Origin of the sequence: Vibrio hibernica, from assembly GCF_015223435.1 — a bacterium.
In the GTDB taxonomy this organism is placed as follows: Bacteria; Pseudomonadota; Gammaproteobacteria; order Enterobacterales; family Vibrionaceae; genus Vibrio; species Vibrio hibernica.
This window is the reverse complement of sequence record NZ_VHKO01000020.1, coordinates 1-46,670: the sequence shown is the minus strand read 5'-3', so window position 1 is coordinate 46,670 and position 46,670 is coordinate 1. Positions and strand designations below refer to the sequence as shown.

The 46,670-nt window shown below is 41.3% G+C and carries 37 protein-coding genes, 2 tRNA genes and 5 pseudogenes; 11 read left to right on the top strand and 33 right to left on the bottom strand.

The genetic code is table 11. The annotated features are described in order from the left end of the window. Positions 1-598: 598 nt before the first annotated feature. Together FH976_RS09350 and FH976_RS09345 are read right to left on the bottom strand one after the other, a co-directional pair. Entirely contained in the window at positions 599-2,272 is a 1,674-nt protein-coding gene (locus tag FH976_RS09350) for a GIY-YIG nuclease family protein (protein WP_194090592.1), read from the bottom strand. A 55-nt stretch (positions 2,273-2,327) separates the two neighbouring features. Beyond that, positions 2,328-2,447, bottom strand: a pseudogene (locus FH976_RS09345) (IS3 family transposase); the annotation flags it as partial. 76 nt (positions 2,448-2,523) lie between these two features. Between FH976_RS09345 and FH976_RS09340 the strand changes: the two are divergent. From FH976_RS09340 to FH976_RS09320, 5 genes and pseudogenes are all read left to right on the top strand, one after another. Then, positions 2,524-3,645 (top strand): annotated as a pseudogene (locus FH976_RS09340) (IS3 family transposase). A 153-nt stretch (positions 3,646-3,798) separates the two neighbouring features. Further along, positions 3,799-5,272 (top strand): annotated as a pseudogene (ltrA, locus tag FH976_RS09335) (group II intron reverse transcriptase/maturase). Positions 5,273-5,373: 101 nt separating this feature from the next. Next, positions 5,374-5,916 (top strand): annotated as a pseudogene (locus tag FH976_RS09330) (cytosine permease); the annotation flags it as partial. Positions 5,917-5,950: 34 nt separating this feature from the next. After that, positions 5,951-7,223, top strand: a pseudogene (locus FH976_RS09325) (cytosine deaminase). 129 nt (positions 7,224-7,352) lie between these two features. Beyond that, positions 7,353-7,565: a VF530 family protein gene (locus FH976_RS09320; protein ID WP_194090591.1), complete on the top strand. Its 213-nt coding sequence runs from the start codon at positions 7,353-7,355 to the stop codon at positions 7,563-7,565. 114 nt (positions 7,566-7,679) lie between these two features. Here the strand turns inward: FH976_RS09320 and fusA are convergent, their stop codons facing one another. Next, positions 7,680-9,770 carry an elongation factor G gene (gene fusA, locus FH976_RS09315; protein ID WP_194090590.1) on the bottom strand — a complete coding sequence of 697 codons (2,091 nt, stop codon included), beginning with the start codon at positions 9,768-9,770 and terminating at the stop codon, positions 7,680-7,682. A 285-nt stretch (positions 9,771-10,055) separates the two neighbouring features. On the opposite strand from fusA, the gene mtgA reads away from it, so the two are divergent. Further along, on the top strand, positions 10,056-10,745 hold the full coding sequence (gene mtgA, locus FH976_RS09310; RefSeq protein WP_194090589.1) for a monofunctional biosynthetic peptidoglycan transglycosylase: 690 nt from the start codon (positions 10,056-10,058) through the stop codon (positions 10,743-10,745). A gap of 8 nt (positions 10,746-10,753) precedes the next feature. Here mtgA and radA read toward each other — a convergent pair whose 3' ends face one another. Both radA and serB read right to left on the bottom strand, forming a co-directional pair. Next, on the bottom strand, positions 10,754-12,136 hold the full coding sequence (gene radA / locus FH976_RS09305) for a DNA repair protein RadA (RefSeq protein ID WP_194090588.1): 1,383 nt from the start codon (positions 12,134-12,136) through the stop codon (positions 10,754-10,756). Positions 12,137-12,266: 130 nt separating this feature from the next. Further along, positions 12,267-13,247 carry a phosphoserine phosphatase gene (serB, locus tag FH976_RS09300; protein WP_194090587.1) on the bottom strand — a complete coding sequence of 327 codons (981 nt, stop codon included), beginning with the start codon at positions 13,245-13,247 and terminating at the stop codon, positions 12,267-12,269. A gap of 247 nt (positions 13,248-13,494) precedes the next feature. On the opposite strand from serB, the gene FH976_RS09295 reads away from it, so the two are divergent. Further along, positions 13,495-14,097, top strand: a complete 603-nt coding sequence (locus FH976_RS09295) for a YtjB family periplasmic protein (RefSeq protein WP_194090586.1) — start codon at positions 13,495-13,497, stop codon at positions 14,095-14,097. Between the two features lie 85 nt (positions 14,098-14,182). Here FH976_RS09295 and deoD read toward each other — a convergent pair whose 3' ends face one another. The 12 genes from deoD to ubiT form a co-directional block, all read right to left on the bottom strand. Next, entirely contained in the window at positions 14,183-14,902 is a 720-nt protein-coding gene (gene deoD, locus FH976_RS09290; RefSeq protein ID WP_194090585.1) for a purine-nucleoside phosphorylase, read from the bottom strand. A gap of 69 nt (positions 14,903-14,971) precedes the next feature. After that, positions 14,972-16,192, bottom strand: coding sequence for a phosphopentomutase (deoB, locus tag FH976_RS09285; RefSeq protein WP_194090594.1), 1,221 nt, complete (start codon positions 16,190-16,192; stop codon positions 14,972-14,974). Between the two features lie 33 nt (positions 16,193-16,225). Then, positions 16,226-17,581, bottom strand: a complete 1,356-nt coding sequence (deoA, locus tag FH976_RS09280) for a thymidine phosphorylase (protein WP_194090584.1) — start codon at positions 17,579-17,581, stop codon at positions 16,226-16,228. Between the two features lie 144 nt (positions 17,582-17,725). Beyond that, a complete protein-coding gene (gene deoC / locus FH976_RS09275) occupies positions 17,726-18,499 on the bottom strand; it encodes a deoxyribose-phosphate aldolase (protein ID WP_194090583.1) in 774 nt (257 codons plus the stop codon). Positions 18,500-18,950: 451 nt separating this feature from the next. Then, positions 18,951-20,204 carry a NupC/NupG family nucleoside CNT transporter gene (locus tag FH976_RS09270; protein WP_194090582.1) on the bottom strand — a complete coding sequence of 418 codons (1,254 nt, stop codon included), beginning with the start codon at positions 20,202-20,204 and terminating at the stop codon, positions 18,951-18,953. A gap of 219 nt (positions 20,205-20,423) precedes the next feature. Beyond that, entirely contained in the window at positions 20,424-21,233 is an 810-nt protein-coding gene (locus FH976_RS09265) for a TatD family hydrolase (RefSeq protein WP_194090581.1), read from the bottom strand. A gap of 4 nt (positions 21,234-21,237) precedes the next feature. After that, entirely contained in the window at positions 21,238-21,474 is a 237-nt protein-coding gene (locus FH976_RS09260; protein ID WP_194090595.1) for a hypothetical protein, read from the bottom strand. A 92-nt stretch (positions 21,475-21,566) separates the two neighbouring features. Continuing rightward, entirely contained in the window at positions 21,567-23,147 is a 1,581-nt protein-coding gene (gene prfC / locus FH976_RS09255; protein WP_194090580.1) for a peptide chain release factor 3, read from the bottom strand. A 227-nt stretch (positions 23,148-23,374) separates the two neighbouring features. After that, positions 23,375-23,860 (bottom strand): ribosomal protein S18-alanine N-acetyltransferase, encoded by a 486-nt coding sequence (gene rimI / locus FH976_RS09250; protein ID WP_194090579.1) that lies wholly within the window; start codon positions 23,858-23,860, stop codon positions 23,375-23,377. Positions 23,861-23,864: 4 nt separating this feature from the next. Then, complete coding sequence (locus FH976_RS09245) at positions 23,865-24,341, bottom strand: DNA polymerase III subunit psi (protein ID WP_324187421.1); 477 nt, start codon at positions 24,339-24,341, stop codon at positions 23,865-23,867. Between the two features lie 41 nt (positions 24,342-24,382). Continuing rightward, entirely contained in the window at positions 24,383-24,895 is a 513-nt protein-coding gene (locus FH976_RS09240) for a GNAT family N-acetyltransferase (RefSeq protein ID WP_194090578.1), read from the bottom strand. A gap of 97 nt (positions 24,896-24,992) precedes the next feature. After that, the gene (gene ubiT / locus FH976_RS09235; protein ID WP_194090577.1) at positions 24,993-25,511 is read right to left on the bottom strand and encodes a ubiquinone anaerobic biosynthesis accessory factor UbiT; all 519 of its coding nucleotides are present in this window, start codon (positions 25,509-25,511) and stop codon (positions 24,993-24,995) included. A 245-nt stretch (positions 25,512-25,756) separates the two neighbouring features. On the opposite strand from ubiT, the gene ubiU reads away from it, so the two are divergent. Both ubiU and FH976_RS09225 read left to right on the top strand, forming a co-directional pair. Further along, positions 25,757-26,770, top strand: coding sequence for a ubiquinone anaerobic biosynthesis protein UbiU (ubiU, locus tag FH976_RS09230; RefSeq protein WP_194090576.1), 1,014 nt, complete (start codon positions 25,757-25,759; stop codon positions 26,768-26,770). A gap of 9 nt (positions 26,771-26,779) precedes the next feature. Further along, the gene (locus FH976_RS09225; protein ID WP_194090575.1) at positions 26,780-27,670 is read left to right on the top strand and encodes a U32 family peptidase; all 891 of its coding nucleotides are present in this window, start codon (positions 26,780-26,782) and stop codon (positions 27,668-27,670) included. 117 nt (positions 27,671-27,787) lie between these two features. Here FH976_RS09225 and nlpI read toward each other — a convergent pair whose 3' ends face one another. The 15 genes from nlpI to rlmE form a co-directional block, all read right to left on the bottom strand. Next, positions 27,788-28,780: a lipoprotein NlpI gene (gene nlpI, locus FH976_RS09220; RefSeq protein WP_194090574.1), complete on the bottom strand. Its 993-nt coding sequence runs from the start codon at positions 28,778-28,780 to the stop codon at positions 27,788-27,790. A 236-nt stretch (positions 28,781-29,016) separates the two neighbouring features. Next, positions 29,017-31,158: a polyribonucleotide nucleotidyltransferase gene (gene pnp / locus FH976_RS09215; RefSeq protein ID WP_194090573.1), complete on the bottom strand. Its 2,142-nt coding sequence runs from the start codon at positions 31,156-31,158 to the stop codon at positions 29,017-29,019. A gap of 427 nt (positions 31,159-31,585) precedes the next feature. Continuing rightward, positions 31,586-31,855, bottom strand: a complete 270-nt coding sequence (rpsO, locus tag FH976_RS09210; protein WP_194090572.1) for a 30S ribosomal protein S15 — start codon at positions 31,853-31,855, stop codon at positions 31,586-31,588. 94 nt (positions 31,856-31,949) lie between these two features. Then, a complete protein-coding gene (truB, locus tag FH976_RS09205) occupies positions 31,950-32,903 on the bottom strand; it encodes a tRNA pseudouridine(55) synthase TruB (protein ID WP_194090571.1) in 954 nt (317 codons plus the stop codon). Continuing rightward, positions 32,904-33,305, bottom strand: coding sequence for a 30S ribosome-binding factor RbfA (rbfA, locus tag FH976_RS09200; protein ID WP_194090570.1), 402 nt, complete (start codon positions 33,303-33,305; stop codon positions 32,904-32,906). It lies immediately after the preceding gene. A gap of 171 nt (positions 33,306-33,476) precedes the next feature. Further along, on the bottom strand, positions 33,477-36,158 hold the full coding sequence (infB, locus tag FH976_RS09195; protein WP_194090569.1) for a translation initiation factor IF-2: 2,682 nt from the start codon (positions 36,156-36,158) through the stop codon (positions 33,477-33,479). A 21-nt stretch (positions 36,159-36,179) separates the two neighbouring features. Further along, positions 36,180-37,667 carry a transcription termination factor NusA gene (gene nusA, locus FH976_RS09190; protein WP_194090568.1) on the bottom strand — a complete coding sequence of 496 codons (1,488 nt, stop codon included), beginning with the start codon at positions 37,665-37,667 and terminating at the stop codon, positions 36,180-36,182. A gap of 18 nt (positions 37,668-37,685) precedes the next feature. Then, positions 37,686-38,141, bottom strand: a complete 456-nt coding sequence (gene rimP, locus FH976_RS09185; protein ID WP_190331757.1) for a ribosome maturation factor RimP — start codon at positions 38,139-38,141, stop codon at positions 37,686-37,688. A gap of 284 nt (positions 38,142-38,425) precedes the next feature. After that, positions 38,426-38,502 (bottom strand) — tRNA-Met (locus tag FH976_RS09180). Positions 38,503-38,652: 150 nt separating this feature from the next. Next, a tRNA-Leu gene (locus FH976_RS09175) sits at positions 38,653-38,737 on the bottom strand. An 18-nt stretch (positions 38,738-38,755) separates the two neighbouring features. Beyond that, on the bottom strand, positions 38,756-39,109 hold the full coding sequence (gene secG, locus FH976_RS09170; protein ID WP_194090567.1) for a preprotein translocase subunit SecG: 354 nt from the start codon (positions 39,107-39,109) through the stop codon (positions 38,756-38,758). A 247-nt stretch (positions 39,110-39,356) separates the two neighbouring features. Continuing rightward, a complete protein-coding gene (gene glmM, locus FH976_RS09165; protein WP_194090566.1) occupies positions 39,357-40,694 on the bottom strand; it encodes a phosphoglucosamine mutase in 1,338 nt (445 codons plus the stop codon). A 44-nt stretch (positions 40,695-40,738) separates the two neighbouring features. Beyond that, complete coding sequence (gene folP / locus FH976_RS09160) at positions 40,739-41,581, bottom strand: dihydropteroate synthase (RefSeq protein ID WP_194090565.1); 843 nt, start codon at positions 41,579-41,581, stop codon at positions 40,739-40,741. A gap of 130 nt (positions 41,582-41,711) precedes the next feature. Continuing rightward, positions 41,712-43,688: an ATP-dependent zinc metalloprotease FtsH gene (ftsH, locus tag FH976_RS09155; RefSeq protein ID WP_228767388.1), complete on the bottom strand. Its 1,977-nt coding sequence runs from the start codon at positions 43,686-43,688 to the stop codon at positions 41,712-41,714. A gap of 49 nt (positions 43,689-43,737) precedes the next feature. Next, complete coding sequence (gene rlmE, locus FH976_RS09150) at positions 43,738-44,367, bottom strand: 23S rRNA (uridine(2552)-2'-O)-methyltransferase RlmE (RefSeq protein WP_194090563.1); 630 nt, start codon at positions 44,365-44,367, stop codon at positions 43,738-43,740. Positions 44,368-44,515: 148 nt separating this feature from the next. Here rlmE and yhbY point away from each other — a divergent pair, with 148 nt between their 5' ends. Next, the gene (gene yhbY, locus FH976_RS09145; RefSeq protein ID WP_153447563.1) at positions 44,516-44,812 is read left to right on the top strand and encodes a ribosome assembly RNA-binding protein YhbY; all 297 of its coding nucleotides are present in this window, start codon (positions 44,516-44,518) and stop codon (positions 44,810-44,812) included. A 104-nt stretch (positions 44,813-44,916) separates the two neighbouring features. On the opposite strand, the gene greA is transcribed toward yhbY, so the two are convergent. Beyond that, positions 44,917-45,390: a transcription elongation factor GreA gene (gene greA / locus FH976_RS09140; protein ID WP_194090562.1), complete on the bottom strand. Its 474-nt coding sequence runs from the start codon at positions 45,388-45,390 to the stop codon at positions 44,917-44,919. A 520-nt stretch (positions 45,391-45,910) separates the two neighbouring features. On the opposite strand from greA, the gene FH976_RS09135 reads away from it, so the two are divergent. Beyond that, positions 45,911-46,670 (top strand): porin (locus FH976_RS09135; RefSeq protein WP_194090561.1); only part of this gene is annotated, 760 nt, incomplete at its 3' end.

The following is a 46,670-nucleotide window of genomic DNA, read 5'->3' as shown; positions in this document are numbered from 1 at the left end:
CCTTCCGCTGCTTGTGAAATTACGCATCTGACGTGGATTCACTTCTGTTCATCATACTGACTCCCTAGCACTTACCCGATTTATGTGGTTATCAGGAGGAGCTTCCTCTCGCGATTCAGTTCCCGTCCATCAGATAGACTTTGTTACATTGTCAGGCTCGCTTCTTTATTCAGAGCCGTAGGGTCATTTGGTGATACAAATGGTTCGCTCTTTTCGTGGCGAACAACGATTCATACGACTTCATGTCGCACTGAATGGATTCACATACGTTCATCATACTGACTACCTAGCACTTACCCGAATTGTGGTTTTCAGGAGGAACGTCCTCTCACGATTCTTTTCCCACTCAGCCCAACGGCCAAGTTTCGTTACATTGTCCGAGCCGCTGCTTTATTCAGGCTCGTAGGTTCATCTGGTGATACAGATGGTTCACTCGTTAAGCGGTGAACAACGCTTCATACGACCTCAGGTCGCACGGACATTAATGAGTTATGACATTTGCAAAATTTTAAAGCTATGGATAACTAGATATTTAGTAAAGCCTAACTCGTCGAAGCTTAGGCTATTGAATCAAATATTCATTTACTTGTAGAGATGCTTAATTCGTAGTTTGTAATGCTGATTCGTCTAATTCGCTGTAAGTTTTGATTCGACTATCTATAGGAGAACCACTTTTTATCTTTGCAGATAACTTTTTATAACTGCCTCGCTTGCAGTAATTGTCATGATTCGAGACTTTAATAAATTTGAAGGGATCCCTATCCCAAGTTACTTCGATGAAAAATGGCTTTTTAACGTCCTTAAATGTACCTACGACCAATTTAAACAAGCCATTAGACTCAGACTCTATTTTGGCAGCAATCGCAGAGTCGGAAATTGCATTGACAGGTTTAACTCCAATTCGGCTAGGAGTACATGAGCTTGGATTAAGTGTTTGGCCGCTATCTCGCTCAAAACATTCACGCCTGGAGCAAAAAATAGAATTGAGCTCACTTTGGTTAACTTTTTTATACAACCTATCGTAGAAAAGGTAAGAGCGTGTACAACAACGAGTGTCTAATACTTCAATTGGAGTCATCGACCATAGGTAGATACCTAAATACTTCAGTTTCAATCCACTAGAAGCTCTCGTTTTGTTTGTAAGCTCTATATCCTGTTTAACTTGCTCTATTTCCAAATTAAACATCTTGCTATCTAAATTGGCATCGTAGATTGGCTCAACGAAAGTGATGTCGCTTGGAGTGTTACCTGCCATCAAAGATTGGTTGTAACTGATGATGCTTGCACGCATTAACTCTATATCTTTAAAATTAACTAGTTTATTGTTGTGGTTGTAGTAACTCTTAAGGATCTTTTTGCTGTTAGCGAGTTCTTCAGTTAGCTCAGAGTAGGATATGTTTCTTGGTTTACGCGAAAAACTGCCAGAATGACATAAGTTTTTGTTTTGTAGGTATTCATAACCAGCACGGCCGCCAGGTATCATGTTTAAGCCGTTTAATGGGTAGAGCTCATTGAGAGAGCGGCGAGCAATTTCACTCTCTTCGATGACATCAGCTATCTCTGCAGATAATCCTGCCTTTAAGATGGTATGAGAAATCCTCACGCAATCTGAACCAGGTGCGCGTAATTTTTCATGAAAGCACAAATTGCTACCTGATTTGGCATTGCTAAGGTGCTCTTTATACCGAACTTGCCATGACCGCTTTGTTAGGCCGATGTAGACTTTGTAATTCTTTTTAAGTGCCTGAAGAAATAAGGCTTGGTTTTTTATCTTTTTGGCTCTCTTGACATCTTGTTTTGAAAAGAAGGCGTGCTCATAGACTTGATAGCTTGTAGTTGGTGAGGTAACTCTTTCCTCTAATGCCTTCAGTATGTAGTGAAGTGGAACTGTTATTTCTTCACTGCGTTTGCCATCTTGTTTAAATAGGATAATCAGGTCAGCTTGGTTGGATGTTGGTTTAGATTGGCATGTAAAATGACCAATGTTACTAATGTTTGGTAATGTGCCTGAGTATTTATGCACGATAATACTTAAGTCATATAATGTGAAATTACATTTAGTAACACACTGAGGTAGTGGCTTGTCCCACCATTGATTTGTTATCTCGACAAGAGAGTTTAATCCCTGTAAACCTCGGCCTTTTCCAAGTGAATCGTGGATCATTTTATGATGTATTTTACTAAGTTCATCTTCGATAGTTGAGTAAATAGAACTGTTTAGTTTGAGGGTGAGCAGTTCTAAGCTCTTAACAGAAAGGTAGTCATATTCCATTGTAAACATCCCTTTATTAGTAGCACTCGAAATTATAGTCTGAATAGCCACCGAGTCAGTAGACACTAGTTAGCCTTTCTTCATACTGCTTTTCATACTCTACAGGCGATAATTGATTATTGGAACCGTGCCTGCGTTTTACGTTGTAGAACATCTCAATATATTCAAAGATATCCATATGAAGTGGCATAGTTAATTTGGCCACCTAGTTAGAGGTGATATCATCACCTCATAATTTAATAGGTGACACTATGACTAAAAGAATACGTCCTAATTTTACACCCGAATTTCGATTGGAATCAGCACAACTCGTTTTAGACCAAGGCTACTCCGTAAAAGAAGCAGCTGAAGCGATGAATGTCGGTAAATCAACAATGGATAAGTGGGTTCGGCAGCTTAAAGATGAGCGTGGTGGGATTACACCAAAAGCAACACCAATGACGCCTGATCAGCTTAAAATTCGTGAGTTAGAAAAGAAGATTAAACGGATTGAAATGGAGAAAGAAATACTAAAAAAAGCAACCGCTCTTTTGGTATCGGACTCATTCAAAACTTCATTTTAGTTGATGAATTAAAAGCTTATTATCCTGTATCTATCATTTGCAATGTCTTTAATATTCATCGCAGTAGCTATAAATATTGGACTAAACGGCTTAAAACGCAGTCAAAAGAGCAAATACTATTATCTAGTGAAGGCTGCACATCGTGCAAGTGGTAACTCAGCAGGAGCCAGAACGATTGCAGGTATCGTTACAACTAAAGGCGTACCGTTAAGTCGATATAAAGCCACTAACATCATGAAAAATTTAGGGTTAGTTAGCTGCCAGATTAAGAAGCATCGTTATAAAAAAGCAGAAAATGAACATCTAAATATCCCTAATACATTAGATCGCCAGTTTGCAGTTACTGAGCCTAATCAGGTTTGGTGTGGCGATGTGACGTATATTTGGTCAGGACAACGTTGGTTGTACCTTGCTGTTGTGATTGATTTATTTGCCCGTAAAGTGATTGGCTGGGCAACGTCAGGCTCACCCAATACAGATCTAACAGGTAAAGCCCTTTCGATGGCTTATGAAGTTCGAGGAGCCCCTAAAGGTGTCATGTTTCATTCCGATCAAGGCTGTCATTATACAAGTAAACAATTTCGTCGGTTACTTTGGCGGTATCAAATTACACAAAGTATGAGTCGCCGTGGAAATTGTTGGGATAATGCCCCAATGGAACGATTTTTTAGAAGTTTTAAAACAGAATGGATGCCAACGGCGGGTTATCGTTCATCGAATGAAGCTAAAGTGGCGATCACTAAATACATTATCCGATATTACAACCAAGTCAGGCCTCATCAATATAACGGTGGCTTGACGCCTAATTAATCAGAACGCCGATTTAATAATGAATACAAATCAGTGGCCAATTTTACTTGACCACTTCATACAGACCTGTGTCTGATCACGAAAGTGAGCCCACTTCCGACTGGTCTCCCATTGTGAGAGAATTTGAAGAACTTTATTCAAGGAGGAAAGCAAATGATGATCTCGAAAGAGATTAGTGCATCTTCTGACGGCGCTCAATGGCAGTCCATCGATTGGAAATCCGTTGAAGCACACGTATTGAAGCTTCAAATGCGTATCGCAAAAGCAACTAGAGAAAAGAAACACGGTAAGGTGAAGTCCTTACAATGGCTCTTGACTCATTCTCGCTCAGCCAAGCTTCTTGCGGTTAAGCGAGTCTCTCAGAATAAAGGCAGTAAAACGCCTGGAATAGACGGTGTCACCTGGAACACAGATGCACGCCGTATGAAAGCAGTCAATCAACTGAGTCGCAAGGCTTACTCTGCAAAACCACTCAAACGTATCTACATTCCCAAAAAGAACGGCAAGCTCAGGCCATTGGGTATTCCATGCATGATTGATAGAGCGCAACAAGCCCTCCACCTTCTAGCATTAGAGCCTGTGTCCGAAACGTTTGCCGACCTCAATAGCTATGGTTTTAGGCCAAATCGCAGCACGGCTGACGCTGTCAGTCAGTGCTTCAAATGTTTGGCTCTAAAGCAATCAGCGAAATGGATTCTTGAGGGAGATATTAAAGCTTGCTTCGACAAAATCGGGCATGAATGGCTGATGGACAATATCACTGTAGATAAACGAATGTTAGAGCAATGGTTAAAATCTGGCTATGTAGATAAGGGCCTGTTCTACGATACCGAAGAAGGTACACCTCAAGGCGGAATAATATCTCCAACCTTGATGCTAATGACTCTCGCGGGAATAGAGCAACAAATAAAATCTACAGCCCTGAAAAAGGGTGCTAGGGCCAACTTTATCGGTTATGCGGATGATTTCGTGGTCACCTGCTCTTCAAAGGAAGTGCTAGTGAACGATATCAAACCGTTGATTGCTGACTTTCTGGCAAAAAGAGGGCTAACCCTCTCCGAAGAGAAAACGAAGGTCACTCATATTGATGATGGCTTTGACTTTCTGGGTTTCAATCACAGGAAGTACAAAGGGAAATTGCTCATTAAACCGAGCAAATCCAACACGTTGTTATTCTTGAGAAACCTACGTGAACTTATTAAAAAGTACGCAACCATCCCTGTTAACGATCTTATCAAGTTGATAAATCCGAAACTCAGAGGATGGGCGAATTACTATCGCCACTGTGTTGCTAAACAAGTATTCGGGTATGTCGCGGCCACAAACTATTCCAAGCGCTATGGCTCTGGGCAGTTAGACGTCATCCAACCAAGTCCAAAGACTGGGTTGTTCATAAGTATTTTCTTAATCGCAAAGGCCAGTGGCAATTTCACGGTTGGCAGAAAATCATGGACATGGACTGTCACTTCAATCTGTTCCAAATAGCTAAAGTGCCCATCGAGCGACACGTAAAAATCAGGAATGCAGCGACCCCTTTTGACCCTCAATACCAAGAATATCTGGTGAAGAGAAAACTAAAAGGCTCGCTCGTAACTCTTGGAAAGAGCCTGTCCCGACTGCGTTATAAGTTGCTGGGTATCAATGATGCCTTAGTGGAGGCTTGAGCCGTATGCAGTGAAAGTTGCACGTACGGTTCTTAGAGGGGCGGCACTTGGTAACAAGTGTCGTCTACTCGACATTTTTGGCGCCGCTGGTGCTTCGGCTACAGGCCAAGCGGATATTTCCGAGGTAAGGATGGCGCAAGGCCTACTTATTCCTGCCATTATTGTTTTAGGATTGAATATTTGGACTACCAATGACAACGCACTCTATGCATCAGGCTTAGGTTTCTCAAACATTACTGGTTTGCCGAGTAAATATATCTCAATGGTTAACGGTATTATCGGTACCTTATGTGCATTATGGTTATACAATAACTTTGTCGGTTGGTTGACTTTCTTATCGCTTGCGATCCCTCCGATTGGTGGCGTGATCATCGCTGATTTCTTTAAAAATCGTCAACGCTATTTCAACTTTGAAGTCACTGAGTTCAAAACTGTCAATTGGGCCGCTATTATTGCTGTCTTAGTTGGGATTTCTTCGGGTAAATTTATCCCAGGAATCGTCCCACTGAATGCGGTACTCGGCGGAGCAATATGCTACCTCATCCTAAATCCTATTCTTGATAAACTAACGCCAACACCCTCAGTGATGAGCGAATTAAACAAATAACTCGACTAATCAACAAATTACTATGAGTGTCTTTATGTCAAATCTTACGATTAAAAATGCCCGTTTATCTGGCTACGAACACCTGCAAACCATCACAATTAACGATGGAGTGATCACCCAAATTAGCTCAACATCCGGCACATCTGAAAACGAAGTTATCGATGCTCAGGGTAATTTAGTCTTGCCTCCATTTTGCGAACCTCATATTCATTTAGATACGACACAAACGGCAGGAGAACCTAATTGGAATTTGTCTGGTACTTTATTTGAAGGTATCGAGCGCTGGGCTGAACGCAAAGGCATGCTGTCAGTTGAAGATGGTTAAGCAACGTGCAAAACAAGCCTTAAAGTGGCAAATCGCTAACGGTATTCAATTTGTACGAACCCACGTCGACGTTTCCGATCCAACCTTAATAGCCTTAAAAGCAATGCTTGAAGTCAAAGAAGAAATGAAACCTTGGATTGACGTGCAAATTGTCGCTTTCCCGCAAGAGGGAATTTTGTCTTACCCAAATGGCAAAGAACTGCTTGAAAAGGCTGTACAGTTAGGTGCCGATGTAGTTGGGGCGATCCCACACTTCGAGTTCACGCGTGAATACGGTGTCGAGTCTTTGCATTTCGCCTTTGAACTGGCACGAAAATACGACCGCTTGATTGATGTTCATTGTGATGAGATCGATGATGAGCAATCTCGTTTTGTCGAAACCGTTGCAGCATTGGCACATAAATACGATATGGGCAGCAAAGTGACCGCTAGCCATACCACGGCAATGCACTCCTATAACGGTGCTTATACTTCTCGTTTATTCCGCCTATTACGCATGTCTGGCATTAATTTTGTCGCCAACCCGTTAGTGAATATTCACTTACAAGGTAGCTTTGATGATTACCCAAAACGCCGTGGTATTACCCGAGTAAAAGAAATGCTCGCCAGTAATATCAATGTCTGTTTTGGTCACGATGATGTGTTTGATCCTTGGTATCCACTTGGCACAGCTAACATGCTGCAAGTGTTGCACATGGGGCTACATGTTTGTCAGATCATGGGTTATGAGCAAATTAATGATTCATTAAAACTGATTACCGACCATTCTGCGCGTACTTTATCTATTCAAGATCATTATGGTATTGAAGTAGGAAAGCCGGCTAATATGATCATTCTGCCAGCTGAAACTGGATTTGAGGCCGTTCGTCGCCAAGTTCCGGTACAGTACTCTATTCGCGCGGGTAAAGTCATTGCAGAAACTCAATTGTCTCAAACGCACATCCAGCTACAAGAAAGAGAGCACATCACGTTTAAGCGTTAATAAAATAACTTAAACATTTGTGGCCTTTGATAAAGAACTGTCTAAGGCCGCCGTTTACGATGAACATTCCTACCGTTACTACATTCCGTTATACTCTTTCCTATCTATCGCTTTTACATCAGGTGTCTTATGACGCAAAATAATAACCCGCTACATGGTATTACTCTGGAAAAACTGCTTACTGAGTTAGTCGCTCACTACGGCTGGGAACAGCTAGGACAAATAATCAATATCCGCTGCTTTCAATCTGACCCTAGCATTAAGTCCAGTTTGAAGTTTTTACGCAAGACGGAATGGGCTCGTACGAAAGTTGAACAACTCTATATCACCTTAAAGCACTAGTCTCAGTCTCAGTCTCAGTCTCAGTCTCAGTCTCAAGTGTCGAGAAATATAAGACATAAAAAAACCGCCATCGCTGGCGGTTTTTATTTAAAGCTAAATCAGCTTAAAAAAGAATTACTTCTTCTCAGCTTCTTTACGTGCTTTAACGTCAGCAATTACTTGCTCAGCTACGTTCATAGGACAAGGTGCGTAGTGTGCGAACTCCATAGAGAACTGACCACGACCTGAAGTCATTGTACGTAAAGAACCGATGTAACCGAACATTTCAGAAAGCGGTACATCAGCCTTGATGCGAACGCCTGTAACGCCAGCTTCTTGGTCTTTGATCATGCCACGACGACGGTTAAGGTCACCAATAACATCACCAACGTGATCATCAGGAGTAAATACATCTACTGCCATGATAGGTTCAAGAAGTTGAGCACCAGCTTTAGGCATTGATTGACGGAATGCGCCTTTCGCTGCGATTTCAAATGCTACTGCAGATGAATCGACTGCGTGGAAACCACCATCGAATAATTCAACTTCAACGTCAAGTACTGGGAATCCTGCAAGAACACCAGTATTCATCATAGACTTAAAGCCTTTCTCGATAGCAGGCCAGAATTCTTTAGGCACGTTACCACCAACAACCACTGATTTGAACGTAAAGCCAGTGTTTTGCTCGCCTGGTTTGATACGGTAATCAATTTTACCAAATTGACCAGAACCACCAGATTGTTTCTTATGCGTGTAGCTATCTTCAATCGCTTTAGTGATCGTTTCACGGTAAGCAACTTGTGGTTGACCAACAAGAAGATCAACACCGTAAGTACGCTTCAAGATGTCTACTTTGATGTCTAAGTGAAGCTCACCCATACCTTTAAGGATGGTTTCGCCAGTCTCTTCATCAGTTTCAACTTGGAACGTTGGATCTTCTGCAACCATTTTACCAATCGCAACACCCATTTTCTCAGAACCGCCTTTATCTTTAGGCTGTACAGCAATCGAAATTACTGGATTTGGGAATACCATTGGTTCAAGCGTTATTGGATCTTTTGGATCACACAGAGTATGACCAGTTTGAACATTCTTCATACCAACGATAGCGATGATATCGCCCGCTTGTGCAAAAGTCAGTTCTTTACGTTCATCAGCTTGCATCTCAACCATACGGCCAACGCGCTCAGTTTTACCCGTAAACGAGTTCATGATGGTGTCACCTTTGTTCAGTTTACCAGAGTAAATACGAACGAAAGTTAATGCACCAAAGCGGTCATCCATGATTTTGAATGCTAGAGCTTTAAAAGTTTCATCAGCAGAAACGATTGCATGCTGACCATTTTCGTTACCTTCTTCATCCATAAGAGGTTGAGGATTAACTTCTGTTGGAGAAGGTAGGTAATCAACAACAGCATCAAGAACAAGTTGCATGCCTTTGTTTTTAAACGCAGAACCACAGTATGTTGGGAAGAATGCTAGATCACGAGTACCTTTACGGATACAACGTTTAATGTCTTCTTCAGAAGGTTCTTCACCTTCCATGTAAGCCATTAGTAATTCGTCGTCTTGCTCAACAGCCGTTTCGATCATTTCTTCACGATATTGCTCTACATCGTCAACCATATCGGCAGGAACATCTTCAACTGTATAGTTTTCTGGAAGACCGGTTTCATCCCAAATGTAGGCTTTACGAGAAAGAACGTCTACAACGCCTTTAAATTCATCTTCGATACCGATTGGTAGAGTCATGATAAGTGGAGTAGCACCCAGTACTTTCTTCACTTGCTCTGTAACACGGTAAAAATCTGCACCCATACGGTCCAGTTTGTTTACGAAGATAATACGTGCAACTTCTGAGTCATTCGCATAACGCCAGTTAGTTTCTGATTGTGGTTCAACACCACCAGAACCACAGAACACGCCGATACCACCATCAAGAACTTTAAGAGAACGATATACTTCTACTGTAAAGTCAACGTGTCCAGGGGTGTCGATTACGTTGAAACGGTGGTCTTTCCAGAAACAACTTACTGCCGCAGATTGGATAGTAATCCCGCGCTCAGCTTCCTGTTCCATGAAGTCAGTTGTTGATTCGCCATCATGCGTCTCACCACTTTTATGGATAGTACCAGTTAGCTTTAGGATACGCTCAGTTGTGGTTGTTTTCCCCGCATCAACGTGGGCAAAAATACCAATGTTTCTGTATTTTGATAAATCAGTCATTGTCTTACTCTATTAATAGGATATAAAGTTCGCGCAGAGTATAACACAATCTGTCAAGACTGATATCCCCTGCGCACATTTGAATAAAAAATCTTTTGGCGTGTCAATTTCAAGCTAATAAGCCAGTTTTTACACTTTAACTCTAGTTAGATTTAGCTCTAGGCAGATTAAACTATTGCGGCTAAATTATGGAGCACCAGCAATATCTGCTATGGTCTCACTTTGCCAAACAATGGATATTGTGACGGTATTTTAAGCAAAAATAAAAAAAGCGAAAGGATTAGCATGAGAAAATGGATAAAAAAATGGCTATTACGCTTAATTATTACCTTTATCGGATTCTCTATTCTCATCACTCTCCCTTTGAGGTGGGTCAATCCTGTAATTTGGAGCTGGAAATTACAACGTGAATTGTCACCGCCAAGCCAATACCAACAACGCAACGCAGCCAAATGGGTCACACTAGATAAAATATCGCCTAATATGCAACTTGCGGTTATCGCTTCAGAAGATCAGCGATACCCTAATCACCACGGTATTGATTTAATCTCTACCAGTGAAGCAGTTGAAGATATTATCTCTGGCGAGCGACGTCGAGGCGCTAGCACAATCACTCAGCAAACGGTGAAAAATCTATTTTTATGGCCAGGTGAGAGCTTAGTCCGAAAAGCAATAGAGGCATGGCTCAGCGTCATTGTTGAGTTAGAATGGGGAAAGCACCGTATTCTTGAAATGTATTTAAATCTCGTGGAATTTGGTCCGGGTATCTTTGGTGTTGAGGCTGCCAGCAAGCATTTTTTCGGAATTAATGCTAGCCAGCTTTCAACGTCACAAGCTGCACAATTGGCGGCTGTACTGCCAAACCCTTATTTATTTAAAGTAAATAGACCTACTCAATATCAATGGCAAAGAATTAATTGGATCGAAACTCAAATGAATCAATTAGGATTTGGCTATTTAAAGGAAATGGATTGAAAGAGAACTTAAAGTTCATCAAATGCATCAATCGCTTCCGATAGCTTTTTCACACCGTGAATTTGCATACCAGCAATGCCACCTTTGGGCATATTCGCAGCAGGAACAATGGCACGTGTAAAACCGTGTTTGTACGCTTCCATTAAACGCTCTTGACCACTAGGTACGGGGCGAATCTCTCCCGCTAAACCGACTTCACCAAATACAACAACATCTTTGGGTAATGGGCGATCTTTGAAACTCGACAATAAAGCCATTAATAAGGAAAGATCGGCGCTAGTTTCCGCCACTTTTACCCCACCAACAACGTTAACAAAGACATCTTGATCTGCCATTTGCAAACCGCCATGTTTATGCAATACCGCTAATAACATGGACAAGCGGTTTTGATCTAAGCCAACCGCCACACGACGCGGATTAGATAGCTGCGAGTAATCCACCAGCGCTTGAATCTCGACCAATAATGGTCTTGTACCTTCCCACACAACCATCACAGAGCTGCCCGATGTTTCTTCATCACCACGAGATAAGAAGATAGCAGAAGGATTACTTACCTCTTTTAAGCCTTGCCTTGTCATGGCAAATACGCCGAGCTCATTCACTGCACCAAAACGGTTTTTATGACTACGCAAGGTTCTAAAACGGCTGTCTGCACTACCATCTAATAAAACAGAACAGTCAATAATATGCTCTAGTACTTTAGGCCCGGCCAAGGTCCCATCTTTGGTCACATGGCCAACCAAGAAAACAGCCACATTATTTTTTTTTGCATAACGAGTTAAAGTGGTGGCTGACTCTCTAACTTGAGAAACACTACCAGGAGAAGATTGAACGTCCGCTACATGCATCACTTGAATCGAATCAATTACAATGATCTTTGGCTGTTCTTTCTCCGCAATTTGACAAATCTTATCGACATTGGTTTCCGATAACATTTTCAAATGCTCTTTGGGTAAGCCTAAACGAGAGGCACGCATCGCAACCTGCTGCAGTGACTCTTCCCCCGTAACATAAAGGGTTGGCATCTGCGCCGCGAGTCGACAGACACTTTGGAGTAATAAGGTACTTTTACCTGCACCAGGATTACCACCGATTAACACCGCCGAACCAGGAACAATCCCTCCCCCCAAAACACGATCAAATTCTTTAAAACCGGTTGAAAAGCGTGGAACTTCTTGCAAATCAATTTCAGAAAGATTTTGAACTTGAGATTCTGACCCGCTACCCGCGTATCCCGATAAACGCTCATTACGCGCCACTTGAGGAGAAGCGGCAAGCCGAACTTCTGTAATGGTATTCCACGCACCACAAGCATTGCATTGCCCTTGCCAACGTGGAAAATCTGCTCCGCAGTCATTACAGACATAAGCGCGTTTTGCTTTGCTTGCCATGGTTTTCTCTCAAGTAATTTAAACGTTATACCTTACGACATTAAGTTTATGAGGTTCTAAAACTTAAGTGTATAAATAGGAAAAGCAGAACGACTAAGCTCTGCTTCTTGCTCTAAGCCTCTGATTTCGTCTACGGAATAGCCTTCCAACTCACACGTTTTTGCTTAATCAACGCGGCAGATAAAATACAAACTACGCCACCAAGCCCGGCATATCTCACTACGGTTTGTGCTTGCTGTTCAACTTTCGGTTTAGCATGATAAGCAACACCTAGTCCAGCGGCAGCCATCATCACTAAATCATTCGCACCATCGCCCACGGCAATTGTATTGTGCTGCTCTACATCGTACTCATCGGCTAAACTCACTAGGATATCCGCTTTAGTTTGAGCAGAAACGATATCCCCTAAAACCTTGCCCGTCAGTTTTCCATCGATAATTTCCAGGGTATTAGACTGGGCATGATCAAGTCCAAGCACCGATTTTAGATGATCAGAGAAATAAGTGAAGCCGCCGGATGCAATCGCCGTTTTCCAGCCTAACAAAGTGAGCGTATTCACCAACTCTTCAAGTTCTGGCATAAAAGGTAAATCAGATCGAACTTGCTCAAGAATCGATTCATCCGCTCCGGCTAAAGCTCCAACTCGCTCACGTAAACTGGCTTCAAAGTCTAATTCGCCTTGCATCGCCCGTTCTGTAATCGCCGACACTTTCTCTCCAACACCGGCTAATTTCGCAATTTCATCAATACATTCAATTTGAATCGCAGTGGAATCCATATCCATCACAATTAAGCCCGGCTTGTGTAATTCAGGCAAAACATTAATGGATGCACAATCAAGATGCATCCCATGAACAAATTCCATTAATTCAGGTGACAAAGAGCCTGACATCAACGCCACTTCATAACGACCAACCTTCCATGCATCTAGCACAGCATGAAGTTCACCAGTAAACGTCTCAATTGCATCAAAATATTCGGGAGGTAAATACTCACCAAAAACGATCCATTGAGCACTTATTTTGGCTAAACAACTGTGATCTTGCGTTTCAGGAAACCTCTTTAAGAGTGATATATTACGCTGTATTTTCAATTTTTTTGCTACATCCATGTTTCTTATCCTCATCTAATCTGATCCAAGTTACCTTATTGCAAATTAGTTATGCAAGCCTTTCACTCTTTCATAGACAAAATGCTCACTTGATAAGCAATTTTGTGTCCATAGTCAAATGAATTGAGGCTTGAAATGGCATGGGTAACAAGGGAAGAGGCATATTATTTTCAGAAACATCGATACTTCAGTTATACTTGTTCGCATTGTTTTGGCTTAAATATCCATCGTAAAGGTTAAGTAATTTATGCAAACGTCTTTATTTTCTTGGCGAGTTTTTTTGCGTTTAATCGCAATAGCTTTGTTAGCTGGTATGTTTATTTACACCATCATTAATAGTTTTGTTATCAGCAGAGATAATGAACGCATTCAAAATTCCCAGCTTAATACGCTCACTAGTTTGTTAGTCTCCCAAGCCGCTATGTCTGCCAGTAACTTAATCATGAATGACGATCAAGACGCCCTATTGAATTTAGCAAACCAAATTGCTTCAGAAAAGTTAGTACAAGATACCACAATTTATAATACAGAAGGGATCCGTTTAGCTTCCAGTGATAAGGCTAAACCAGCTCGTGCAACCTTAGGTTTTGATACACCACTGGGTATTGCAAACATTGGTTTAGAGCAGTTAGTGAAACCTATTTTTAACGATAATAATGCGATTGGATTTATTCGTATTACTTTTGAAAAAGGTGAAGTCACTGCGATCTCAGATCACCGCTACAGAAACAGTGATCATCTAATGTATATCATGCTGATCTTAAGTTTTTTAAGCGGCATATTACTGTGCTTACTTTTTCTTTATAAGCCAAAAGATAATATTGAAAATATCTTACTTAAAGACCTCTAAGTTCTAAACTTGAAAATACTCCCAACAAAAAAGCGCCCTAATCTTATCAATTAGGGCGCTTTTTTATATCAGTTATAGAAGATGATTATTCTTTATCGCCAAGTAGAACAGAGTCTAATGCAATATAAATCATTTCGTTAAACGTAGTTGCACGTTCATCTGATGTAGTTTGCTCACCCGATTTAATATGATCTGATACCGTACAAATCGCGACCGCTTTTGCGCCATATTCAGCCGCTGCGCCATAAATGCCCGCCGCTTCCATTTCCACACCAAGGATGTCATATTTATCCATAACGGTGAACATATCTGGATCTGGTGTATAGAACAAATCCGCTGAGAAAAGATTACCGACTTTCACTTTAATGCCACGTGCTTTAGCCGCTTCTTCCGCATTTTTAACCATGTGATAGTCTGCAATCGCAGCAAAGTCGTGATCTTTAAAGCGTATACGGTTTACTTTAGAATCGGTACATGCGCCCATTCCAATAACCACATCACGTAATTTAATATCATCACTTACTGCGCCACAGCTTCCCACACGAATGATTTTCTTAACGCCGAAATCTTTGAAAAGCTCAGTAACATAAATAGAACAAGAGGCAATACCCATGCCATGACCCATTACTGAAACTTTACGGCCTTGATAAGTACCCGTGTAGCCAAACATGTTGCGTACGTTACAAACTTGCACCGCATCATCTAAAAAATTCTCTGCAATATATTGTGCACGAAGTGGATCACCCGGCATCAAAACAACGTCTGCAAAGTCACCCATTTCAGCATTAATATGTGGAGTTGCCATGTTTATTTCCTTATTAGTGTTGATGCACCGCTTAGATTCAAGCGGTGGCTTAGATAAATGATTGTGTATTTATAGGAAAGATTTACCGTAATCCATATTCGAAGTACCAAAATACTCCGCTAGACTTTGACCAATATCAGCAAAAGTATCACGACGACCTAATGAACCAGCCGGTACTTTAGGGCCAGAAACTAGGACTGGAATGTGCTCACGCGTATGATCGCTACCTGGCCATGTAGGATCACAACCATGATCGGCAGTTAAAATTAGAACGTCATTAGGCTCTAAAATCGCTTGAATTTCAGGTAAACGTTTATCGAAATATTCCAGCGCTGCAGCGTAACCGGCGACATCACGACGATGCCCATAAGATGAATCAAAATCGACAAAGTTAGTAAAGACGATAGTGTTATCACCAGCTTGTTTTACTTGTTCAAGTGTCGCATCGAACAATGCTTCTAGGCCGGTGGCTTTGAATTTTTGAGTAATGCCACAACCTGCGTAAATATCAGAAATCTTACCGATTGAAACCACTTCACCATTTTTTTCATCAACTAATTTTTGCAATACCGTCGCCGCTGGTGGCTCAAGCGATAAATCATGGCGATTACCCGTACGCGCAAATTCGCCCGCTTTCGCACCGATAAATGGACGCGCAATAACACGGCCAATATTATACGGCTCCAGCTCTTCACGGACAATTTCACACAGTTCAAGTAAGTTATCCAAGCCATACGTTTCTTCATGGCAGGCGATTTGAAAAACCGAATCAGCAGAAGTATAGAAAATCGGCCAGCCCGTCTTCATGTGTTCTTCACCCAGCTCATCAAGAATAACCGTACCCGATGAATGACAGTTACCAAGATAGCCAGGAAGATTCGCGCGTTTAACGATGCTGTCTAGCAGTTCTTGAGGAAAACTATTTTTCTCATCACTGAAGTAACCCCAATCAAACAACACTGGCACACCTGCAATTTCCCAGTGTCCAGACGGCGTATCTTTACCTGATGACAACTCGGCAGCATGACCATAAGCGCCCGTAATAACGGCATCTTCATCAAGACCTATTGGGAACTTGCCTGTCGATTCTTGCGCCGCTTTACCCAAGCCTAATTTTGATAGGTTTGGCAAACGCAATGGACCAGAGCGCTGATCGTTATCGGCTAAGCCTAGATTACATTGCTCAGCAATATGACCTAAAGTATCCGCGCCAACATCACCAAATTTCACTGCATCTTCTGATGCGCCGACTCCAAAAGAATCGAGTACTAAAATAATTGCACGTTTCATCATTTATTCTCCTTCCAAGCTTGCTGGATCGCTTTATAGATCTTGAGCTCGGATTTGACGATAAATAGTTGGAGTTGCTTGATAGCTATTGTGATTATCTGTAATAGTTATCGCTCGTTGTAATTCATCCGCAGCTTGCTGCCATTGCGTTTCTGTTCGAGCATGGATCATTGCAAGTGGTGTTTGCTTATCCGCAGTTTCACCTAAACGAATAAACTGATCAAACCCTACCGCATAATCAATTTTATCCGCTGCCACTTTACGTCCACCGCCCATTGAGACGACTGCCATACCAATGGCTCGAGTATCCATTGCGGTGACTGTACCTATTTCTTTAGCGTAAACCGGTTTGATGATCTCAGCCTCAGGCAAATAGTCATGGTAATTTTGCATGAAATCTTTCGGGCCGCCGAGACCGGCTACCATTTTTCCAAAACATTCTGCTGCTTTACCGTTATCTAGCACAGCTTGTAATTTTTGCTGTGCATCATCGGCATCCGTAGCAAGGTTTCCGAGCAGCAACATTTCAGAGCACAAAGCCATAGTAACTTCGAATAAACGAGGATTACGAATCTCACTTCGCGAGTTCATCTCACCATTTAAAAACTGTACTGCTTCACGAACTTCCACTGCATTACCAGCAGAGGATGCCAATACCTGATTCATATCTGTTAAAATTGCCGTGGTTTGAGTCCCAGCGCCATTAGCGACCGCAACGATTGATTGCGCTAACTCTTCAGACGCTTCATAGGTTGGCATAAACGCGCCAGAGCCCACTTTTACATCCATCACAAGTGAATCAAGCCCTGCGGCCAATTTTTTGGATAAAATCGATGCCGTGATCAGTGAAATATTATCTACTGTCGCTGTAATATCACGCGTGGCATACACGCGCTTATCCGCTGGTGCTAAATTGCCGGTTTGGCCAATGATCGCGATCCCAGCGTCTTTAGTCACTTCACCAAATAATTCATTACTTGGCATGATATTGTAACCTGGGATCGACTCTAGTTTATCAAGAGTGCCGCCAGTATGACCAAGTCCACGCCCTGAAATCATAGGAACAAAACCACCACACGCTGCGACCATAGCGCCAAGCATTAATGAGGTCACATCACCCACACCACCCGTTGAATGTTTATCAACTATCGGGCCTGAAAAGTTCATGTGTGACCAATCAATCACCATACCAGAATCTCGCATTGCACAAGTGAGCGCAATTCGTTCTGGCATCGTCATTTCATTAAAAAAAATGGTCATCGCAAAAGCAGCGATTTGACCTTCAGAAACGGTATCATTAGCAACGCCTTGGATGAAAAAATTAATTTCTGCATCCGTCAGCACTTCGCCATCACGTTTTTTTCGAATAATTTCTTGAGGTAAAAACATCACAACCTACCTGCTGTTTATCTGAACGGTATTTATGCGTTCTCTTTGTCGATAAGATCCTATGGAGAACGGAGTAAAAGATAACCTAACCTTAATGTTTAGGTTATCCATACCGACAAAAATGAGACTCTCAAAATAGAGAGATTAGTAACCGCCTTCTGCTGCTTTTTCGCCTTTACCTAACGTATTAAGTAAGTTAGCAAGTAAGCTTGAAGCACCAAAACGATAATGCATATTGTCAGCCCAATCAGCACCTAAAATACGGTCAGCCATAGCAAGGTAAGCTTTTGCATCTTCTGCGGTACGAACGCCACCAGCAGGTTTGAAACCTACGGTTTTAGCAACGCCCATGTCCTTAATAACATTGAGCATAATTTCGGCAGATTCCGGTGTTGCATTAACCGGTACTTTACCCGTTGAGGTTTTAATAAAGTTTGCACCCGCTTCAATAGAGATCTGTGAAGCACGTTTAATTAACGCTTCCTCTTTTAGCTCACCGGTTTCAATGATCACTTTTAGCAGAATATCACCACACGCGGCTTTACATTGTTTCACCAGCTCAAAACCAGTTTTCTCATCGCCCGCAATAAGTGTTCGATATGGGAAAACCACATCAACTTCATCTGCGCCGTAAGCAATAGCGGCTTTGGTTTCAGCAACCGCGATATCAATATCATCATTACCGTGTGGAAAGTTAGTCACAGTAGCAATTCGAATCTCTGGAGTGCCTTGTTCACGTAGCGTTTTTTTCGCTATAGGAATAAAACGTGGATAAATACAGATGGCAGCCGTGTTACCCGCTGGTGATTTTGCATCTTTGCATAAGGCAATCACCTTCTCATCCGTATCGTCTTCATTCAACGTGGTGAGATCCATTAATTTTAGTGCACGTAAAGCTGCTGCTTGTAAATCGCTCATTTCTATCTCCGATGTTTAAATTATATCGATGAAGCTTTGATCAATGTTATTTTAAAGTTTAGCTCATTAACCAAAACTGATTGGACGTTAGTCCTAATAAATAGTCTGAAATGAACGGACTTGGTTCCTTGAAGACTTAACGCTAAATAAAAATTCAGCATTAATTGCAATCCTTGTCACCGCACAACCCAAAGTCTATAGGTTGTATACATAGTGATTATACTGATAAAGGTTTTATTATCAGTTTTTGTCTTTAACGCAAACGGTTTGTATCTCAAAAAAAACGTTAGATCAATAACATTATTTCTAACGATGAAAACAAAGCCATGGCCTGAAATCTAACCATTTGAGATTAATGCCATATACGGCAGAAAATAAAAACAAAAAGCCGTAGCAAAATTTGCTACGGCTTTAATGTTCTTCAATTAGCGTCTATATATACAAACTCAAATTACATAGTTTGTAGAGTAATGAAGAAGCCTGCGATAGCTGCTGCCATTAAGTTAGATAATGTACCAGCAAGCACCGCTTTCATCCCCATTTGTGCAATATCAGAACGGCGCTCTGGTGCAAGACCACCAAGACCACCCAATAAAATTGCAATAGAAGAAAGGTTAGCAAAACCACATAAAGCAAAAGAAATAATTGCTTTGGTTTTTTCAGAAAGAATAACGGATGCACCTTCTGCAAGGTATGGGGCAAAGTTAGAATAAGCCACAAATTCATTCAAAATAGTCTTTTGACCAATGAAAGAACCCGCAATCGTTGCTTCACTCCAAGGCACACCAATCAACCAAGCAACCGGTGCAAACACATAACCTAAAATAAGCTCTAACGTTAAACCCTCAAGGCCAAACCAACCACCGACACCACTTAAGATACCATTGATTAATGCGATTAAACCGATAAAAGCTAATAGCATTGCGCCTACGTTTAACGTAAGAGCAAGACCAGAAGATGCACCAACAGCCGCGGCGTCAATGACGTTTACTGGTTTATCAGGATCATCATTTAATGTGCCTTTGATTTGATCAATAGGCTCTTCCGTTTCAGGCTTGATGATTTTAGCAAATAACAGCCCACCAGGCGCCGCCATGAATGATGCCGCGATTAGGTAAGACAATGGTACACCCATTGCTGCATAACCTGCCATAACACCACCCGCAACAGAAGCTAAACCACCACACATTACTGCGAATAATTCAGATCGTGTCATTTTCGGCACAAAAGGACGAACCACTAATGGCGCTTCTGTTTGGCCAACGAAAATATTCGCTGTTGCAGACATAGATTCCGCGCGAGACGTTCCTAATGCTTTTTGTAAACCACCACCTAAAACTTTAATAACAATCTGCATAATGCCAATGTTATATAACACAGAGATTAATGCAGAGAAGAAGATAATGGTAGGTAGAACTTTAAAAGCAAAAATGAAGCCGACACCGTCAACAGAAAAGTTAACTAGGTTGCCGAAAAGGAATCCAATACCCTCATTACCGAAATCATAAACGTGCTGAACACCGTTTGTCATCGATGCTAAAACATCTTTCCCCCAAGGAACATATAATACGAATGCACCTAGGCAGAATTGAATGGCAAATGCGCCACCGGTTGTTCTTAAATTAATTGCTTTGCGGTTGTCAGAAAAAAGAACTGCTACTGCTAGCAGAAAGATCATTCCAACAATGCTCATAACCAGGCTCATGGTATATGGCTTCCTTATTTTAGGTTAAAATTTATGTAAATTGGAGTTCCAAAATCGGGGTGATTATACTCTGACATCCCGTAACAAAGTAATACCCAAATCACATTAGTTAATGTAAAGATAATGAAAAGAACAAATCAGCGTGATGAAGATCACCTTTACGAAAGATGAATGAGTCATAAAAACAAGCAAACGGTTGCTTTTTATTGATAATTGTAATCAGTCTAATGAAAATAATTGATGGCTATTCAACCACACTTGCTTGGCGATCATTTCGCGGCTTTCTTCTCTTGCCACTCCTCTTAAATGATAAAGACCATCAAAAACCAAGCTGATTTTTGCAGGATGATTATCCTCTCCTTGAAATCCATTTAAAGGCATATCCGGCGCATCGGTTTCAAGCACTAGCGAATTAAGTGGAATACGCAATATTGTCTCGCGAGTTTTCTTGGCTCTTGGGTAAGTGATAACACCTCCTACACCAATATAAAAACCTAATTTAATGTACTCCATCGCTTGTTGATAACTGCCCGAAAATGCATGAATAACGCCACCTTTTTTAGGCTTATACTGGCGAAGGATTTTTAGCACCTGATCATGAGCTTTACGAGCGTGCAAAATCAGGGGCAAATGAAGGTCTGCGGCAAGTGCCACTTGCGCTTCAAATAATTGATATTGTTTTTGGATCATATCGGGTGTAAGAAGAGACGCTTCTAGCATGAAGTCCAATCCGCACTCACCAATCGCGATACACTGAATTGAGCGAGAAGAAAGTGCTTGCTTGAGATTATCTAAAGCATCATCACTATGTTGTTTTAGAAAATAAGGATGCAAGCCTAAAGAATAATATAAGGCAGGAAATTGAGTCGCTAACGACTTTACCTCAAACCAGTTTGACTCCCCTACTGATGGAATGATGATTTTACTCACTCCAACATCATTGGCGATATCGAGATGTTTTTGCGTTTGTTTAAAAGCGGAGAAATCAAAATGACAATGCGTATCGACAAATGTATAAGGAAAAGTCATCGCATTATGCTTTGAAGTTAGAATCAGAGGTTAATGTTTCTTTCGATACTGAATCTTGCGATGCGGGGTCTGCTTTATAAACACAGCAACTGCGTTTATGCTCAGGGGTGAGGCCTAACTCTTTACACCAAGCATCATAGCGAGCTAAGTATGAACGGCATCTATCTTTTATCTTATGAAAAATTTTCACGATATGAAGAGTCTTGCCTTTATAGAACGATTTGAATTGAGAAAACCACATGTATAACCCCTTTCATCAGCCTTGATGGTTTGAGTATACATGTGGTTTCAATAAACTCGCAACTAGGTGCAAAGTTTGATGCTAGTTAAATTTTAGTGCTCACGTGTTGCTCTAAACTCAACATCAGGAAAACGCTCTTTAGCGAGGTTTAAGTTCACCATCGTTGGTGCAACATAGGATAAGTTATTACCACCATCTAGCGATAAGTTAGCTTGGTTTTTACGCATAAACTCTTCTAACATTCTCTCATCAGAACATTCAATCCAACGAGCCGTTGCCACATTAACCCCTTCATAAATGGCCTCAACGTTATATTCCGATTTCAAACGTGCCACCACCACATCAAACTGAAGTACACCAACTGCGCCAACAATCAGATCATTGTTTTGCAAAGGACGGAAAACTTGCACCGCACCTTCTTCAGAAAGTTGCACTAAGCCTTTTAGAAGTTGCTTTTGTTTTAGTGGATCACGCAGACGAATACGGCGGAACAGCTCTGGTGCAAAGTTAGGAATACCGGCAAATTTTAACGCTTCGCCTTGAGTGAAAGTATCACCAATTTGGATCGTTCCATGGTTATGCAAACCAATAATATCACCCGCATAAGCATGTTCAGTACGAGTACGATCACCAGCCATAAAGGTTACCGCGTCCGAAATATTGACATTTTTGCCAGTACGAACGTGATTCATTTTCATGCCTTGCGTATACGTTCCTGACACAATGCGCATAAATGCAATTCGGTCTCGGTGTTTTGGATCCATATTGGCTTGAATTTTGAATACAAAACCTGAAAACTTCTCTTCGGTTGCCTCAACTTTACGCTCATTCGTTTCTCGAGCAAGCGGCGCTGGAGCCCATTGCGTCAAGCCGGTGAGCATGTGATCAACACCAAAGTTACCTAATGCGGTACCAAAAAATACTGGCGTTAACTCTCCGCTTAAAAACAACTCACGATCGAATTCATGTGCTGCGCCAATAACCAATTCTAAGTCTTCACGTAACTGCGCGGCAACGTCTACACCAATAGCCACATCAAGGTCTGGATTATCCAACCCTTTAATCGTGCGTACTTCTTGAATGGTACTACCTTGGCCCGTGGCGTATAAAATCGTTTCACCACGATGAATGTGATACACGCCTTTAAATTCTTTACCACTGCCAATCGGCCATGAAATAGGTGCGCACGCCATTTTTAGCTCACTTTCAACTTCATCAAGTAAGTCCATCGGATCACGTGTATCACGATCGCATTTGTTCATAAACGTCACGATCGGAGTATCACGCAAGCGAGTCACTTCCATCAATTTACGTGTGCGGTCTTCGACACCTTTAGCTGCATCAATGACCATCAAACATGAATCAACCGCGGTTAATGTACGGTAAGTATCTTCAGAGAAGTCTTCGTGTCCCGGAGTATCCAACAGGTTCACTAAGCAATTATTATAAGGAAACTGCATTACAGAAGTGGTTACCGATATACCACGTTCTTTTTCCATTTCCATCCAGTCGGATTTGGCATGTTGGTTCGAACCACGCCCTTTTACCGTACCCGCTTTTTGCAAGGCGTTTCCGAACAACAATACTTTTTCGGTAATGGTGGTTTTACCCGCATCCGGGTGAGAGATGATCGCAAACGTACGACGCTTGCCAACTTCAGACAGGAAAGACATAAGTGCTGTAAACCTTATAAACAGTTTGTCTGTTGCCGTATTTGACAGCAACAAAAAATAATAGGATCGCTAAGGTGTATCGGGAAGACTGAATTCGCTCTTAAAAACAAAATTTGCTCTTAGAAACAAACCAGACCTTAAAAACAAACTTGCTCTTGAAAACAAACCTGCTCTTGAAAATAAACCTAGCTAGATGGGGCGAATTATACGCAAAAATGGTGATAACTCTAGCTGAAAGGATTAAATCCACTATCTAATAAAAGGTTCATGATAATGGCATCTTCTTTCCCATGCTTAGCGGTGGCCGATGGATAATAATTAATGCGACGATCCATCTCATTAAAACCTAGCGCCTCATAAAGATAATAGGCACCTTTGTTGCTCGCACGAACTTCAAGCCAAATACTTTCCGCTTCTCGTTGCTCACTGTATTCAATTAAATGCTCAACTAAGGCGCGACCGTAGCCTTTTCCTTGCTGATTAGGATCAACCGCAATGGTCAGTAATGTCACTTCCCCGACCACATTCTGACAATAAAGGTAGCCAACTAATTGTTTATCTACCCACAAACCAAACTGATATTTAGATGAGTTTGGGGTGTTCTTATGTGATAAGTCTCGGATCATAGTTTCAGACCACGGATGACTATGCGCTTGTTGTTCAATTGCCCATACACTATCAAGATGAGAAGCAATAAGAGGAAGAATGGTCATAAGATCACTTTTGATAAGAACAAATTTGTTGCCATAGTTGGCGACGGTGTTGAATATCGGTTGGAATATCGCTAAGAGAAACTGAATTTAATACTTGTAACCCATCAAGTTCAAAATGTATTGCCGATTCACGTTGTTCCTCATCAGATAACGCTGTGCCTGCAAACCAAATCCACACTAACTGATGATGCGTGACCTGTGATAGTTGTGCAGGTGTAACATGCAAGGCTTGGTCTAGATTCAACTTCATACTAGCCAGTACTTTAGCAAACAAAACTGCCTCATCACCAGTAGGAATAGAATCGGCTACCAACAATAAAGCGCAAGGTTTCGGTAGAGAAAAGCTACGTTGTTCTACGCCTTGCAATCGTTCTGGATGAGCAAGTTCCCAAATATCTACGCCCATTTCTTGCAATTTTTGTCTTTCGATCAATATTTGGCTACCGAGTAATGACTCATTGGGTTTAGAACTGGTATTCACATCGACACTCGCATTTTGTTAGATAAAAATGAAAACAACAATTACTCGCTGAATTCAGGGCTATATTCTACCAAACCTGCTTTACCTGCAAAAGTATCATCAATTAATGGCAATACTTGAAATGTGCCAGTTTGATATTCAGGCGAAGTATTATAAATAGACATTAAGCCCATAGATTCTCCATCTTGAAACCCGAAACGAGAATAATAATTAGATTCGCCAAACACCACACAAGCCGAGTAACCTAATTCATATAAAGAATCGAGGCCATATTTAATCAAAGCTTCCGCTATGCCTTGTTTGCGATATGGCTCATGAACAGAAACAGGCATTAAACCTTGCCAACCGAAATCCTCACCATCGAGCGTTACTGGAGTAAACAACGCATGACCAATCACTTCACCCTCATCGGTACAAGCCACAATTGACAAAGTAAAACGGCTATTCTCTCGTAATACACGCACCAATTTCGCTTCATTTTTGGTTGGGAAGGTACTTTTTAGTAATGAATCAATTGTCAGAATATCGGCTGGAGCTTCAGTTCTAATTTGCATAATTTACCTCTAATTTGAGAACGAGATTGTACTCTTAAATGAGACAAGAGTCGTAATTAAATCAGTCATACAACTTAAAACAAAGCGCGACAAGAGTTTATGCTATAGAGGTCGCTTGATGATTATTGCTTGGCTGTGATCCTTTGTGCACAAATTCAGCCAACTGCACTAACGCATAAGTTAGCGGCTTAGGCAGTGAATCAAGATCGATGCTATCCATTAGATTCTTAACTTCAAGCCCCAGCTCTGTATCGCCTTCAATCTTCAAGCGACGCTGAAAAAATAACGTATCCGGATCCTCTTTACGACCAGCAATTAAAATCAGATCGTTTAAACAACCAGAAAAACTCACATCTTCCGTCTGTTCTTTATCGGAAACGACAAGTTGATCGTGCTGAAAGCTGATCATCCAAGCAACATTAAGATCATTGATCGCGACTTTCAGCCATCGATCTTGCAGAAACTCAAAGTCGCCATCTTCAAGTGCTTCATGAAATACTTGCTTTAATGACTCCAATAAAGCTTTGTCTTGCAAGCGTTTTGGCAGTAATTGTACCGGTGTTTTGAGTATGCGGGCTGCATTAGCAACCATATGAGAACGTATAGATAAAAACATAACCACTCCTAAAATTAATATCCACACTTTAATTTATTAGAAATAACCTTCTCTGAGATGAATCAAAGAATGAGTATCTAGTTGCGAAAATACTCATAAATAGCAAAGCACCTACCCCTTTATGATATTTATCTACAAAAATACTGACTCACAGACGCTGATCGCAACAAACCTGCCTTATATCAATTCTCTAGCAATCAAACTGAATAAAATATCGGGTAAATTCTGAATGAAAGGTTTAATGGATGGAACTTCTTTGTCCTGCTGGCAATTTACCAGCGCTCAAAACCGCCATAGATTGTGGCGCAGATGCGGTATATATCGGCTTTAAAGATGACACCAATGCACGCCATTTTGCGGGGCTTAATTTTAGCGGCAAAAAACTCGATAAAGCGGTGGAATATGTGCATGATCACAACAAAAAAATCCATATCGCACTCAATACTTTTGCTCATCCAAATGGTTTTCATCGATGGACTAACGCAGTAGACCAAGCAGCTCAACTCGGAGTTGATGCGTTGATTGTCGCTGATATCGCCTTGCTAGAATATGCCGCCACCCATTATCCTAAAATGGAGCTGCATTTATCCGTACAAGCCTCCGCTACGAATAGTGCTGCGATTGCCTTTTATGCTAACAACTTCAATGTAAAACGTGTCGTTCTTCCCCGCGTGTTATCCATTCACCAAGTCAAACAGCTATCGCGTAATATCCCTGATCATGTTGAGCTTGAAGTCTTTGCGTTTGGTAGTTTATGTATTATGGCGGAAGGCCGTTGCTATTTATCCTCTTACATGACGGGTGAATCCCCTAATACCGTTGGTGCGTGTTCTCCGGCTAAGTATGTTCGCTGGCAAGAAACCGAATCGGGACTTGAATCTCGCTTAAGTGACATTCTTATTGATAAATACCGTGAAGGTGAGAATGCGGGGTATCCAACCTTATGTAAAGGGAGATTTGACATCAATATCACTGGAAACAATCAGCGTTATCATGTACTTGAAGAACCAACTAGCCTAAATACTTTATCGATGTTACCTGAGTTATTCGCCGCAAATGTTGCTTCAGTCAAAATAGAAGGCCGCCAACGCAGCCCGGCTTATGTAGAGCAAGTGACGCGAACATGGCGAGCCGCGATTGATCGCTACCTTGCAAGCCCTGAAAATTATCATGTAGAACCTCACTGGGATACTGCTTTGGCTAATGTATCAGAAGGTACTCAAACCACACTTGGTGCTTATCATCGTAAATGGCAATAAGGAAACAAGATGAACTCTGAACAATCACTCAAATACTCACTCGGTCCTTTATTGTATTTCTGGGCGAAAAATGATGTAGAAAGCTTTTATCAACAAGCCCAAAACAGCCCTGCTGATATTATCTATTTAGGGGAAACTGTGTGCTCAAAGCGCCGAGAAATAAAACCTAAGCATTGGTTTGATATGGCTAAAGATTTAGCGGACTCAGGCAAACAAGTCGTGTTATCCACCATGGCATTATTGGAAGCACCCAGCGAAGTCAATATTATGAAAAGGTATGTGGATAATGGTGACTTTTCGATTGAGGCCAACGATGTATCTGGTATTCAGCTGGCCTCGGAATCCAAAGTACCGTTTGTCGTTGGGCCTGCGGTCAATACCTATAATGCACACACATTAAAACTGTTTGCTAGACAAGGGATGATTCGCTGGTGCATGCCAGTGGAATTATCGCGAGATTGGCTGATTAACGTATTAACACAATGCGATGAACTCGGTATCCGTGGTCAATTTGAAGTAGAAGTATTCAGCCATGGTTACTTACCTTTAGCCTACTCTGCTCGCTGTTTTACTGCTCGCGCAGAAGATAAAGGTAAAGATGATTGCGAGACTTGCTGCATAAAATACCCAACTGGAATTCAAGTATTGAGCCAAGAGGGTCAAGAAGTGTTTAACTTAAATGGCATTCAAACTCAGTCCGGCTATTGCTACAACTTAGGTAATGATTTAGTGAGTATGCAAGGCTTAGTAGATGTAGTGCGTTTGAGTCCACTTGGTATTAATACTCTCTCAACACTCTCTCAATTTAAAGCAAATGAACAAGGACAATCGCCGTTAGAAATCGAATCTCGTGAGTGCAATGGTTACTGGCATAAACTTGCAGGTTTAGCGCTGGCTTAATTTCCTCTCATCGATGTCATTTACTACGCTGTAATTTTATATGCTTAAGCTTCGTTCATGGGAACAAAAAAGAGGACTCAAAGTCCTCTTTAATCTAACAATACCACCGTATCTAACTTAAGAATGAGAAACTGGCTCAGTCTTTTTTTGAGTCGATGGTTTCGTCTCATTGCTTGATTTTGGCGGTTGTTCGCTAGGTGTGCTTTTTGGTGCCGCTGCTGGTGCTTCTGATTTTTCCTGTTTCTCTTGCAACGTATTAAAAATACGACCTAATTCCAAAAATGCGTATTTATGCTCTGAGAACTGATACACATTCATAGAAAGGGATAGTTTATACAAAGCAATCGCATTAGCATAATTGCCTTCATACTGGTTACGCTTTGCTAGATAAAAGTATATTTCGGTAAGCTTTTGAGCTAATTCAATATTATCTCGGGTACTTGTTGCCGCTGACTTTAAAATACTTTCCTCTGTTTCTTTTTTCAAAGTTAACCCAACCAATTGCCAGCCCCATTGTTGATCTTTATTAGCGTAACGTGCCGCTAAAGTATCGGTAGCTTTTTTAGCGTCTTGTTCACGTTCCATATAATATAACCACAATGCGCGATACGGATCATCTGGCGCTTTATTATAGTTTTTAGTCATATCTTGAACGGCAAGATCAAAACGATCGGCATAATACAAAGCAATAGCACGATTTCGCTCGGAATATTCATTAGTAGGATCAAGCTCTAAACTTGAATCAAAGGCATCAAATGCGGAATCATAATCACCCATTTGAGTAAAATAGACACCCAGCATATTGAATACTTCTGGCTGTTTAGGATCCAGTTTAAGAGAACGTTCATAATCTACACGAGCTAAATCAGCAAGCCCTACGCTATCCAAATATTGCCCTCTCTCGGTAAATATTTTAGCACGGGTTCCGTTATCAATATCTTTGCGAAATATGAGTTGATTTAAACGCGCAATTTGTACTTCTTGCTGAATAGCAGGTTGAAGAGGAACCGCTAGCGGAGGATAAGACCACGCAATATTTGAATTACCGCTGTTAGCGCAGCCGACTAATAAAAAGGCGGTAACAAGGCTTAACCATTTAAAATATTTCACTAATTGAGTACTCCTTTACAGTACATTCGCTTTATAAAGCAATATACACGTTGTTGTGCAATCAAACTACCTCTACAGAAAGATAGCTTCTAGTAAATTGAACTTAATAGAAGGTAGCCAAAACGTATTTTAAGAACACTATCTAACTCAAAAAATACATATAAAAAAAGAGGAGCGCAATGCTCCTCTTTCATTATTCAAATTATTTTCTTAGCAAAAAGAAAGATAAAAAAGAATTACTCAGCTGATGGTTCAACTGTCTCTTCCGTTTTTTCTACTGCTTCTTTCATGCTTAGACGAACACGGCCTTGACGGTCAATTTCAAGTACTTTAACTTGAACTTCTTGACCTTCAGTTAGGTAGTCCGCCACTTTCTCGATGCGCTTATCAGCAATTTGAGAAATATGAACTAGACCATCTTTACCAGGAAGAATTGTTACGAATGCACCAAAATCAGCTAGACGAGCAACAACACCTGAATAGATGCGACCAACTTCAACTTCTGCTGTAATTTCTTCAATACGACGAATCGCTTCTTTCGCGGCTTTACCTTCAGTGGCGGCAATTTTAATTGTGCCATCATCACCGATTTCAATCGTAGTGCCCGTCTCTTCAGTAAGAGCACGGATCACAGCGCCACCTTTACCGATCACGTCTTTGATTTTCTCAGAGCTGATCTTCATGGTGTAAATACGTGGAGCAAATTCAGAAATTTCTTCACGAGCGCCAGAAATCGCTTCATCCATTACTGAAAGGATGTGCTTACGTGCACCTTGAGCTTGGTTAAGCGCAATTTGCATGATTTCTTTAGTGATGCCTTCGATTTTGATGTCCATTTGAAGTGCAGTGATACCTTGATTAGTACCCGCTACTTTAAAGTCCATGTCACCTAAGTGATCTTCATCGCCAAGGATGTCAGAAAGAACAACGAAATCATCGCCTTCTTTAACAAGACCCATTGCGATACCCGCAACAGAAGCTTTAATTGGAACACCAGCATCCATAAGCGCTAGAGAAGTACCACAAACAGACGCCATTGAAGACGAACCGTTTGATTCTGTAATTTCAGAAACAACACGTACTGTGTATGGGAATTCTTCAACAGAAGGCATTACTGCTGCGATACCACGTTTTGCTAATTTACCATGGCCGATTTCACGACGCTTAGGTGAACCAACGAAACCAGTCTCACCCACACAGTATGGAGGGAAGTTGTAGTGTAGAAGGAAGTGATCTTTCTTCTCACCTAGTAAGCTATCGATGATTTGTGCATCACGTTGTGTACCAAGCGTTGCAGTAACAAGCGCTTGAGTTTCACCACGAGTAAACAAAGAAGAACCGTGTGTACGAGGAAGAACACCCGTACGAACGTCTAGTGCACGAACCATATCTTTTTCACGGCCATCAATACGTGGTTGACCAGCAATAATGCGGCTACGTACGACATTTTTTTCCAAATCATGGAAAATAGCGTGAATTTCTTTTGGATTCAGATCAGCATTTTCAGCTAATAATTTATCTTTCACTTCAGCACTGATTGCATGAATGCGATCATAACGCGCCATTTTTTCAGTGATTTGGTAAGCTTCAACAACTTGAGTTTCTGCTAACTCAGCAATTTTTGCTTTTAATTCTGTGTTTTCAGCAGGCGCTACCCAGTTCCACGAAGGAGTTGCGACTTCTGCTGCAAATTCGTTAATAGCAGTAATCACTGTTTGTTGTTGGTCGTGGCCGTAAACCACTGCCGCTAACATTTCTTCTTCAGTTAGGTTGTCAGCTTCTGACTCAACCATTAATACCGCGCCAGCAGTACCGGCAACTACTAGGTCTAGTTTAGAAGACTCAAGTTCAGTTTGGCTTGGGTTAAGAACTAATTCACCATTGATATGGCCAACACGTGCCGCACCGATAGGGCCATTGAATGGTACACCAGAGATAGCAAGAGCTGCAGACGTTGCGATCATTGTGATCATGTCTGGTTGGATATCAGGATTTACAGAAACAACCGTTGCAATAACTTGAACTTCGTTTTTGAATGCTGATGGGAAAAGAGGACGAATTGGACGGTCAATAAGACGAGCCGTCAATGTTTCGCCTTCAGAAGGACGTCCTTCACGCTTAAAGAAACCACCAGGAATTTTACCCGCAGCGTAAGTACGCTCTTGGTAGTTAACCGTTAATGGGAAGAAGTCTTGACCTTCAACTGCATCTTTTTTTGCTACAACAGAGACGAATACTGAAGTGTCATCCATGCTTGCCATAACAGCCGCAGTTGCTTGACGAGCCATTACGCCCGTTTCTAGAGTAACGGTATGGTTACCGTACTGGAATTTTTTTACGATTGCTTTCACGTAAAGATCCTTAATTAATAATTTCATTGAGTTAAATGCTCTGAGATTACTTTACCAATCGCGACTAATAGCAGGTTTTTCTTATCTATATCATCGTATTAAAAACGAATTAAGCAAAAAACTGTTATTAGTCGCGACCTTAATGGTCGACATCGGTGACTGTAAAGCTAACCAACAGAGGTCTATCCCCACTTTCTCGCTAAACTAATAGCAAATAAAGCGAAAACAAACGAGACATAGTATAAACCAGATGAGTTGAAATGTCTTATTTCGAACAACAGAATATGCTTTAGATATAGATGAAATGTTTTTTTGCTCAAATAGCAGACACAAAAAAAGGAGCCGAAGCTCCTTTTTCTCAAGTGTCTGTTTATTTATATCCGCTAATGGAAACCCCAAACGTCAATTAATAAAACAAATACTTTCTAATCTGGGTATCAAACCAAACGACGAATTAACGACGTAGGCCAAGACGCTTGATTAGTGCGAAGTAACGCTCTAGGTTTTTACCTTTAAGGTAGTCTAGAAGTTTACGACGGCGAGAAACCATACGTAAAAGACCGCGACGGCTGTGGTGATCGTGTTTATGATCAGCAAAGTGACCTTGTAGGTGGTTGATAGAAGCAGTAAGTAGTGCTACTTGTACTTCTGGTGAACCTGTATCGCCTTCAGCTTGTGCGTAATCTGCAACGATTGCTGCTTTAGTTTCTGCATTCAGAGACATAATGCTCTCCTAATAAGAGTTAGTTTATAAAAATGTGATAGCCAATCTCTGATTCAGCCATCACGCGAAGCGCGGATTATAGGGGAAGCTAGCCTTAATCGCAAGGAGTTTCATTTCTAAAAACAACCAAACGCTTTGGTGCTACTCGACCATCATTATCGATGTGGGCAATACCAATAAAAGTACGCTCATCACCCATGGTCATACGAACCACGCCTTCCGAAGGTGAACCTGCAATTTGCACCGGCTGACCATGCTGAACAAAGTCAGCCATACTCACTGTCATATTCACTTCAGGCAAGTCAGCCACTGCGGTATCCATAGGAAGAAGCAATGGATCTAATAACTCACGAGGTTCAATACCTTGCTCTTCAGCCTGAGCCACTAAAGCTTGAAGTTGTTCTAGTGTCACCATTTTTTCTGCTGGATAATGTGATACACCAATTCGACGTAAATACGTCACATGAGCGCCACAACCCAACATTTCACCTAAGTCATCGGTGATCGTACGAATGTAAGTACCTTTAGAGCAATGCACTTCCATTTCAACTTCATGACCATCAAAACGAATGAGACTGATTTCAAACACGGTAATTTTTCGCGATTCACGTGGGACCTCAATGCCTTGACGTGCATATTCATACAAAGGCTTCCCTTGATACTTTAATGCAGAAAACATCGATGGAATTTGATCGGTCGTGCCACGAAACTTCGCAATACAACGCTCAAGTAGACCACGATCTACTTTCACTTCACGAGTTTGAACCACTTCACCATCAGAGTCTGAGGTATCGGTACGCTCACCCAGTTTAGCAACGACACAATAACGTTTATCGGAATCAAGTAAGAATTGAGAGAACTTCGTTGCTTCACCTAGGCAAATAGGCAGCATACCTGTAGCCAATGGATCGAGAGCACCAGTATGACCCGCTTTCTCTGCAAAGTAGATACGTTTGATTTTTTGCAACGCATCATTAGAGCTGATACTAGTTGGCTTATCTAATAATAAAACGCCATCAATAGGACGACCACGACGTCTACGTGCCATCTATTCTTCTCCTTCGCCCTCACGGCCCGCTTCTTTCTTACGAAGATTGTCACTACTCACGACTTCACTTACCAAGTTAGAAAGGCGCATACCTTCAGTTAAGGTATTATCGTAAGTAAAACGAACTTCAGGAGTAAGGCGTAAGCGAATACGCTTCCCTAACGTCATGCGAACCGCAACTTCATGCTCTTTTAAAGCAGCAAGGCTTGATTCAGGCGTTTGTTCACCGACACATAAAAAAGTCACAAACACTTTTGCATAAGCCAGATCACGGGACACTTCAACATCAGAAATGGTCACCATTCCAATACGAGAATCACGTACATCACGCTGTAAAATAGAAGCGAGTTCTTTTTGCAATTGTTGTGCGACACGTTGCGCACGGCTAAATTCTTTTGACATATTTTTTCTCACATCTGTACATTTAAAAAATAAACACTAAATCAGTAAGTATTATTTAAGCGTCATAACAGAAAGAATGGGGAGCAAAAGCCCCCCATTGTGTATTTAAGTCTTATGTTTTAATAGCTTAACCATATTTCAGTCAGCGATTAAATCATACAGTATTGTCAATTAGTCAAGAGTACGTTTGATTTCAACGATTTCGAATACTTCAATTTGGTCACCAGCACGAACATCATTATAGTTCTTAACACCGATACCACATTCGTAACCGTTACGAACTTCTTGTACATCATCTTTAAAGCGACGTAATGACTCAAGCTCACCTTCATAAATAACGATATTATCACGAAGTACACGGATTGGGTTATTACGCTTAATCAAACCTTCAGTTACCATACAACCTGCGATTGCACCAAGCTTAGGTGACTTGAACACATCACGAACTTCAGCAAGACCAATAATTTCTTGTCTAAATTCAGGTGCAAGCATACCACCCATCGCATGTTTAACTTCATCAAGCAATTGGTAAATAATTGAGTAATAACGTAGGTCTAGCCCTTCATTCTCAACAGTACGACGAGCTGAAGCATCCGCACGAACATTGAAGCCAAGCAAGATAGCACTAGAAGCAGCCGCAAGTACTGCGTCTGTTTCAGTAATACCACCAACACCAGAACCAACGATATTCACTTTAACTTCGTCAGTTGACAGTTTGAGTAATGACTCAGCAATCGCTTCAACAGAACCTTGAACGTCAGCTTTCAATACAACGTTAAGCTCTGCAATTTCACCAGCTTCCATGTTAGAGAACATGTTTTCAAGTTTTGATTTTTGTTGACGAGCTAATTTAACATCGCGGAATTTACCTTGACGGTAGTTCGCTACTTCACGAGCTTTACGCTCATCACGAACTACAGTAGCTTCATCACCTGACGCTGGAACACCAGATAAACCAAGGATCTCAACCGGGATAGATGGTCCTGCTGAATCAATGTCTTTACCATTTTCATCACGCATCGCACGAACACGGCCGTATTCTTGGCCACAAAGAACAATATCACCTTTACGTAAAGTACCCGCTTGTACCAATACAGTAGCAACTGGACCACGACCTTTATCAAGACGAGATTCGACTACAACACCAGATGCCATACCATCGGTAACCGCTTTAAGTTCAAGAACTTCAGATTGAAGTAAAATTGCTTCTAGCAGACCTTCGATATTAGTACCAACTTTGGCTGAGATGTGGACAAATATGTTCTCGCCACCCCATTCTTCTGGAATTACATCGTATTGAGCAAGCGCATTTTTAACGTTATCAGGGTTAGCGCCTTCTTTATCTATTTTGTTTACCGCAATAATCAAAGGAACGCCAGCCGCTTTTGCATGCTGAATCGCTTCAACTGTTTGTGGCATAACACCATCATCGGCAGCAACAACAAGAACTACGATATCAGTCGCTTGAGCACCACGAGCACGCATTGATGTAAACGCTGCGTGTCCAGGAGTATCCAAGAATGTGATCATGCCATTGTCAGTTTCAACGTGGTATGCACCAATGTGCTGAGTAATACCACCCGCCTCACCAGATGCAACACGACTGCGGCGAATGTAATCCAGTGTTGATGTTTTACCGTGGTCAACGTGACCCATGATGGTCACAACTGGTGCACGAGATATTGCTTCAGTTGAGTCATCACGATCAAATAGGATCGCTTCTTCTAATTCGTTTTCTTTACGAAGAATAACCTTATGACCCATTTCTTCAGCAACGAGTTGCGCTGTTTCTTGGTCAATCACTTGGTTGATGGTCGCCATTGCGCCCATTTTCATCATCGTTTTAATAACTTCAGTTCCTTTTACTGACATTTTATTTGCCAGTTCAGAAACGACAATCGTCTCACCAATCACAACGTCAGATTTTGCTACCGTTGCTGATTTGTCAAAACCATGCTGCATTGAAGTCGGTTTAGCCAATTTACCTTTACGGTTATTACGACCACCACGAGCGCCGCGACTATTGCCAGCAGGACGCTCTTCTTTTTTCGCAGGTTTTTTCTTCTTGGGACGATTTGCTTCACTACGGCGATCAGCTTCATCTTCAGCAGCTCGAGCATGCACATTAGTCGTTACATGATAATCTGCATTTTCAGATTCTTTCTTCTTCTTCTCTTCCTCTGACCAACGAACTTCGTTATCTTCTGCCAGTTTACGAGCTTCTTCCACCAGTTTTTTTGACTCCACTTCCGCTTTACGCTGAGCTTCCTCATCTTGACGACGCTTTAATGCTTCCGCTTCTTTTTTAGCGGCATCATGCTTTGCTTTTTCTTCTGGTGAACGTTTAGCTGCTGCTTTAACTTCTTCAGCTTTTACTTTCTCTGCTGCTACTTCTTGCTTCAATTTATCTTCCGCTTCACGTTTTGCTTTTGCTTCGGCTTTCGCTGATGCTTCTTGCTGTGCTTTTTCTTCAGCAGCATGCTTTGCTACTTCTTCCGCTTCACGAGCCGCTTGAGCTTCTTCCTCACGCTTCGCTTCTTCATCAACTGAAGTACGCTTAACATAAGTTCGTTTTTTACGTACTTCTACTTGTACTTCTTTGCTTTTACCGCCACCAGCAGACACATTTAATGTGCTTTTAGTTTTGCGTTGTAGCGTTAAACGTGTTGGTTCAGAGTCACCTGAATTATCGCCATGTTCTTTTTTTAGGTGCGTTAAAAGCGTTTGCTTTTCTGCATCAGTAACATTGTCTGTGCTGGTTTTTTTCATACCAGCATCAGCAAGCTGTTCTACTAAGCGTTCAACTGGTGTTCCAATTTCTTCGCTAAGTGCTTTCACTGTCAGTTCTGTCATACTGCTTTCTCCTTGCTGAAATTATTCTTCGTCGCCAAACCAGCAAATGTTACGAGCAGCCATAATAAGCTCTCCCGCACGTTCTTTGCTTAGACCTTCGATGTCTTCTAAGTCATCAGTGCCTTGGTCGGCTAAATCTTCTAAAGTCACTACGCCGTTCGCGGCAAACTTAAACGCTAATTCGCGTTCTAGACCGTCAAGAGCAAGTAGATCTTCAGCAGGTTCTAACCCTTCAAATGATTCTTCTTGAACAAGTGCTAATGTCGTTAATGCATTTTTTGCACGAGCACGTAGCTCTTCAACGAGATCTTCTTCAAGACCATCAACTTCTAATAACTCACTTACTGGTACATAAGCGATTTCTTCTAATGTAGAGAAACCTTCTTCGACCAATAATTCAGCAAAGTCTTGTTCAATATCTAAATGTTTCATGAAGTTTTCGATAGCTGCTACCGATTCTTCTTGATGCTTAGTATTAAGATCCGCGACCGTCATAACATTCAGTTCCCAACCCGTTAGTTGAGAGGCTAAACGGACGTTTTGACCGCTACGACCAATTGCTTGAGCGAGATTATCCGCTTCAACGGCAATATCCATTGAGTGTGTATCTTCATCAACAATGATTGAAGCTACATCAGCAGGCGCCATTGCATTGATAACAAACTGTGCTGGATTATCATCCCATAGCACGATATCAATACGCTCACCACCAAGCTCACCAGAAACAGCTTGTACGCGTGCGCCACGCATACCAACACACGCACCAACTGGGTCGATACGACGATCATTGGTTTTTACGGCAATTTTAGCGCGTGAACCAGGATCGCGAGCCGCCGCTTTAATTTCAATTAACTCTTCACCAATTTCTGGCACTTCAATGCGGAAAAGTTCAATCAGCATTTCTGATTTTGAGCGAGTTAAAAATAATTGGAAGCCGCGAGCTTCAGGTTTTACGGCGTAAAGCAGACCACGAACACGGTCACCCGGGCGTAGATTTTCACGTGGCAATTGGTCTTCACGTAAAATCACAGATTCCGCGTTATTACCTAAATCAACAATAACCGCATCACGGTTCGCTTTTTTAACAACACCCGTAACTAATTCACCTTCATTATCGATGAACTGTTCTACGATTTGAGCACGTTCAGCTTCACGAACTTTTTGTACAATCACTTGTTTCGCTGTTTGCGTTGTAATACGGTCAAATGTTACTGACTCCATATCATCTTCAACGTAATCACCTAATTCAACAGATTCATCGTCATATTGAGCCGCTTCAATTGAGATTTCCTTAGTTGGAAATTCAACTTCTGCAACCACTAACCAACGGCGCCATGTGTCAAAGTTGCCAGTTTTACGATCGATCTCAACACGAACTTCAATTTCGTGTGGACTTTTTTTCTTTGTTGCCGTGGCTAAAGCAGTTTCTAACGCTTCAAAAATACGCTCACGAGGAACAGCCTTTTCGTTCGAAACAGCTTCAACAACCGCTAAAATTTCTCTGTTCATGTTCTCGCCTCTTCAGACTTAAAATTTTGGTATCAGGTTAGCTTTAGAGATATTACTCAAAGCAAATTGTTCTGGTTGACCATCTACGGTAACAGTTACGATTTCACCTTCAATGGCCGAAATCACCCCTTTCCACTTACGGCGATTGTTCACCGCCATTTTAAGTACCACGTTCACGTCGTGATCGATGAACTGCTGATAATGTGCAGGCTTAAACAGTGGACGTTCTAAACCTGGTGATGAAACTTCTAAGTTGTAAGCGACAGTAATAGGATCTTCAACATCCATGACAGCGCTAACTTGACGACTCACTTCTGCGCAGTCATCAACATTTATGCCATTTTCATGGTCAATAAAAATTCGTAACGTTGAGTGTTCACCCGCACGGATAAACTCTAAACCGACTAATTCATAACCCGATGCAGCAACAGGCGCATCAAGTAGTTCTGTTAATTGTTTTTCTAAACCAGTCATTCATATCTCCGGAAAAAAAAACTGTGCAATAAAGTCAAAAACAGGATTGCCAGAAACAAAAAAAGGGCATTCAGCCCATTTCAAATACCACGCAAAATCTGACTTAACCATTGATTTATAAGTAAATTAATCAAACAATTCAACTCAAAAACCAATGCACAGATAATAAAAAACCCCGATAATCGAGGTTTTTTATTGCTGGACCCTGATATCACCAAGCTAAAGTTTAGCCTAGCCTGTAATTAAAACTAAATTCAATTACAAATCGGACCCACAAAATAAAGTGGTTGCGGGAGCAGGATTTGAACCTACGACCTTCGGGTTATGAGCCCGACGAGCTACCATACTGCTCCATCCCGCGTCCGGTAGCATCATTAAAGTTGATGCTGACTTTGCTTGGTTAATTAAAAACCAAACTCAAAACTTTGTTTCAACGAGCGGTATTATACCAACAGATTGTAACTTTACAAGTTTTGTAGAACATTAAGCTAAAGATTAACTTAAATAAACATGGTGCCGAGAGGGGGACTTGAACCCCCACACCATAAGGCACTAGCACCTCATGCTAGCGTGTCTACCAATTTCACCATCTCGGCATTTTAATCGTTAAACACTTACTCAGGAATATCTGAATTACTCTTTACTGGAGCAGCAGAAACTTCATCTGTAGAAGTATTTTTAACACTTTCTGTTTTTTGCTCAATACCTACACTTGGTGCGGCCCATTGAGAATCTTCTTTAGCAGTCGACAAGTGCCCAAGCACTAAACTAAGAATAAAGAAAATTATTGCAAATATTGCAGTTGAACGAGTAAGGAAGTTACCTGAACCACCAGAACCGAATACGGTATTTGATGCTCCAGCTCCGAACGAAGCTCCCATGTCTGCGCCTTTACCTTGTTGAATTAACACAAGGCCAATAACACCAAGCGCTGCAACAAGATAAATCACAAGTAGAACTGTTAACATTTTTCCACCTATGCTTTTAAAATTTCAGGGTTGCATTGGAAAACCAAAAACAACGCACCTCCCTAGTGAGGCGGTGAGATACTATCGAAACCTTAGGTCAGTGACAAGCTAAAAATGATAAAATAATGCGAGTTCTTATCTAAACGCTTAAAAAACTCGCAAAATATAAATTATCCTTTTTAATTAAAACAATAAACTTAATGTTAAAAGGATTAAGAGAGAACTTAAAAGTCCTCCACTTGCTTTCTTAACAACTTCTTTTGACTTGTTCAGCAATAGCGATAGCACTACTTTGCACTAATTCAGCGTCTTCGCCCTCAACCATTACTCGAATTAAAGGTTCTGTTCCTGATTTACGCAATAGAACTCGACCTTTATCACCAAGCTGCTTTTCAACTTGTATCACCGCAGCTTTAACTTCCGGTGTTTCTAATGGGTCATTCCCGCCTGAAAAACGTATATTCTCCAGTACCTGAGGGTAAAGTGTCATTCCTGATGCCAAAACATTTAACGAGAGCTTACTACCAACAACAGAAGCCAATACTTGCAATGCAGCAACAATGGCATCGCCAGTCGTGACTTTATCTAATAAAATAACATGCCCTGAATTTTCAGCGCCAATCTTCCAACCTTTTTCCAAAAGTTGCTCCATAACATAGCGATCACCAACTTTAGAACGAACAAATGGAATGCCGAGTTGTTTTAAACCATTTTCCATACCTAAATTGGTCATGAGAGTTCCAACAACCCCCCCCTTCAACTCACCACGACGAAGGGCATCACGTGCAATAATATAAGCTATCTGATCGCCGTCAATTTTATTCCCAAGCTCATCAACCATGATAATGCGATCGCCATCGCCATCAAACGCTAAACCTAAATCGGCTTTCTCTTCTAATACTTTAGCTTGCAGAGCACGAACATCTGTCGCTCCAACTTGTTCATTGATATTCAAACCATTTGGTTCACAACCAATTGTAACAATGTCAGCCCCTAGCTCGGTAAAAACGCTTGGAGCAATATGGTACGTCGCACCATGAGCGCAATCGATAACAATTTTCAATCCAGACAAACTTAACTCGTTAGGGAAAGTGCTCTTACAAAATTCGATATAACGGCCTGCAGCATCAACCAACCGCTTGGCTTTGCCTAAATACGCTGATTCTACGCACTCAATATCTTTCTCTAATTCAGCTTCAATCGCTAATTCGATATCATCTGGTAACTTAGTCCCTTCTGAAGAGAAAAATTTAATTCCGTTGTCATAATATGGATTATGTGAGGCTGAAATTACAATACCAGCTTCCGCGCGAAATGTTTGAGTCAAATAAGCAACTGCAGGTGTCGGCATCGGGCCGGTCAGCACCGCTTTCAATCCAGCAGCAGCAAGACCAGCCTCTAGTGCTGACTCCAACATATAGCCAGATATTCGCGTATCTTTACCAATAATAACTTGTTTTGTACCTTGCTTAGCCAATACTCGCCCAGCAGCCCAGCCCAATCTCAAAATAAAATCAGGGGTAATTGGAAACTGTCCCACCTTGCCACGCACGCCATCGGTACCAAAATATTTTCTTTCAGACATTGTATAACCACCCTTATCCAGCAAAATTTTAATCAGTCATTTATTTATAAAGCAAATAGTTCATTTATTTGTGTCGCTTTTAATACACGCAAGGCATCTTGGGTGGCGACTACATCATGAACACGAATTATTTGAGCCCCCTGTTGAGCGGCAAGTGTTGCACACACTACGCTGCCTACTATTGCCTCTGAGGTAGGTTTACCTAACAGTTTTGTGATCATCGATTTACGTGACATTCCTGCCAAAACGGGAACACCAAATTGGTGAAAGTGCTTAAAGTGAGCCAATAGGTGATAGTTATGTTCAATCGTTTTTCCAAAACCGAAACCTGGGTCGATAATAATATTACGCTTATTAATGCCTGCCGCTATACAAACATCAATACGCTGTTGCAGGAAATCACAGACTTCTTGCAAGACATCATGATACTGGGGGTTATTCTGCATCGTTCTAGGTTGACCTTTCATATGCATGATGCACACCGGTATATTAGCGTTAGCGACAACTTCCAATGCATCATCATCTTGCAATGCTCTAATATCATTAACAATATCGATGCCAGCTTCAATTCCAGCAATCATTACGGCTGTTTTATTGGTATCTAGCGAAATCCAGACATCAAAGTTTTCCCGAATTGCTTTAATTAAAGGAATGACTCGATTTAGCTCATCATTAAGTGACACTTCAGCGGCGCCTGGGCGAGTAGATTCACCACCAATGTCAATGATAGTGGCACCTGCCATGATCATCGATTGAACATGATCCATCGCGTCATTAAATTGATTGAACTTACCTCCGTCAGAGAAGGAGTCGGGGGTGATATTGAGTATCCCCATGATTTGGGGGTCACTTAAGTCAAGCTGCTTGTTTTTATACGTTAACTTCATAACAGAGTTCATAATGTGGTGTGTTGATACGATATCTAGCCAAGATAATAATGCATCGTTATAGAAAGTATATTAGCCAGATGGAAAAAGCCCCGATATCAATCAGGGCTTTTGGTCATTAACGCAATAATTAAGAATCTTTTTTCGATTCTGTTTGGTCTTTGGTTGTATTGTCATCAGAGACTTTATCTTCAGACTCAACAGAAGTATCACTATCAGACTCAGCTTGTTCTGGTTCAGAATTAGCCGCCGTTTCAGGTGATTTGACGTCAGAGTCTGGTTTTGATGTATCCTGATCCCCCCAACCTTGGGGAGCACGAATAGTATCACTACGATTCATCAAATCATCAATCTGACCAGCATCAATCGTTTCATACTTCATCAATGCATCTTTCATTGAATGCATGATATCCATATTGTCTTCTAAAACTTGTTTTGCTCGATCATAGTTTCGATCAATTAACATCCGAATTTCTTCATCAATCAAACGAGCTGTTTCATCAGAGATTTGCTTTGGCTTAGGCATGTAACCATTATTTTCATTTTCAGAATAAAGCAATGGGCCTAAATTTTGAGAAAAGCCCCATTCAGTGACCATTCTACGAGCAATATCTGTTGCACGTTCAATATCGTTTGAAGCACCGGTTGATATTTTATCTTGTCCATAAATCAACTCTTCCGCTAAACGTCCACCATATAAGCTCGATATCATCGATTCTAAATGCTGACGACTCATGCTCACTCGATCTTGCTCTGGTAGGTACATCGTAACACCAAGCGCGCGGCCACGAGGGATAATAGACACCTTGTAAACAGGATCATGTTCCGGCATTAGACGGCCAACAATGGCATGCCCAGCTTCGTGATAAGCGGTTGAGGCTTTTGTCTCTTCGGTTAATACCATAGAACGACGTTCAGCACCCATCATGATTTTATCTTTGGCTAGTTCAAACTCGACCATTGATACATTACGCTTATTACCACGCGCAGCAAATAATGCAGCTTCGTTAACTAAGTTTGCAAGATCAGCACCAGAGAACCCTGGCGTGCCACGAGCAATCAATGCTGGTTCAACATTATCACCGAGAGGTACCTTACGCATATGTACTTTTAAAATCTGCTCACGACCACGAATGTCGGGTAATCCAACCACTACTTGGCGGTCAAAACGTCCTGGACGTAACAATGCCGGATCGAGCACATCGGCGCGGTTGGTTGCCGCGACGACAATAACGCCTTCATTGCCTTCAAAACCATCCATTTCAACCAGCATTTGGTTTAGAGTTTGTTCACGCTCATCATTACCACCACCAACACCTGCTCCACGCTGGCGGCCGACAGCATCAATTTCATCAATGAAGATGATGCAAGGTGACGCTTTCTTAGCCTGCTCGAACATATCACGCACACGAGACGCACCAACACCCACAAACATCTCAACAAAATCAGAGCCTGAAATACTAAAGAATGGTACTTTGGCTTCACCTGCAATCGCTTTAGCAAGTAAGGTTTTACCTGTGCCTGGGGGCCCTACCAATAAAACACCCGTTGGAATCCTACCGCCTAATTTTTGGAAACGTGTCGGATCACGCAGATAATCCACTAATTCTTTCACGTCTTCTTTTGCTTCATCACAACCGGCAACATCGGCGAACGTGGTTTTAATCTGATCTTCGCCCATCATTTTGGCTTTACTTTTACCAAAAGACATCGCGCCTTTACCACCAGCGCCGCCTTGCATCTGACGCATGAAGAAAATCCATACACCAATCAGTAAGATCATTGGGAACCAAGAAATGAATATAGTGCTTAGCAAACTTTGCTGCTCAGGTGGGGTACCTGTCACTTTTACATTTTCATTGATCAAATCATCAAGCAGTTTATTGTCGTACACTGGCATGTACGTAACGTTACGAGAGTTATCAGTACGGACAAAGGTAATTTCTCGATCCTTGAACTTTGCTTCTCGGACTTGGCCTTGACCAACGTCTTTTACAAAGGATGTGTAATCAATTGCTTTTCCGTTACTGTCCCCAGGCCCAAAGCTCTGGAAAACTGACATCAAAACTACGGCGATTACTAGCCATAAAATTAAATTTTTTGCCATGTCACTCAAGGTGTCAGCCTCTCGGTTCACTAATTTGAAAAATAGGGTACTACAGTTTATATCCTGTAGCCACAATGTATACCTCACGAGAACGAGCACGTGAAGAGTCTGGTTTTCTTATTCTTACACTTTTAAACATGTCTCTTACATCTTTAACGTACTGATCAAAGCCTTCACCTTGAAATACTTTAACGACAAAACTACCATCTGGTGCTAGAACTTGTCGACACATATCCAACGCCAACTCGACCAAATACATCGCTCTTGGTTGATCTACAGCTTGATTTCCACTCATATTAGGCGCCATATCAGACATCACCACATCAACCATATCTGGTTGAATACGTTCTAATAACGCCCCTAAAACGGCCTCTTCACGAAAATCGCCTTGCAAGAAACTTACCCCTGCAATGGAATCCATCGATAAAATGTCACAAGCTATGACTTGTCCTGAATCACCTACGATACCAACCGCATATTGCGACCAACCACCCGGCGCAGCCCCTAAATCGACCACTGTCATTCCCGATTTAATCAATCTATCTTTTTCTTGAATCTCTTCAATTTTAAAGATTGCACGAGAGCGGTAGCCTTTTTTTTGCGCTTCAGCTACATACTTATCATCAAAGTGCTCTTGTAACCAACGACCCGAGCTTGCGGAATGTTTTTTCTTACTCATTTTAACCCTAATACTTAACAAACTGCTTCTGCTAAATAGGTAAAATGCAGAAGGACCGACAGAAACTATTCAGAATAGATAGTCTTCCCGAATAGATGGCGTTAAAATAGAACTTTTCAACCCTTATACAACAAAAAATGGCCGAACAATGAATCTAAGCACCAAACAAAAGCAGCACTTAAAAGGACTAGCTCACAGTTTAAAACCTGTAGTGCTAATGGGCGCAAATGGATTAACTGAAGCTGTTCTCGCGGAAATTGAACTCGCACTGAATCATCATGAGCTAATCAAAATCAAAGTTGCTTCTGAAGACAGAGAAACTAAGCAGTTGATTATAGACGCGATTGTTCGTGAAACAAAAGCAGAAAAAGTACAAACTATCGGTAAAGTCCTAGTTTTATTCCGTCAATCTGAACAACGTAAAATCGAAATCCCTCGTAAGTAGCGGATATTCAGATAAAAAGGTACAAAAAAGGCCACGGTTGAAGTGGCCTTTTTAATTGAACTATTTTACAGATGTTTACATTATTATTTTAAGACCAAATCGGACTAAATATAACTCACTGCAATAATTTCAAAATCTTTTTCACCACCTGGCGTAGAAATAACGACTTCATCACCGTCCATTTTACCAATGAGCCCACGAGCAATAGGTGAACTCACTGAAATTTTGCCTTGTTTAATATTGGCTTCATCATCACCAACAATCTGGTATTTGACTTCTTTATCAGTATTAACATCCAACAAGGTTACCGTAGTGCCAAAAATCACTTTACCGGTATTATCCATTTTGCTCACATCAATGACTTGAGCTACCGATAATTTATATTCAATATCTCGAATTTGCGCTTCACAAATGCCTTGCTCTTCTCGAGCTGCATGGTATTCCGCATTTTCTTTTAAATCACCCAATTCACGAGCTTCAGCTATCGCTTGCGTAATGATTGGTCGACGCTTTAATAATGCATCTAATTCAACACGTAGAGCTTGTTCGCCGCTCACGGTCATTGGCACTTTTTCCATTTTATACCTCACTCCAAAGCTACGCTTTAGACAGTAAAAGCCCCCTCAACTTATTGCTGAGCGGGTGATGTTAATAACATGATGTTTTCACAGTGTAATTAATCTTAATATGTACGTCACGTTAAAACTCTCGTTATGATCAGTTTTTGCTCCTAAAGCCTCAAATACTCACCGATATAACCTATGGTCCAACCTGGATATTTCAAAATAAATCATAAAACAACAACTCAACTGCATTTATAATGGAACTTTTTAATTGATTGATTAAAAAGAACTTACCATTAATTTTAACAATAGAAAGGCACGAGATTGCGTGCTTTTTATGAAATTTTATAACTTTTGACTTTTACCTACTCTTTGTTCCGCGTAAAAAGGCAACTTATAAGCAAACTATTGCTTATAGATTACGTTAAGGCATAGCAAACATTACGTAGCAAGATGCTCGTAATAAGGAAGAGAAGAAGCCACGAGAATACGTGCTCTTTTATTTTATGGAAAATACATCACTAGGATTATTAAAATGAACAAAACAATACTTGCATTAGCAGTGGCCGCTGCAGCAATTTCAACCGCAGCATCAGCAGCAACTATTTATAAAGACAACACTTCAACGTTAAACATGGGTGGCCGTGTTGAAGTTCGTGCTAACTTTTCTGATGCAAATAAAAGCCCTGAAGACGACAACCGATACCAAGATGCATCTCGTGTCCGTTTAAATATTGGCGGTGAACAAAAACTGAATGAAGACATTTCTTTTATTGGTTTTACTGAATTTGAATTAAAAGAAAATTCCGATCCTGTTGGTGATGATGTGAGCATGAATACACGTTACCTATACGCTGGTATGCAATCACAACGTTTCGGTGCATTAACCTACGGTCATCAAGATAACGCATTCACTTATCTAACAAACTTTACCGATATGGCACAAGTTTACAGTGGCTATATTAATGAATACAACGTTGCAACTTCAGATCGCGCTAACGGTGTATTACGCTATGCTTACAGCGCTGATAAATTAACGATTCAAGCCAGTGTTCAAGGCGATTCTGACTCTGACGGTTCAGCTATAGGTAACACAATACTAGGCGATAATGACTCTAGTGCACCAATGCAAAATGCAGATGGTTTTGGCATTATTGGGGCATATAAATTAACAGACACATTGGAACTTGGTCTAGGTTACGCTCAAGTCGATGCAAATATCTCTGGGTCTGATGTTGATAGCACTGGCGACAACAACACTTACACTGCAGCATTAAAGTACACGAACGAAGGTG

Bases quoted from the DNA above. Each gene is read 5' to 3' on its own strand.
- deoB (WP_194090594.1), bottom strand. From the start codon at position 16,192: ATGAAACGTGCAATTATTTTAGTACTCGATTCTTTTGGAGTCGGCGCA.
- nusA (WP_194090568.1), bottom strand. From the start codon at position 37,667: ATGAACAGAGAAATTTTAGCGGTTGTTGAAGCTGTTTCGAACGAAAAG.
- rlmE (WP_194090563.1), bottom strand. From the start codon at position 44,367: ATGAGTAAGAAAAAACATTCCGCAAGCTCGGGTCGTTGGTTACAAGAG.
- ubiT (WP_194090577.1), bottom strand. From the start codon at position 25,511: ATGTTTTTATCTATACGTTCTCATATGGTTGCTAATGCAGCCCGCATA.
- secG (WP_194090567.1), bottom strand. From the start codon at position 39,109: ATGTTAACAGTTCTACTTGTGATTTATCTTGTTGCAGCGCTTGGTGTT.
- prfC (WP_194090580.1), bottom strand. From the start codon at position 23,147: ATGTCTTTCCTGTCTGAAGTTGGCAAGCGTCGTACGTTTGCGATCATC.
- serB (WP_194090587.1), bottom strand. From the start codon at position 13,247: ATGGATGTAGCAAAAAAATTGAAAATACAGCGTAATATATCACTCTTA.
- greA (WP_194090562.1), bottom strand. From the start codon at position 45,390: ATGGAAAAAGTGCCAATGACCGTGAGCGGCGAACAAGCTCTACGTGTT.
- mtgA (WP_194090589.1), top strand. From the start codon at position 10,056: ATGAGAAAATGGATAAAAAAATGGCTATTACGCTTAATTATTACCTTT.
- yhbY (WP_153447563.1), top strand. From the start codon at position 44,516: ATGAATCTAAGCACCAAACAAAAGCAGCACTTAAAAGGACTAGCTCAC.
- folP (WP_194090565.1), bottom strand. From the start codon at position 41,581: ATGAAGTTAACGTATAAAAACAAGCAGCTTGACTTAAGTGACCCCCAA.
- FH976_RS09295 (WP_194090586.1), top strand. From the start codon at position 13,495: ATGCAAACGTCTTTATTTTCTTGGCGAGTTTTTTTGCGTTTAATCGCA.
- ubiU (WP_194090576.1), top strand. From the start codon at position 25,757: ATGGAACTTCTTTGTCCTGCTGGCAATTTACCAGCGCTCAAAACCGCC.
- rbfA (WP_194090570.1), bottom strand. From the start codon at position 33,305: ATGTCAAAAGAATTTAGCCGTGCGCAACGTGTCGCACAACAATTGCAA.
- deoC (WP_194090583.1), bottom strand. From the start codon at position 18,499: ATGAGCGATTTACAAGCAGCAGCTTTACGTGCACTAAAATTAATGGAT.
- FH976_RS09225 (WP_194090575.1), top strand. From the start codon at position 26,780: ATGAACTCTGAACAATCACTCAAATACTCACTCGGTCCTTTATTGTAT.
- infB (WP_194090569.1), bottom strand. From the start codon at position 36,158: ATGACAGAACTGACAGTGAAAGCACTTAGCGAAGAAATTGGAACACCA.
- FH976_RS09260 (WP_194090595.1), bottom strand. From the start codon at position 21,474: ATGTGGTTTTCTCAATTCAAATCGTTCTATAAAGGCAAGACTCTTCAT.
- FH976_RS09240 (WP_194090578.1), bottom strand. From the start codon at position 24,895: ATGCAAATTAGAACTGAAGCTCCAGCCGATATTCTGACAATTGATTCA.
- deoA (WP_194090584.1), bottom strand. From the start codon at position 17,581: ATGTTTTTACCTCAAGAAATTATTCGAAAAAAACGTGATGGCGAAGTG.
- rimI (WP_194090579.1), bottom strand. From the start codon at position 23,860: ATGACCATTCTTCCTCTTATTGCTTCTCATCTTGATAGTGTATGGGCA.
- pnp (WP_194090573.1), bottom strand. From the start codon at position 31,158: ATGAAATTATTAATTAAGGATCTTTACGTGAAAGCAATCGTAAAAAAA.
- truB (WP_194090571.1), bottom strand. From the start codon at position 32,903: ATGGCACGTAGACGTCGTGGTCGTCCTATTGATGGCGTTTTATTATTA.
- glmM (WP_194090566.1), bottom strand. From the start codon at position 40,694: ATGTCTGAAAGAAAATATTTTGGTACCGATGGCGTGCGTGGCAAGGTG.
- FH976_RS09320 (WP_194090591.1), top strand. From the start codon at position 7,353: ATGACGCAAAATAATAACCCGCTACATGGTATTACTCTGGAAAAACTG.
- rimP (WP_190331757.1), bottom strand. From the start codon at position 38,141: ATGACTGGTTTAGAAAAACAATTAACAGAACTACTTGATGCGCCTGTT.
- FH976_RS09270 (WP_194090582.1), bottom strand. From the start codon at position 20,204: ATGAGCCTGGTTATGAGCATTGTTGGAATGATCTTTCTGCTAGCAGTA.
- ftsH (WP_228767388.1), bottom strand. From the start codon at position 43,688: ATGGCAAAAAATTTAATTTTATGGCTAGTAATCGCCGTAGTTTTGATG.
- FH976_RS09350 (WP_194090592.1), bottom strand. From the start codon at position 2,272: ATGGAATATGACTACCTTTCTGTTAAGAGCTTAGAACTGCTCACCCTC.
- deoD (WP_194090585.1), bottom strand. From the start codon at position 14,902: ATGGCAACTCCACATATTAATGCTGAAATGGGTGACTTTGCAGACGTT.
- fusA (WP_194090590.1), bottom strand. From the start codon at position 9,770: ATGACTGATTTATCAAAATACAGAAACATTGGTATTTTTGCCCACGTT.
- rpsO (WP_194090572.1), bottom strand. From the start codon at position 31,855: ATGTCTCTGAATGCAGAAACTAAAGCAGCAATCGTTGCAGATTACGCA.
- radA (WP_194090588.1), bottom strand. From the start codon at position 12,136: ATGGCAAGCAAAGCAAAACGCGCTTATGTCTGTAATGACTGCGGAGCA.
- FH976_RS09265 (WP_194090581.1), bottom strand. From the start codon at position 21,233: ATGACTTTTCCTTATACATTTGTCGATACGCATTGTCATTTTGATTTC.